46 protein-coding genes and 5 pseudogenes (1 of these 51 running past the window's edge) are annotated in these 56,909 nt (G+C 72.7%); 19 read left to right on the plus strand and 32 right to left on the minus strand.

Annotation, left to right across the window (positions count from 1 at the left end; genetic code table 11):
* The 3 genes from DEP02_RS10410 to DEP02_RS10420 all read right to left on the minus strand — a co-directional run.
* Positions 1–2,021, minus strand: a 2,021-nt coding sequence (locus DEP02_RS10410) for a sensor histidine kinase (RefSeq protein WP_112467103.1), incomplete at its 3' end; no start/stop codon positions are given.
* An 89-nt stretch (positions 2,022–2,110) separates the two neighbouring features.
* Positions 2,111–3,121, minus strand: a complete 1,011-nt coding sequence (locus tag DEP02_RS10415) for a sugar ABC transporter substrate-binding protein (protein ID WP_112467055.1) — start codon at positions 3,119–3,121, stop codon at positions 2,111–2,113.
* A 232-nt stretch (positions 3,122–3,353) separates the two neighbouring features.
* Positions 3,354–3,809 (minus strand): tellurite resistance TerB family protein, encoded by a 456-nt coding sequence (locus tag DEP02_RS10420; protein ID WP_112467056.1) that lies wholly within the window; start codon positions 3,807–3,809, stop codon positions 3,354–3,356.
* A gap of 497 nt (positions 3,810–4,306) precedes the next feature.
* On the opposite strand from DEP02_RS10420, the gene tatA reads away from it, so the two are divergent.
* Positions 4,307–4,588, plus strand: coding sequence for a Sec-independent protein translocase subunit TatA (gene tatA, locus DEP02_RS10425; RefSeq protein ID WP_112467104.1), 282 nt, complete (start codon positions 4,307–4,309; stop codon positions 4,586–4,588).
* Between the two features lie 267 nt (positions 4,589–4,855).
* Here the strand turns inward: tatA and DEP02_RS10430 are convergent.
* Positions 4,856–5,134, minus strand: a pseudogene (locus DEP02_RS10430) (DUF6114 domain-containing protein); the annotation flags it as partial.
* A gap of 201 nt (positions 5,135–5,335) precedes the next feature.
* Between DEP02_RS10430 and DEP02_RS10435 the strand changes: the two are divergent.
* Positions 5,336–6,970 (plus strand): annotated as a pseudogene (locus DEP02_RS10435) (IS200/IS605 family accessory protein TnpB-related protein).
* Positions 6,971–6,977: 7 nt separating this feature from the next.
* Here the strand turns inward: DEP02_RS10435 and DEP02_RS33350 are convergent.
* Both DEP02_RS33350 and DEP02_RS10440 read right to left on the minus strand, forming a co-directional pair.
* Positions 6,978–7,145 (minus strand): annotated as a pseudogene (locus DEP02_RS33350) (DUF6114 domain-containing protein); the annotation flags it as partial.
* 59 nt (positions 7,146–7,204) lie between these two features.
* Positions 7,205–8,131 carry a lytic polysaccharide monooxygenase auxiliary activity family 9 protein gene (locus tag DEP02_RS10440; protein WP_112467057.1) on the minus strand — a complete coding sequence of 309 codons (927 nt, stop codon included), beginning with the start codon at positions 8,129–8,131 and terminating at the stop codon, positions 7,205–7,207.
* A gap of 220 nt (positions 8,132–8,351) precedes the next feature.
* Between DEP02_RS10440 and DEP02_RS10445 the strand changes: the two genes are divergently transcribed.
* The 5 genes from DEP02_RS10445 to DEP02_RS10465 all read left to right on the plus strand — a co-directional run bounded on the left by DEP02_RS10445 (position 8,352) and on the right by DEP02_RS10465 (position 14,820).
* The gene (locus DEP02_RS10445) at positions 8,352–8,999 is read left to right on the plus strand and encodes a ScbR family autoregulator-binding transcription factor (protein ID WP_112467058.1); all 648 of its coding nucleotides are present in this window, start codon (positions 8,352–8,354) and stop codon (positions 8,997–8,999) included.
* A 22-nt stretch (positions 9,000–9,021) separates the two neighbouring features.
* The gene (locus tag DEP02_RS10450; protein WP_112467059.1) at positions 9,022–10,212 is read left to right on the plus strand and encodes a damage-control phosphatase ARMT1 family protein; all 1,191 of its coding nucleotides are present in this window, start codon (positions 9,022–9,024) and stop codon (positions 10,210–10,212) included.
* Between the two features lie 152 nt (positions 10,213–10,364).
* Positions 10,365–12,530: a germacradienol/geosmin synthase Cyc2 gene (gene cyc2 / locus DEP02_RS10455; RefSeq protein ID WP_112467060.1), complete on the plus strand. Its 2,166-nt coding sequence runs from the start codon at positions 10,365–10,367 to the stop codon at positions 12,528–12,530.
* 130 nt (positions 12,531–12,660) lie between these two features.
* The gene (locus DEP02_RS10460) at positions 12,661–13,788 is read left to right on the plus strand and encodes an aminopeptidase P family protein (RefSeq protein ID WP_112467061.1); all 1,128 of its coding nucleotides are present in this window, start codon (positions 12,661–12,663) and stop codon (positions 13,786–13,788) included.
* Between the two features lie 69 nt (positions 13,789–13,857).
* Entirely contained in the window at positions 13,858–14,820 is a 963-nt protein-coding gene (locus DEP02_RS10465) for an aminoglycoside phosphotransferase family protein (RefSeq protein WP_112467062.1), read from the plus strand.
* A gap of 17 nt (positions 14,821–14,837) precedes the next feature.
* Here DEP02_RS10465 and treZ read toward each other — a convergent pair whose 3' ends face one another.
* The gene (gene treZ / locus DEP02_RS10470) at positions 14,838–16,592 is read right to left on the minus strand and encodes a malto-oligosyltrehalose trehalohydrolase (protein ID WP_112467063.1); all 1,755 of its coding nucleotides are present in this window, start codon (positions 16,590–16,592) and stop codon (positions 14,838–14,840) included.
* A gap of 172 nt (positions 16,593–16,764) precedes the next feature.
* On the opposite strand from treZ, the gene DEP02_RS10475 reads away from it, so the two are divergent.
* Positions 16,765–17,316 carry an FHA domain-containing protein gene (locus tag DEP02_RS10475; RefSeq protein ID WP_112467064.1) on the plus strand — a complete coding sequence of 184 codons (552 nt, stop codon included), beginning with the start codon at positions 16,765–16,767 and terminating at the stop codon, positions 17,314–17,316.
* A gap of 309 nt (positions 17,317–17,625) precedes the next feature.
* Here DEP02_RS10475 and DEP02_RS10480 read toward each other — a convergent pair whose 3' ends face one another.
* The 3 genes from DEP02_RS10480 to glgX form a co-directional block, all read right to left on the minus strand.
* Positions 17,626–18,861 carry a M14 family zinc carboxypeptidase gene (locus tag DEP02_RS10480; RefSeq protein ID WP_112467065.1) on the minus strand — a complete coding sequence of 412 codons (1,236 nt, stop codon included), beginning with the start codon at positions 18,859–18,861 and terminating at the stop codon, positions 17,626–17,628.
* Between the two features lie 67 nt (positions 18,862–18,928).
* Positions 18,929–21,337: a malto-oligosyltrehalose synthase gene (gene treY / locus DEP02_RS10485; protein WP_112467066.1), complete on the minus strand. Its 2,409-nt coding sequence runs from the start codon at positions 21,335–21,337 to the stop codon at positions 18,929–18,931.
* Positions 21,338–21,439: 102 nt separating this feature from the next.
* Positions 21,440–23,563: a glycogen debranching protein GlgX gene (gene glgX, locus DEP02_RS10490; protein WP_112467067.1), complete on the minus strand. Its 2,124-nt coding sequence runs from the start codon at positions 23,561–23,563 to the stop codon at positions 21,440–21,442.
* Between the two features lie 350 nt (positions 23,564–23,913).
* On the opposite strand from glgX, the gene DEP02_RS10495 reads away from it, so the two are divergent.
* Together DEP02_RS10495 and DEP02_RS10505 are read left to right on the plus strand one after the other, a co-directional pair.
* A complete protein-coding gene (locus DEP02_RS10495; protein WP_112467068.1) occupies positions 23,914–25,152 on the plus strand; it encodes a DUF5919 domain-containing protein in 1,239 nt (412 codons plus the stop codon).
* A gap of 203 nt (positions 25,153–25,355) precedes the next feature.
* Entirely contained in the window at positions 25,356–26,069 is a 714-nt protein-coding gene (locus DEP02_RS10505) for a 3'-5' exonuclease (RefSeq protein ID WP_112467069.1), read from the plus strand.
* Here DEP02_RS10505 and DEP02_RS10510 read toward each other — a convergent pair.
* Positions 26,050–26,787, minus strand: coding sequence for an LbetaH domain-containing protein (locus DEP02_RS10510; protein ID WP_112467070.1), 738 nt, complete (start codon positions 26,785–26,787; stop codon positions 26,050–26,052). The two genes, DEP02_RS10505 and DEP02_RS10510, sit on opposite strands and share 20 nt — an antisense overlap.
* Positions 26,788–26,873: 86 nt before the next feature.
* Between DEP02_RS10510 and DEP02_RS10515 the strand changes: the two genes are divergently transcribed.
* Complete coding sequence (locus DEP02_RS10515; RefSeq protein WP_112467071.1) at positions 26,874–27,749, plus strand: glycosyltransferase family 2 protein; 876 nt, start codon at positions 26,874–26,876, stop codon at positions 27,747–27,749.
* An 87-nt stretch (positions 27,750–27,836) separates the two neighbouring features.
* Here DEP02_RS10515 and DEP02_RS10520 read toward each other — a convergent pair whose 3' ends face one another.
* Positions 27,837–28,700 carry a phosphotransferase enzyme family protein gene (locus DEP02_RS10520; RefSeq protein ID WP_112467072.1) on the minus strand — a complete coding sequence of 288 codons (864 nt, stop codon included), beginning with the start codon at positions 28,698–28,700 and terminating at the stop codon, positions 27,837–27,839.
* Between the two features lie 359 nt (positions 28,701–29,059).
* Between DEP02_RS10520 and erm the strand changes: the two genes are divergently transcribed.
* Positions 29,060–29,839: an ErmE/ErmH/ErmO/ErmR family 23S rRNA (adenine(2058)-N(6))-methyltransferase gene (gene erm / locus DEP02_RS10525; RefSeq protein WP_112467073.1), complete on the plus strand. Its 780-nt coding sequence runs from the start codon at positions 29,060–29,062 to the stop codon at positions 29,837–29,839.
* Positions 29,840–29,988: 149 nt separating this feature from the next.
* On the opposite strand, the gene DEP02_RS10530 is transcribed toward erm, so the two are convergent.
* The 3 genes and pseudogenes from DEP02_RS10530 to DEP02_RS10540 form a co-directional block, all read right to left on the minus strand.
* On the minus strand, positions 29,989–31,476 hold the full coding sequence (locus DEP02_RS10530) for a benzaldehyde dehydrogenase (protein WP_112467074.1): 1,488 nt from the start codon (positions 31,474–31,476) through the stop codon (positions 29,989–29,991).
* The gene (locus DEP02_RS33355; RefSeq protein WP_157977411.1) at positions 31,476–31,730 is read right to left on the minus strand and encodes a hypothetical protein; all 255 of its coding nucleotides are present in this window, start codon (positions 31,728–31,730) and stop codon (positions 31,476–31,478) included. Before DEP02_RS33355 ends, DEP02_RS10530 begins: the two co-directional genes overlap by 1 nt.
* A 101-nt stretch (positions 31,731–31,831) precedes the next feature.
* A pseudogene (locus DEP02_RS10540) lies at positions 31,832–32,104 on the minus strand (hypothetical protein); the annotation flags it as partial.
* Positions 32,105–32,125: 21 nt separating this feature from the next.
* Between DEP02_RS10540 and mgt the strand changes: the two are divergent.
* Positions 32,126–33,383 (plus strand): annotated as a pseudogene (gene mgt, locus DEP02_RS10545) (macrolide-inactivating glycosyltransferase).
* 148 nt (positions 33,384–33,531) lie between these two features.
* Positions 33,532–34,083 (plus strand): DUF1697 domain-containing protein, encoded by a 552-nt coding sequence (locus tag DEP02_RS10550; RefSeq protein WP_112467077.1) that lies wholly within the window; start codon positions 33,532–33,534, stop codon positions 34,081–34,083.
* 15 nt (positions 34,084–34,098) lie between these two features.
* Here DEP02_RS10550 and DEP02_RS10555 read toward each other — a convergent pair whose 3' ends face one another.
* The 15 genes from DEP02_RS10555 to DEP02_RS10630 all read right to left on the minus strand — a co-directional run bounded on the left by DEP02_RS10555 (position 34,099) and on the right by DEP02_RS10630 (position 50,406).
* A complete protein-coding gene (locus tag DEP02_RS10555; RefSeq protein ID WP_112467078.1) occupies positions 34,099–34,938 on the minus strand; it encodes an aldo/keto reductase in 840 nt (279 codons plus the stop codon).
* A gap of 204 nt (positions 34,939–35,142) precedes the next feature.
* Complete coding sequence (locus DEP02_RS10560) at positions 35,143–35,889, minus strand: sirohydrochlorin chelatase (RefSeq protein WP_112467079.1); 747 nt, start codon at positions 35,887–35,889, stop codon at positions 35,143–35,145.
* Positions 35,890–35,895: 6 nt separating this feature from the next.
* Positions 35,896–36,786, minus strand: coding sequence for an ABC transporter permease (locus tag DEP02_RS10565; RefSeq protein WP_112467080.1), 891 nt, complete (start codon positions 36,784–36,786; stop codon positions 35,896–35,898).
* On the minus strand, positions 36,773–37,552 hold the full coding sequence (locus DEP02_RS10570) for an ABC transporter ATP-binding protein (protein ID WP_112467081.1): 780 nt from the start codon (positions 37,550–37,552) through the stop codon (positions 36,773–36,775). The genes DEP02_RS10565 and DEP02_RS10570 overlap by 14 nt, the downstream gene beginning before the upstream one ends.
* 27 nt (positions 37,553–37,579) lie before the next feature.
* Positions 37,580–38,701 carry an aliphatic sulfonate ABC transporter substrate-binding protein gene (locus tag DEP02_RS10575; RefSeq protein WP_112467082.1) on the minus strand — a complete coding sequence of 374 codons (1,122 nt, stop codon included), beginning with the start codon at positions 38,699–38,701 and terminating at the stop codon, positions 37,580–37,582.
* A 222-nt stretch (positions 38,702–38,923) separates the two neighbouring features.
* Complete coding sequence (locus DEP02_RS10585; protein ID WP_112467083.1) at positions 38,924–40,255, minus strand: sulfate adenylyltransferase subunit 1; 1,332 nt, start codon at positions 40,253–40,255, stop codon at positions 38,924–38,926.
* 2 nt (positions 40,256–40,257) lie between these two features.
* A complete protein-coding gene (gene cysD / locus DEP02_RS10590; protein WP_112467084.1) occupies positions 40,258–41,202 on the minus strand; it encodes a sulfate adenylyltransferase subunit CysD in 945 nt (314 codons plus the stop codon).
* A complete protein-coding gene (gene cysC / locus DEP02_RS10595; protein ID WP_112467085.1) occupies positions 41,199–41,735 on the minus strand; it encodes an adenylyl-sulfate kinase in 537 nt (178 codons plus the stop codon). The genes cysD and cysC overlap by 4 nt, the downstream gene beginning before the upstream one ends.
* Positions 41,736–41,788: 53 nt before the next feature.
* A complete protein-coding gene (locus DEP02_RS10600) occupies positions 41,789–42,499 on the minus strand; it encodes a phosphoadenylyl-sulfate reductase (protein WP_112467086.1) in 711 nt (236 codons plus the stop codon).
* Positions 42,496–42,678 carry a hypothetical protein gene (locus tag DEP02_RS10605; RefSeq protein WP_112467087.1) on the minus strand — a complete coding sequence of 61 codons (183 nt, stop codon included), beginning with the start codon at positions 42,676–42,678 and terminating at the stop codon, positions 42,496–42,498. The genes DEP02_RS10600 and DEP02_RS10605 overlap by 4 nt, the downstream gene beginning before the upstream one ends.
* Positions 42,675–44,366 (minus strand): nitrite/sulfite reductase, encoded by a 1,692-nt coding sequence (locus DEP02_RS10610; RefSeq protein ID WP_112467088.1) that lies wholly within the window; start codon positions 44,364–44,366, stop codon positions 42,675–42,677. Before DEP02_RS10610 ends, DEP02_RS10605 begins: the two co-directional genes overlap by 4 nt.
* Positions 44,367–44,774: 408 nt before the next feature.
* Positions 44,775–45,347: a GNAT family N-acetyltransferase gene (locus DEP02_RS10615; protein ID WP_112467089.1), complete on the minus strand. Its 573-nt coding sequence runs from the start codon at positions 45,345–45,347 to the stop codon at positions 44,775–44,777.
* Between the two features lie 78 nt (positions 45,348–45,425).
* A complete protein-coding gene (locus DEP02_RS10620) occupies positions 45,426–46,763 on the minus strand; it encodes a hypothetical protein (protein ID WP_112467090.1) in 1,338 nt (445 codons plus the stop codon).
* 352 nt (positions 46,764–47,115) lie between these two features.
* Complete coding sequence (locus DEP02_RS10625; RefSeq protein ID WP_438947746.1) at positions 47,116–48,384, minus strand: helix-turn-helix domain-containing protein; 1,269 nt, start codon at positions 48,382–48,384, stop codon at positions 47,116–47,118.
* 387 nt (positions 48,385–48,771) lie between these two features.
* Positions 48,772–50,406, minus strand: coding sequence for an acyl-CoA dehydrogenase family protein (locus tag DEP02_RS10630; RefSeq protein ID WP_112467092.1), 1,635 nt, complete (start codon positions 50,404–50,406; stop codon positions 48,772–48,774).
* 145 nt (positions 50,407–50,551) lie between these two features.
* Here DEP02_RS10630 and DEP02_RS10635 point away from each other — a divergent pair, with 145 nt between their 5' ends.
* Positions 50,552–51,805 (plus strand): YihY/virulence factor BrkB family protein, encoded by a 1,254-nt coding sequence (locus DEP02_RS10635; RefSeq protein WP_232839049.1) that lies wholly within the window; start codon positions 50,552–50,554, stop codon positions 51,803–51,805.
* 254 nt (positions 51,806–52,059) lie between these two features.
* On the opposite strand, the gene DEP02_RS10640 is transcribed toward DEP02_RS10635, so the two are convergent.
* Entirely contained in the window at positions 52,060–53,052 is a 993-nt protein-coding gene (locus DEP02_RS10640) for a LysR family transcriptional regulator (protein WP_438947747.1), read from the minus strand.
* A 71-nt stretch (positions 53,053–53,123) separates the two neighbouring features.
* Between DEP02_RS10640 and DEP02_RS10645 the strand changes: the two genes are divergently transcribed.
* Together DEP02_RS10645 and DEP02_RS10650 are read left to right on the plus strand one after the other, a co-directional pair.
* Positions 53,124–54,215, plus strand: a complete 1,092-nt coding sequence (locus tag DEP02_RS10645; protein WP_112467107.1) for a YeiH family protein — start codon at positions 53,124–53,126, stop codon at positions 54,213–54,215.
* Between the two features lie 54 nt (positions 54,216–54,269).
* On the plus strand, positions 54,270–54,995 hold the full coding sequence (locus tag DEP02_RS10650) for a helix-turn-helix transcriptional regulator (protein WP_232839050.1): 726 nt from the start codon (positions 54,270–54,272) through the stop codon (positions 54,993–54,995).
* Here DEP02_RS10650 and DEP02_RS10655 read toward each other — a convergent pair.
* The gene (locus DEP02_RS10655; protein ID WP_112467108.1) at positions 54,978–55,379 is read right to left on the minus strand and encodes a VOC family protein; all 402 of its coding nucleotides are present in this window, start codon (positions 55,377–55,379) and stop codon (positions 54,978–54,980) included. The two genes, DEP02_RS10650 and DEP02_RS10655, sit on opposite strands and share 18 nt — an antisense overlap.
* Before the next feature lie 99 nt (positions 55,380–55,478).
* On the opposite strand from DEP02_RS10655, the gene DEP02_RS10660 reads away from it, so the two are divergent.
* Both DEP02_RS10660 and DEP02_RS10665 read left to right on the plus strand, forming a co-directional pair.
* Entirely contained in the window at positions 55,479–56,132 is a 654-nt protein-coding gene (locus DEP02_RS10660; RefSeq protein WP_112467094.1) for a ThuA domain-containing protein, read from the plus strand.
* A 179-nt stretch (positions 56,133–56,311) separates the two neighbouring features.
* Positions 56,312–56,909, plus strand: the 5' end (the start) of a protein-coding gene (locus DEP02_RS10665) for a carboxylesterase/lipase family protein (RefSeq protein ID WP_112467095.1). Its footprint extends 977 nt past the window's final position; only the first 598 of its 1,575 coding nucleotides appear in the window; it begins with the start codon at positions 56,312–56,314; its stop codon lies beyond the right edge, outside the window.

The following is a 56,909-nucleotide window of genomic DNA, read 5'->3' on the forward strand; positions in this document are numbered from 1 at the left end:
GGCGGGGCGGCCCCGGCGGCGGCCGTGGCACCGACGGCATCGGCGTCGACGGCGCCGACGGCCGCGGCCCCCGACGCCTCGGCGCCGGGTGTCTCCCGCACCACGATGTCGTGCGGGAGCAGCACGATGGCCGTGGTGCCGCCGTACGGCGAGGAGCGCAGCGTGACGGCGATGCCGTGCCGGGCGGCCAGCTTGCCGATCACGAACATGCCGAGCCGCAGGTCGTCCGCCAGCGCCACCACGTCGAACTTCGGGGCCACCGCCAACTGGGCGTTGAACGCGGCGTACTCCTCCTCGGACATGCCGAGGCCGCGGTCCTCGATCTCGACGGCCAGGCCCTTGGCCACCATTGCCGCCCGCACCCCGACGGGGGCGGGCGCGGCGGAGTAGACGGCCGCGTTGTCGATGAGCTCCGCCAGCAGGTGGATCACGTCGGCCACCGCGGGCGGCGCGAGGCTCACCTCCTCGTCGGTGTGCACCTCCACCCGCTGGTATTCGGCGACCTCGCCGACGGCGCTGCGCAGGATGTCGATCAGCGCGACCGGTTCGGCCCAGCTGCGCCGGGGCTGCTCGCCGCTGATGATGACGAGGTTCTCCTCGTAGCGGCGCAACTGACTGGCCATGGAGTCCAGTTCGTACAGACCCCGCAGGACGGTGGGGTCGGTGTGCTCGCGCTCCAGCGCGTCCAGCTTGCTCAGCTGGAGGTTGACCAGGTTCTGGCTCTGCCGGGCGATGCCCAGGATGACCTTCTGGAAGCCGCGCCGGGTGTCGGCGAGTTCGACCGCGGTGTGCACGGCCGTGCGCTGCGCGGTGTTGAACGCCCTGGCCACCTGGCCGAGTTCGTCGTGGCCGTAGTCCAGCGGCGGGGCCGCGAGGTCCACGTCGACCTTCTCGCCCCGGTCGAGGCGGGCGACCACGTCGGGCAGCCGCTCCTGGGCCAGGTTCAGGGTGGCCATCCTCAGGCCGCGCAGCCGCAGGGACAGCGAGCGGGTGATCCGCCAGGACATGACGGCGCACAGCAGCACGGCGGCCAGGCCCGCGGCGCTCAGCGAGGCGGCCGTGATCAGCAGCGAACGCGCCTTGCCGGCGCTGCGGTCCAGCAGGGAGTCCGTCTGCTCCTTGATCATCCGCTCGTACTGGGCGGTGACACCGGCCAGTGCCGCGCTCCACTGCTGCTGCGCGTCCGGCAGCCGGACCGTCCGGGCGTCGCCCCGGCCGGTGGGCCGGGCGGCCAGGATCTGGTTTTCGACGCGTTCGAGCGTCTGCCAGTCGCCGCTCTGCAGGATCTGCTCGGTCTGTGTCTTGGCGCTGTCGCGCAGGACCGGGACGATCTGGTCCTGGACCAGCCAGCGGCGCGCGTGGACCAGCTGGGCGAACTGTGTCCAGGCCTCGTCGTCGAGGTGCCCGGCCGGCCAGGCCAGGGTGAGCCGGGCGTCCTGCTGGGAGATCAGCTCCGCCCCGTGCTCGATCGCGACGAGCGGCCCGGCCTGCGAGGTCAGGTCGCCGTCGTCGACCTCGGAGAGCTCCCGGAAGGCGTGGATCTGGTCGCCGATGATCGAGGTGTACTGGTCCAGCGCCTGCTCGGGGGTGATGTCGGTGGGGTTGTCGACCTGGCCCCGGTAGTACTCCAGGCTGCCCACCGAGGCGACGACCGAGTACATCCGGTCCCTGATGCGGGACGGCGTCTCGCGGATCGCGTCCGTCTGGCCGACCAGCTTGGCGACCGCCGTGTCCGTCTGCCTGCGGGCCGCGTCCAGTTCGGCCCGGGAGCCGTGCCCCGTGGCCAGCCAGACGGCCGACAGCCTGCGCTCGCGCTGCAACGCCAGCGTCGCCTCGGTGCCCATGGCACCGGTGGACCTGCTCAGCTGCGTCTGCGACCGGAGGCGAAGGCCCTCGGAGAACATCTGCGTCGTCGTCATCCCCCACATGGCGGCGAGAGTGACGCTGGGGACCAGCGCGAGCAGGATCAGGGAAAGACGTATGGAGCCGATACGGCGCCGTGCACCTGTCCGTGGAGACATCGTCGTCCTAGGCGATCAGCGGGAAGCGGGAAGCGGGAAGCGGGGACGGGGGCGGCGAAGAAGGAGCCGGTGGACGCGCGGTGTCCGCGTCAACGGGTGCCGTCGGCCGCGTACTTCGCCACCGTGGCCACGTTCTTCCTGGTCACGAAGGCCGGGCCGGTGAGCACCGGGGCCACACCGCCACCGCTGACGTTGCCGTTGGTGCGGTACAGCCACAGCGCGTCCACGGCCAGGTAGCCCTGCAGATAGGGCTGTTGGTCCACGGCGAACTGGACATCCCCCTTGCGTACCGCGGCGACGAGGTCCTTGTTGAGGTCGAAGGTGGCGACATGGACCTTGCTGCGCGTCTCCTTCACCGACTTCACCGCCGCGAGCGCGTACTGGGCGCCCAGCGTGACGACCTCGTCGATGCTCGGATCCCGGCGCAGACTCGCGGAGACGGAGGCGGTCACGGCGTTCATGTCGGTGCCGTCCGCGTACAGCATCTGGGTCCGGCCGTCGAACGTCTTCTTCAGGCCGGCGCAGCGCGCCTCCAGGCCGACGTTGCCCCGCTCGTGGATGACGCACAGCGTGTGCTTGGCCTTGAGGCCGTTCAGTTTCTCGCCGACGGCGCGGCCGGCGAGGCTGTCGTCCTGGCCGAAGTACCCCAGGACCCCTTCCGGCTGCCAGGCGTCGATACCGGAGTTGAGACCGACCACCGGTATGCCGGCGGCCCTGGCCTCGGCGATCGGGCCCTTCATCGCCTCCGGCTTGGCCAGCGTCACGGCGATCCCGTCGGCCTTGTCACGGATGGCGTCCCGCACCAGTGCCGCCTGCCCCGCGGGATCGGCGTCGTTCGCGTACGTCAGTTCGATGCCGTCCTTGGCCGCCGCGACCTGGGCCCCCTTCTGCACCAGGTCCCAGTAGGCGTCGCCCGGCGCCCCGTGGGTGACCAGGGCGACCTTCATGCGCGCGCCGCCCGGCCGCCCGGCCCCGTCCTTGCCCGAGCCGCCGGCCTCGCCGGAGCAGCCGGCGAGGAGCAGGCAGACGGCGGCGACGACCGCCACGGACGTGCCGCGCACGGTTCTGCGGGAGGCCTCAGGCGGGGGAGGAGTGTTCATGAGGGTGGGGCACCTCGCTGCACGGCCGAGCATGGGGATCCACGAGAGCACGGGCGGATCCCGGGGGACGTACGCCCCCCGGGTTACTCTCGCTGAGGCGGAGCCAACCCTGTGTGACCGCAGGTAGTCAAGTGATCTGATCCTGTGGTCGGCTCTCGGTGCCGCATCGTGATCTTTCCTGCCGTCCCCGGCAGCCGCGTGGCGTTCCGCCGATTTCTCCGCCCGGGTCGGCTCAGAGGTCGAACTCGTGCGGCGGCAGGCCCAGAGCGAAGCAGGCCTCGCGGACCACGGCCTGCTCGGTCTTGTCGAAGTCGCCGTCCGCGCCGCCGATGACGATGCCGATCTGGATCACGGCACGGCCCTCGGCGGGCTTCTTCTTCGCCTTGGCGACCTCCTGCAACACGCTCACCTTGCCGAAGTCGAAGTCGGAGGTCAGCTTGTCGAGGTTCTCCTCGAAGCGGCGGCGCAGGTCGTCCGCCGGGAAGTTCTGCAGGACCTCGTTGGTGGCGATCAGCTGGGCGACGCGCTGCCGCTCCGAGGGGTCGACGGTGCCGTCGGCGGCGGCCACGAGCGCGCACATCGCCATGCTCGCATCACGGAAGGCGCCGCTCTTCAGGTCGTTCTTCTTCGCCACGAGCTGGTTCTGCATCTGCGTCGCGGAGTCCTTGATGCGGTCCCACAGGGCCATCTGCTCTCCAAGTGTGAGGTCGTGATGTCGGGTGCGGACACGGTCCGGATCCGGGACCGGCCCGGATCTACAGCAATGTAGAAACTAACGGAGGGCCGGATAAGTTCCGGCGGGTTCCGGCCGTGTTCGACTGCCTGAACCGGTGCGGCTCGTACGGCCGCGCGTGAAACACGTGAAACAGGAGGAACACCGCCGTGGCGGCAGCCGGCGGTGGCTTCGAGGAGCCGCCCGCCGAGGTGCTCACGGAGGCGGCCTCGGCCTTCGGGCCGCTCGCCTCGCCCGCCCGGCTGCACGTCGTGTGGGCGCCGGCCCGGGGCGAGGGCGACGTCACCGGACTCGTCCGCTCCCGCACCGCCGACACCCCGGCACGCCGTCTCCGCGGTCTCCGAGCCCGCAGCCCGCCTGCGGTGTTCGAGAGCCCGCAGGCCGGCAGTCGTTGCCGGGCGGGCCGGCGGGGGCGTACACAGGAAGGGCCCGAGGAAAGGGAGGACCCGGTCATGTTCCGCAACGGACTGGAACCCTGGCACCTGCTGGTCGTGGCGATCGTGGTCATCGTCCTGTTCGGCTCCAGGAAGCTGCCCGACACCGCACGGGCGCTCGGCAGGTCGATGCGCATCCTCAAGAGCGAGGCGAAGGCGATGAAGGACGAGGACGCGGCGCGGTCCACCCCGCCGGAGCCGACGCGCGTCCACCCCGCCGCGGAGCCTGTGCCCCCCGCACCCGCACCCGCACCCGCACCCACACCGACCCGGCCCCGGCCGCCGACCACGGGACACTGAGCGCGGCGGACCGGGTCCGCCCGTCCGCAGCGCCCGACCCGGGCGGCCCGGACCCAGGTGGCCCGGGGCAGGGTGGCCCGGGGCCGGGGTGGTCCGGAGCCGGGTGGTCCGGGGCCGGGCGGGCGTACGACGCGCGCGTGCCGTGCGCCCGCCGGTGCCGGATCGGCTCGCGTCGTGCCCCGCGGCAGGAGGCCGCCGCGCTCGACGGTCTGCAGGGCGACCGCCGAGCCGGCGGGAGAGGCGTGACGTTTCCGGCGGTCTGCCCGGTCAGTCGGCCGGAAGCGTGGACGTCGGCCGAGCCCGCGGCCCGGTGACCGACGAGGGCGGCGGCTCGTCGCCCGGCGCCGTGGACGCCGACCGCGCCCGCCGCCTCCCGCGGGTGCGCCGTGGTTCCTGGTCCGGGAGCCAGCCGAAGATCAGGCAGCTGCCGGTCGCTCCGAGGAGCAGGCCGAGGAAGAAGCCGCCGAGGTTGGAGGTGACCCAGGTGCCCAGGGAGAGCAGGATGCCGGTGCAGGAGTAGAAGAGGCGCTGGGCCGGGTTGAAGAGGGGTGGGAGCTGCTGGGGCTTGGCTGAGCGGGAGTGTGTTCTGGCGTGCACGAGTGGGCACTGGCGGCCGCATCCGGAGCTGCATGCTGTCGTTGTGGCCGGGGCATGAGGGTTCCCCTGTCGCATGTGTGACCTTTGCGGTTGGTGCTCGTTGAGTGGGGTGAGCGGGTCTTCCGGGGCGGACTGATCGGGGGTGTAGGGGTGGGCGGACTGCTGCGGGAGCTTGCGGCGCCGTTCGTCGTTCCCGGTCCCTCCGGGGTGGCGATCCGTACCCGACTCAAGCACCTTCCGCCCGCGGACGAGGAGGTGCTGCGGCTGGTGGGGGCGCATCTGGGCGCGCTGGCCTCCCGCGACCTCAAAGCGCGCTGCCGGGACGGCCTGGAGCACGACGCGGAGGCGTGGGCGGTGCGCAAGCGGGAGCTGACGCCGCAGTCGTCCGCCCGCTGGGCCGGGGCGATCACCAAGGCCACGCATGACCAGTGGGCGCTGGTACGACGTGGGCAGCTCGCCCACATCCAGTCCCTGGAAGCGGGGGTGCGGACCCTCCGCCACCGGCTGTCCCTGCCCGTCGGCGAGAAGGGCTCGAAGAAGGCGCCGGGCGGCTACCGCAGCAAGCGGGAGTGGCACGCCAAGACCCGTCGTCTGCACGTGCTGGAGGAGCGGCTGGAGCGGGCGCGCGCCGAGTGGCAGGCCGGGACGGTGCGCGTGGTGCGGGGTGGCAAACGCCTGGCCCGCACCCGGCACCACCTGCCCACAGCCCGGTTCACCGAGAACCAGTGGCGCCGGCGCTGGCAGGCCGCGCGGTGGTTCCTGCAGGCCGACGGTGAGAGTGGGAAGCGGTATGGGAACGAGACCATCCGCATCAGCCCGGACGGTGAGGTGAGCCTCCGGCTGCCCACCCCGCTCAAGGATCTGGCCAACGCCCCGCACGGCCGGTACGTCCTCGCCTCCCGGGTGCGGTTCGCGCACCGCGGGCAGGACTGGGCCGACCGCGTGGAGGCCGACCGGGCGGTGGCCTACCGCATCCGCTACGACCCGGTCCGGAGCCGCTGGTACCTGACCGCCTCCTGGCAGCTGCCCGTCTCCCCGGCCATCCCGCTGGCCGCTGCCCTGGCCGACGGGGCGATCGGCGTGGACACCAACGCCGACCACCTCGCCGCCTGGCGCCTGGACATCCACGGCAACCCGATGGGGAACCCGCGCCGATTCTTCTACGACCTGTCCGGACCGGCCGACCACCGCGACGCCCAGGTCCGCCACGCCCTGACCCGGCTGCTGCACTGGACCAAGGCCTGCGGCGTGAAGGCCATCGCCGTCGAGGACCTGGACTTCACGGCGGAGAAGACCCGCGAGAAGCACGGCAGGCGCAAACGGTTCCGGCAGCTGATTGCCGGCCTGCCCACCGGCAGGCTCCGTGCCCGCCTGACCTCGATGGCCGAGCAGACGGGTATTGCGGTCATCGCCGTCGACCCGGCCTACACCTCCACCTGGGGCGCCCAGCACTGGCGAGGGCCCCTCACCAGCAAGAAGCGCAAGACCACGCGCCACGATGCTGCCGCCGTGGCGATCGGAAGGCGCGCCCAAGGGCATCCGGTCCGGCGTCGGACGGCACCGCCCCGTGCACACCGGAGTGATGTGCATGGGCATCGGACCGTCCAGGCCGGCCGGCATGCCCTGGGGCGTGAGGAAACCCGCCCCCGCATTCCCGGACCGCGGACACGATCCGTGCCACCGGACCGCGGAGTGAACGCGGGAGACCAGAACGCCCAACACCGTTCGGGGCGTTCGGCTGAGCACGAGTCCTGGCAACAGGACCCGCTACCGCTCAGTCTCTAGGAACGGTCAGCAGCCCGCACAGCACCATCAGCGCGGGCAGCAGGTAGTCGGCCAGCCCCTGCATCCCGATGTGCAGGACGACCTTCAGCGAGGCCTTCTCGGTCAGCAGGATCTCCGCCCCGCCCAGTGTGAGCAGCAACCCGTCCCAGAAAGGCCGACCGGACCGCCAAGTACGCCCCGGTCACTGACGCCGGAGCGCCCGTCTACGTCAACTGACCCGACGTGTCACGCGGTTCAGCGCCGACGCAGACGCAGGACCAGAGCGGCGCCCCCGGTGAGCATCAGCACCGCGGCGGCGCCGCCCGCCAGCAGTGGCGCGGAGGGACCCGAGCCGGTGCCAGTCCCGGACGCCACGGGACCGTTGTCCGGAGCGCCGGCGCGCACCCGCGGAACAGCGGAGGCCGGCGTCCGCTGCGCGGGCTCCGTCGTCTGCCGCGTGGGTTCCGCCGACTGCCGCGCGGGCACCGTCGTCTCCTTCGCCCCCTTCGTCTCCTTCGCCGGGGCGGACTTCCCGCTCGTCGCCTTCGCGAACATCACGTCCGAGCACGAGTAGTAGGTGTCCGGCGTGCTGCTGTTCTGCCAGATCGTGAACAGCACATGCCGGCCCGTCCGGTCGGCCGGCAGCGTCGCCCCGATGCGGTACGCCCCGCCCGTCAGCGCGGGGTCCGTCACTTCGGCGAAGGGCCGTGCCGGAATGTCCTTCCACGTCAACGGCTTCGTCGGATCGTAGCCGGGCTTGGTCAGGTAGAGCTTGAACGTGCCCCGGTGCGGAATCGTCGAGGCGTACCTCATCGTCAGCCCGGCGCCCGGCACCAGAGGGGTCGACGGCCAGTCGCCGCGGGGCAGATCGAGCCCCTTGTAGGCGGGCAGGCCCCCGCTGCACAGCTTGCCGTCGGGGATCATCCGACGGTCCCGGCCGGCCACGTTCGCCACCCGCAGGTTGTCCCACGCGGTGAAGGGCGCGCCGTTCGCGGCGACCGCCGCCCGGCAGGCGGCCGAGCCGGCCCTGCCGCCTCCGTCCGGCGAGCAGGCGAACACCCGGCCGGCCGGATCGGTCGGGGCGCCGTGCGCCCGGGCGGGCCCCGCCGTCCACAGGGTGAGCAGGGCCGACGCCGCCACAGTGGCTGCGACACCCTTGAGCGGTGCGGTCATCCGAGTCATGGGGGGCGTCTCCTCGGCCGGCGCGGGAACGGTGTGCCGGAGTCCAGTACGGGTGACGGCCCCGACGCGTTCAGGGCGACTGACCGGAAGTGAGCCGACGCTGGGGCGCGAGTGATCCCCGGGGGGGGCGAACGGACGCCGCGGGGCGGTGAGTTATCGTGTACGCGAGTGAGAACAAACGGCATGCCCCGTCCATCACGGCCCCGGGAGTGTCCTGTCGATGCCGAGGCAGTTACGCGCCGAGCAGACCCGCGCGACGATCATCACAGCCGCCGCCGACCTGTTCGACCAGAAGGGCTACGAGCGCACCAGCCTCAGCGACATCGTCGCACACGCGAACGTCACCAAAGGCGCCCTGTACTTCCACTTCGCGGCCAAGGAGGACCTGGCCCAGGCCATCATGGAGCTGCAGTCCCGGGCCGCCCGCCAGGTGACCAGTGACGTGGACGGGCGCGGCGGCTCCTCGCTGGAGGCCCTGATCCGCATCACGTACGCGCTCACCCGGCTCGCCGTGGAGGGCCCGGTCACCCGCGCCGGCCTGCGGCTCGCCACCGGGGGAGTCGAGGCACGCCCACCGCTGCGGCACCCCTTCACCGAGTGGCTGGAGATCATCACCCGCAAACTCCTCGGCGCCGCCCGGGAGCGCGACATCCAGCCGGACGTCGACGTGCACGCCGTCGCGCACTCCCTGGTCTGCTTCTTCGTCGGCACCCGGGTCGCGGGCCGGCCCCTGGAACCCGTCGCGCGGCTGCCGCGCAGGACGACCGAGATGTGGCACCTCCTGATCCGCGGCCTGGTCCCGGTGCACCGGCGCCCCCGCTATCTGAGCCTCGCCACGCGGCTGGAGCGGGAGATCGTCGCCGTATGACCCGCGCGGTACGGTGAGGCGTATGCCCTCGATCCCGTCCGCCCCCGTGCTTCTGGGCAACGAACCAGGTTCCTTCCCGCACAGTGTGCTGGCCGAGCGGCACCCGGCCATCGTCCGACAGGTGCGGGAGGCCTTCCCCTACGGCCCCGAGCAGCACCGTGCCCTCGACGCGCTGCTGGACAGCTGCACGAAGGGCGTGATCGAGGAGCTTCCCGCCGACGCGCACGACCGGGACCGCTGGCAGGCCTGGGGGCTCGGGCGGTACGCGGGCCGGTCCTGGTTCGACGTGCCGTGGCTGTGGTCCGAGAGCTACTTCTACCGCCGGCTCCTCGAAGCCGTCGGCTACTTCGCGCCCGGCCCCTGGCAGGGCATCGACCCCTTCCGCCCGTTCAAACTCGCCGAACTCGACTCCCCGGAGACGGACGAGGAACTGGCGGCACTCGACGCGCTGGAGAGCGAGCCGCCGGAGCGGCGCGCGACCGCCCTGCTGCACGGCTCCCTCTGGGGCAACCGCGCCGATCTGGGCTTCCGGCTCTCGGCGGCGGGCGCTCAGGCGGAGCGGGCCGCCGGACCGGTCCCCGGCCTGGTCGCCGACGACAGCGAAACGCTCTGGTCGCTGCTGCCGCCCTCCCCGGCCGACGGCACGCTCTGCCTGGTCGCCGACAACGCCGGCCGCGAACTCGTCCCCGACCTCCTCCTCGTCGCCCACCTCCTCGCCCACGGCCACGTCCAGCGGGCGGTCCTGCACGTCAAGCCGTACCCGTACTACGTCTCCGACGCCACCACCGCCGACGTCGTCGACGCCGTGCACCGGCTGACCGCCGCTCCCGGGGCGGCCGCCGGATACGGGCGCCGTCTGTGGTCGGCGATGACCGATGGCCGGCTCACGGTGCGGGCCCACCCCTTCTCCTGCTCCCCGCTGCCGTACGCCGCGGTGTCCGGCGATCTGCGCGAGGAGTTCGCCGCGGCCACGCTGACCGTGTTCAAGGGCGACCTGAACTACCGGCGCCTGGTCGGCGACCAACTGTGGCCGCCGACCACGCCCTTCGCGGACGTCACCGACCACTTCCCCGGCCCCGTCGCCGCCCTGCGCACCCTGAAGTCCGACGTGATCACCGGCCTGGACGCGTCGACCGAGGCCGCACTGGACGCCGCCGAGGACGGGCGCTGGCGCATCGGCGGCACGCATGCGCTGATCCAGGTCAGGATCTGAGGAGACCCGAGGTGACCTGAGGTGACCTGAGGAGACTTGAGGAGACCCGAGGTGACCTGAGAACCACCCCTGTTCACCTGCCGGTTCACGCGAAGGTGTGATCGGGTCCGGGCCCGCGGATGGTGCCGGAGTGTCGCGGGTAGGGCCCGGCCATGACGCAGCAGCCCTTCGAACTCCCGCACTTCTACATGCCGTATCCCGCGCGGCTCAACCCGCACGTCGACGAGGCCCGTGCCCACTCGACGCGGTGGGCGCGCGAGATGGGCATGCTGGAGGGCTCCGGGATCTGGGAGCAGGCCGACCTCGACGCGCACGACTACGGACTGCTCTGCGCCTGCACCCACCCCGACTGCGACGGACCCGCCCTGTCCCTCATCACCGACTGGTACGTGTGGGTCTTCTTCTTCGACGACCACTTCCTGGAGACCTTCAAGCGCGGCCAGGACCGCGCCGGCGGCAAGGAACACCTGGACCGGCTGCCCCTGTTCATGCCGCTGGACCTCGCCACCCCCGTGCCCGAGCCGCGGAACCCGGTCGAGGCCGGCCTCGCCGACCTGTGGGCGCGTACGGTGCCGTCGATGTCGGACGGCTGGCGCCGGCGGTTCGCGGTGGCGACCGAGCACCTGCTGAACGAGTCCCTGTGGGAGCTGTCCAACATCAACGAGGGGCGGATCGCCAACCCCGTCGAGTACATCGAGATGCGCCGCAAGGTCGGCGGCGCGCCCTGGTCGGCGGGGCTCGTGGAGTACGCGACCGCCGAAGTGCCCGCCGCCGCCGCCGGGTCCCGGCCGCTCAGGGTGCTGATGGAGACGTTCTCCGACGCCGTGCACCTGCGCAACGACCTGTTCTCCTACCAGCGGGAGGTCGAGGACGAGGGGGAGCTCAGCAACGGCGTCCTGGTCCTGGAGACCTTCTTCGGCTGCACCACCCAGGAGGCCGCCGACTGCGTCAACGACGTGCTCACCTCCCGGCTGCACCAGTTCGAGCACACCGCGCTCACCGAGGTCCCCGCGCTGGCCGCGGAGGCGGGCCTCACCCCGGACGAGGTCGCGGCGGTGGCGGCGTACACCAAGGGCCTGCAGGACTGGCAGTCCGGCGGCCACGAGTGGCACCTGCGCTCCAGCCGGTACATGAACGAACGGGCCCGCTCCACCAACCCCTGGCAGCGCCCGTCCGGCCCCGGCACCTCGGCGGCCGACGTGGCCACGCTGCTCGCGGCGGCGGGGGCCGTGGGGGCACCTCCCACGCCGTTCAGGCAGTGGGGGAGCCTGCGCGCCTACACCCATGTGCCCTTCCAGAAGGTCGGCCCCTCCCGCATCCCCGACCTGTACATGCCGTACCCGCTGCAGCTCAGTCCCCACCTGGACGCGGCCCGCCGCACCCTGGCCGAGTGGTGCCACCGCACCGGCATCCTCGCCGAGGGCGTGTGGGACGAGGACAAGCTCGCCGCCTACGACCTGGCGCTGTGCTCGGCGGGGATCGACCCCGACGCCACCCCCGAGGCCCTCGACCTGAGCGCGCGGTGGCTCGCCTTCGGCACCTACGGCGACGACTACTACCCACTGGTCCACGGCCACCGCCGCGACCTGGCCGCCGCGAAGGTGACCACGGCCCGCCTGTCGGCCTGCATGCCCGTCGAGGGGGAGGCGCCGCTCGTCCCCGTGAACGCCATGGAGCGGGCCCTGAGCTGGGTGTGGGAGCTGTCCAACCAGCTCCAGAACCGCGTCCCCGACCCGGTCGACTACCTGGAGATGCGACGCGCCACCTTCGGCGCCGACCTCACCCTGAGCCTGTGCCGGATGGGCCACGGCCCGGCCATCCCGCCCGAGGTCTACCGCAGCGGCCCGGTCCGCTCCCTGGAGAACGCGGCCGTCGACTACGCCTGCCTCCTCAACGACGTCTTCTCGTACCAGAAGGAGATCGAGTACGAGGGCGAGATCCACAACGCGATCCTCGTCGTCCAGCACTTCTTCGGCATCGACTACCCGGCCGCGCTCGCCGTCGTCCACGACCTGATGACCCAGCGCATGCGCCAGTTCGAGCACGTCGTGGCACACGAACTCCCCATCCTCCACGACGACTTCGAACTGTCGGAGGACGCCCGCGCGACCCTGCGGGGCTATGTCGCCGACCTGCAGAACTGGATGGCCGGCATCCTCAACTGGCACCGGAACGTCGACCGCTACAAGGCCGAGTGGCTGGCGGCCCGAGCCCATGTCTTCCTCCCGGACCGCCCACCGGCCCCCGCCCGCCCCGCCGGCGCCTTCCAGCGGCCGGCCGTCACCCCAGGGGGCGGGCACCAGACGACCCGGACATGATCCGGACAAGATCGCGGCAATGGCTCAGGGCCGCCGTCGCGGCCCCCGACCGGTTCGCGTCGCACCGCGTGGCCGGGCAGGATGCTGTCCGTAGCCTTCACCGCCGTTCCAGCCGTACACGGAGGCCCGGATGACCGGCATCGCGCCCGCACCCTTCACCGCCGACGACTACAGGGCCCGGAGGGAGCGCGCCGCCCGGGCGGCCGGCGACGCCGGGCTGGCCGGGCTCCTGGTGGCGCCCGGCCCGGACCTGGTGTGGCTGACCGGCTACGCGCCCACCGCCGTCACCGAACGGCTCACGCTGCTCGTACTCGCCCCCGGACGGGACCCCGTCCTCGTCGTGCCCACCCTGGAGGCCCCGGACGCCGCCAAGGCCGTCGGCGCGTCCACCCTGGCGCTGCGCGACTGGACCGACGGCACGGACCCCTACGCCGTCACGGCAGGCATGCTCGACGGCGACGGCCGGTTCGGCATCAGCGACAACACCTGGGCCATGCACCTGCTCGGCCTGCAGAAGGCACTGCCCGGCACCTCCTACGCCTCCCTCACCGAGGCCCTGCCGATGCTGCGCGCGGTGAAGGACGCGGCCGAGGTGGAGCTGCTCGCGGCGGCGGGAGCGGCCGCCGACGCCACGTTCGAGGAGATCCGGAAGGTGCCGTTCGCCGGCCGCCGCGAGTTCGAGGTCGGCGCCGACCTCGCCGACCTGCTGCGCCGCTTCGGGCACTCCCAGGTCGACTTCACCATCGTCGGCTCCGGCCCCAACGGCGCCAACCCGCACCACGAGGTGGGCGACCGGGTCATCGAGCGCGGTGACATGGTCGTCCTCGACTTCGGCGGCCTGAAGGACGGCTACGGCTCCGACACCACCCGCACCGTGCACGTCGGCGAGCCCACCGACGAGGAGCGGCGGGTGCACGACATCGTCCGTGAGGCCCAGGAGGCCGGCTTCCGGGCGGTGCGCCCGGGCGTCGCCTGCCAGGAGGTCGACCGGGCCGCCCGCGCGGTCATCGAGGCGGCCGGGTACGGCGAGTACTTCATCCACCGCACCGGCCACGGCATCGGCGTCACCACGCACGAGCCGCCGTACATGATCGAGGGCGAGGAACAGCCCCTCGTGCCCGGCATGTGCTTCTCCGTGGAGCCCGGCATCTACCTGCCCGGCCGCTTCGGGGTGCGCATCGAGGACATCGTCACCGTCACGGAGGACGGAGGCCGCCGCCTCAACGACACGACCCGAGAGCTGGTGACAGTGGACTGACCGACCGGCAGCCCACCCCTTATCGACCGGAAACCGACCGGAAACCGACCGGAACGACACGGCGCGACGATGACCCAGGCACCGACACCCACCGCGGACACCGTCCGCCGACTGGTCCGCACCCTGCTCAAGGACAGCCTCGAGGACAGGGCCGACAAGGCCGACATCGCCGCCGGACCCGAGGTCCGGCCCGTGGCCGAGGGCGGCGGTCACTCCACGTGGTGGGTCGGCACCCGCCATGTGCTGCGCCTGGCCCCCGACCGCGAGGCCTCGCTGCGCCAGCGCCGCGAACTGCGCCTGCGCGACCTGATCCGCCCGCACCTGCGGGTCGCCGTCCCGGCCAGTGTCGCGCACGGCGAGTGGGCGCCGGGACTGACGTACACGCTGGACACCAGGATCACCGGCGGCACGGCCGACGCGCACGACGTGTCCGCCGTCGGCGAGGACGACCTGGCCGGACTGTTCGCGGGGCTGCGCGAGGTGCCCGTCCGGCAGGCCCAGACGCTCGGTGTGCCCCGTGCCGCGCCGCGCTCCCTGGGGGCGCTGCGCCGCATGGCCGTACGCTGCGCCGAACGCCTCGGGACCGCCGACGAGTTCGACCCCGCGCGGATGGCCCAGTTCACCGCGCCCGCCGCGGCCCAGCTCGTCGCCCAGCGCGGCACCGCCGTGCTCATCCACCACCACCTCGGCAGCGAGCACCTGGTGGTGGGCGCCGACGGCCGGGTGCGCGGCGTCCTGGACTGGACCGGCGCGGCCGTCGGCGACCCCGCCGAGGACATCGCCGGGCTCGCCGTCGCCGTCGGCTCCCCGGCCGCCGTGCGCGCCGCCACCCTGGCCGGCTACGGCGCCCGGCCCTGCCTGCGCGGCCTGTGGCTGGCCCGCTGCGACACCGTGATCCGCCTCGCCGACCGCCTCGAGGGCCGCGACGGCGACCCGCTGCCGCTCCTCAGGGCCCAGCTGCGCCGCGCCTGGGAGACGATCATGCTGGAGCGCGTCACGGAATTCCGGAACGGCACGGGCGAGGAGCCGTAGCCACCGGTCCTCCGCGCTCAGTGCTGCACCAGCACCGCGCACGACTGCCCGGGCACGCGCAGCAGCCCGTCCGCGCCGGGCGCCGTCACCGGCTCCCAGGCGGCCAGCACCTCGGCCGGGCGGGAGCCCAGGGGGATGGCCGCCGGCTCCTTGCCGAGGTTGACCGCCACGAGCACGTCCCCGCGCCGGAAGGCGAGCCAGCGGGCGTCCTCGTCGTAGGCCACCTTGGTGTCCGCGAGGTCCGGATCGGTGAGGTCCGGCTGCTCGTGGCGCAGCGCGATCAGCCGCCGGTACCAGGCCAGCACGCGCGCGTGCGGCTCCCGCTCCGGCTCGGACCAGTCCAGGCAGGACCGGTCCCGGGTCGCCGGATCCTGAGGATCGGGCACGTCCTCGGCCGCCCAGCCGTGCGCGGCGAACTCCCGCCGCCGGCCCTGGCGCACGGCCTCGGCGAGCTCGGGGTCGGTGTGGTCGGTGAAGAACTGCCACGGCGTGGTGGCCGCCCACTCCTCGCCCATGAACAGCATCGGCGTGAACGGCGCGGTCAGCGTCAGCACGGCCGCGCAGGCCAGCAGCCCGGGGGAGTCCGCGAGCAGCATGGACAGACGATCGCCCCGGGCCCGGTTGCCGACCTGGTCGTGGGTCTGGCTGTAGCCGAGCAGCCGGTGCCCGGCCACCCGCGTGCGGTCCAGCGGGCGGCCGTGGTGGCGGCCGCGGAAGCCGGAGTACGTCCCGTCGTGGAAGTAGCCGCCCATGAGGGTCTTGGCGACCGCCGCGAGCGGGGCCCGCCCGAAGTCGGCGTAGTAGCCCTGGGACTCGCCGGTCAGCGCCGAGTGCAGCGCGTGGTGGAAGTCGTCGTTCCACTGGGCGTGCAGACCGAGGCCGTTCTGCGCGCGCGGGGTGACGATCCGCGGGTCGTTCAGGTCCGACTCGGCGATCAGGAACAGCGGACGGCCCAGCTCCGCCGAGAGCGCGTCCACGGCCGTGGACAGCTCCTCCAGGAAGTGGCACGCGCGCGTGTCCACCAGCGCGTGCACCGCGTCCAGGCGCAGCCCGTCGATCCGGTAGTCGCGCAGCCACGCCAGCGCGCTGCCGGTCAGGAAGGCCCGCACCTCGTCCGAGCCGGGCGCGTCCAGGTTGACGGCGGCGCCCCAGGGGGTGTGGTGCGTGTCGGTGAAGTACGGCCCGAACCGCGGCAGGTAGTTGCCCGAGGGGCCCAGGTGGTTGTGGACCACGTCCAGGACCACCCCCAGTCCCAGCCCGTGCGCCCGGTCGACGAAGCGCTTCAGCCCCTCCGGGCCGCCGTACGGCTCGTGCACCGCCCACAGAGAGACACCCTCGTACCCCCAGCCGTGCCGCCCGGGGAACGGGCACACGGGCATCAACTCCACATGGGTGACGCCCAGTTCCACCAGGTGCTCCAGCCGCTCGGCGGCCGCGTCGAAGGTGCCCTCACGCGTGTACGTGCCGACGTGCATCTCATAGAGCACCGCCCCGGGCAGCGGACGCCCGGCCCACGCACCGGAGCGCCACGCGTACCGTCCGTGCGCGACGACGGCGCTCAGCCCGTCCGGGCCGTCCGGCTGCCGCCGCGAACGCGGATCCGGCAGCACCGGACCGCCGTCCAGCGCGAACCCGTACCGCGAGCCGTCACCCGCCTCCGCCTCACCGGTCCACCACCCCGCCCGCTCCGGATCGCGCTCCAACGCGCGCGTGGCGCCGTCGCACTGGAGCGTCACCCGGCCGGCCTGCGGTGCCCACACCTCGAACTGCACGGACGGTTCCCCTTCGTCTGCTCACCGTGATGATCCCGTCCATCGTCCTCCATCGGAGATCAATCCGCTTTTGAATCCTCCCTTTTGCGGCGGGTGTCGCCGGGTCCGCACCGCAGGACGCCGTTTCGGAGTCTTCTGGACACTCGCGGTCCGCTGACCGACAATCACCACCGTGACGTCGTCCTTCGAGTTTCATATCTCCCCCGCGCGGCTGTCCGACGCGGAGCGCGACAAGGCGCTGAAGGTGCTGCGAGACGGCGTCGCGATGGGCCGCCTGTCGCACGACACGTTCGTGCGCCGTATGGAGCTGGCCCTGACCGCCCGCAGTTCGGAGGAGCTCGCCGCGCTCACCGCCGACCTGCCCACCGAGGGCCGGATGTCCCGGCTGGTGTTCGGCACGGTCGAGGCCGTGTCCGGTTTCAGCGTACGGCTGCGCAGGGCCTGGCAGGCCGAGCGGCTGCCCAAGTTGCTCCTGCCGCACCCCGGCAGCGGCCACCCGCTGCGCATAGGGCGCGATCCCGCCAGCGGCCTGCGGCTGACCCACGAGACGGTCTCCCGGGTCCACGCCGAGCTGCGTCACCAGGGCGGCATGTGGGTGCTGCGCGACCTCGGCTCGACCAACGGCACGACCGTCAACGGCCGGCGCGTGATCGGCGCGGCCGTCGTACGCGAGGGCGACCAGGTGGCGTTCGGCCAGGTGTCGTTCCGGCTCTCGGCGCCCTGAGGGCCCCCGACCAAGGTCAAGGGCCCACCCAAAGCCCCCACCTCAGAGCGCGGGCCCACCCGGAGCCCCTGTCCCAGGTTGCGGGCCCACCCACCCCGACCGTCCCCACGCGCCGGCCGCGAGGGAGCCGAAGGGCGCGCCGGTGTCGGGGGCCCGTGGGGGTCCCCCCTGCTCTTCAAGAGCTTGGGGGAGCGCGGAGGCGCGAAGCGCTGAGCACGATCGGGCCCCCGACACCGGCTTCCAGCGCCCGTAGGCGACCGAGCCATCAAACCCGTGGCCCCCCAAGAGCCCCCACGGGCGTACAAGCCATCAAACCCCCCGAGCACCGAGCGCCGTCGCCACCACGGTCCGGCTCTGGTGCTCGACCTGGTGCTCCAACGGCACCCACCGCGCCCCGAACCGCTCCGCGAACGCCTCGCTCCACACGGTCACCAGCCGTTCCAGCCCCGGTGCGGCACGGTCGTCGGCCTCGCGCAGCACCCGCAGCAGCATCGCCGCGGCCCGCAGCGGCAGGCGGCGGCCGAACGCGTCCACGCTGCCGACGTACGCCATCGTCGTGTCGGCCGGAGGGGTGTGGATCCAGTCGGCGGCCAGCCCCGGTACCAGGCCCAGCCCCCACTTCGCCGCCCGCAGCAGCGGACCGTCGGCGCCGTGCAGGCGGGGCAGGGCGTCGGCGAGGACCAGCTCCACCTCGCGGGCGTCCCGCAGCAGCCGGTGCGCGAGCCGTCGTATCGCCGCCGCCGGGGCGGGGTGCGGGGCCGGATCGTCCACCAGGTCGCTCGCCCACATCGGCACCTCCACGACCGCGGTCATGCCGCCGTAGCGGTGCGCGTGGTACCAGGTGCTGTGCCGGGCGTCGTCCGGCAGGCTCGGATACGCCGGTCCCGAGCCGGGCTCCGGCATCACCCGCACCCCGGGACCGGAGACCGGCCAGCCCGCCGCGTCCGAGGCGCCCGTCTCCACCGGGATGTGGAACTGGGCCGCCGACTTGCCGAACGGCTCCGCCAGCCCCGGCACGTCCCTGGTCAACTGCACCCAGCTGCCGCCCAGTTCGGTGCCGTGCAGCGTCACCTGGAGGTAGGGCCGCAGCGTGTCGATGACGCCGGTCAGCGCACGGGTCTCGGGCGGCAGCCGGTCGGGCGGCAGTACGGAGGGCGACCACTCCGGCTGCTCGGGTCCGGCCGGCCGGAAGAAGCCGAGGTGGTAGTCGAGCAGGCTGCGCGGGGCCGGGGTGACGTGCAGACTCGCTCCGTCCGGGTCGGCGCAGAGCAGGAAGTGCCAGGAGGTGCCCGCCCGCAACGGCGGTTCACGCAGCACGCGGTGGGCGAGGGCGAGCAGGGTGGAGCCCCCGGTGGGCTCGTTGGCGTGGGCGCCGGCGACCACCAGCACGGCACGCCGCGCGTGCCCGACGGACAGCAGGTGCAGCGGCCTGCCCGCACGCGAGAGGCCGACCTCCCTCAGGACGCACAGTCCCGGCCGGTACGCGGCCAACGCGCGTGCTGAGGCGACCAGTTCGGGAACGCTCGGGTAGCGCTGCTCCAGCAAGCAGACTCACCCCCGCCCTGTCCGCCCTGCTTGGCATTTCGCAGTACCCCACGGACTGTCCGGCCTGTCAAGCGATCCGCTCCAGCAGCACCACCGGAAGCCGCTGGAAGAGCTGCTCCACGCGCGCGTGCCCCTCGAACTCCCGCCCCGGCGTCACCACATCCGCCCACCGGCCCGGCGGCAGGGGCAGCCGGGTGTCGCGCCAGCCGCCCGCCTCCGCCAGCCGCAGCGACAGCCGGGTCACGGCGGTGACCACCTCTCCGGAGCGGACGAACGCCGCACAGTGGTCCGCCGCCGGCCCCTCGGCGGGCAGCGGGGCGTACGTCGCCGTCTCCCCGAAGACCTCCGGCCGACGCGCCCGCAGCCGCAGCGCCGCCACCGTCACCGCCCCCTTCTCGCCGGGATCGGCGGGAGGGAACCGCACCGGCCGCCGGTTGTCCGGATCCACCAGCGCCCGGTACTCGCCCTCGGTGCCCTGGTAGACGTCCGGCACGCCCGGCATCGTCAGCTGCACCAGGGCCGTACCCAGGACATTCGCCCGGATGTGCGGCTCCAGCGCGCTCCGGAGGGCGGCCACCCGCTCGGCCGGCGCCCCGCACGGCCCCTCGGTGACGAAGCGCTCCACCGCCTCCTCGTAGGGCGGCTCCTGCTCCGTCCAGCTGGTGTGGAGACCCGCCTCGCGCACATGCTTCAGCAGAGCCCGCCGCACCCGCTCGCCGTACCGTTCCCGATCCTCTCCCCGCTCTCCTTCCCCATCCCGCTCGCCCTCCGCCGGACCGAGGCCGAACACCGTCTGCCAGGCCGCCCACGCCAGTTGCGCGTCCGGCGCCCCCTCCCCGCTCCCCCTGCCGGAGACCTCGGCCAGTACCTCCCCCCACCGCTCCGGGCATTCGGTCAGCACCGCCAGCGCCGCCCGCACGTCGGCGCTGCGCTTGGTGTCGTGCGTGGAGACCACCGTCCCGGTGGCCGGCCAGTCGCGCTGCACGCGCGCGCAGTACGCGTGGAAGTCCTCCGGGGACACCGCCGGGTGCCCCGGGTCGCCGCCGACCTCGTTGGCCGACAGCAGCGGCACGTACCGGTAGTACGCGGTGTCCTCCACGGACTTGGCGCGCAGCGCGGAGGCGGCCTGCGCGAACCGGGTCCGCAGCTCCACGGCGTCGGGCCCCGCACCGGCCCGCCCGGTCACCAGGTCCCGTACGACGTCGACGGCCTCGCCCTCCTCCGGCACCGTGAACGCGAGCCGGGCCTCCTCGGCGGCCTCCTCGGTGACCACCGAGGCCGCGTCCACGGAGGCGTACGGCCGGTAGACCCTCAGACGGACCAGCAGCTCCTGCAGCGCGGTGCGCAGCGCCCAGGGGGCGCGGTCGCGCAGCGCCGGGTCCGGCGAGGTGGCGCACACCCGGTTCGCCACCCGGGTCAGCCGCTCCGTCTCGGCGGCCAGCTCATGGGTGATCACCTGGTACGCCGCCCGCCGTACCGTCGCCTCCCAGTCGCCGCCGCGGTCGGTCTGCGGGGCGGCGGACCGCCGGTAATGGCCGAGCAGTCCGTCCGCCCCCACCGGGTCGGTGAACAGACCGTCGACGTGCCGCAGGGCGTCGTAGCCGGTGGTGCCGGCGACCGGCCAGGCCGCCGGAAGGTGCTCGCCGTCGGAGAGGATCTTCTCCACGACCGTCCAGCACCCGCCCGTCGCCTCGTGCAATTGTTCGAGGTAGCGGTCCGGGTCGGCGAGCCCGTCGGGGTGGTCGACGCGCAGCCCGTCGATCACGTCCTCGCGCAGCAGTTGCAGGATCTTGGCGTGGGTCGCCTCGAACACCTCCGGGTCCTCCACCCGCACCCCGATCAGCTCGGAGATGCTGAAGAAGCGCCGGTAGTTCAGCTCCGTACGGGCCAGCCGCCACCACACCGGCCGGTACCACTGCGCGTCCAGCAGCTCCGGCAGGGGCAGCTTCCCGGTGCCCTCGCGCAGCGGGAAGGCGTGGTCGTGGTAGCGCAGGACGTCGCCGTCCGCCTTCAGCTCGCCGGTCTCCTTGCCGACCGGCCCGCCGAGCACCGGCAGCAGCACCTTGCCGCCCTGGGCCTCCCAGTCGATGTCGAACCAGCGCGCGTACGGTGACGCCGGCCCCTCCCGCAGCACCTCCCACAGGGCGCGGTTGTGCCGCGGCGCCATGGCCATGTGGTTGGGCACGATGTCCACGACCAGGCCGAGCCCGTGCTCCCGCGCGGTGCGCGACAGCGCCCGCAGACCCTCCTCGCCGCCGAGCTCGTCACGCACGCGCGCGTGGTCCACGACGTCGTAGCCGTGCGGGGAGCCCGGCACGGACTGAAGGACGGGGGACAGGTGCAGGTGCGAGACGCCGAGCGAGGCCAGGTACGGCACGGCCCGCGCGGCGGCCGCGAACGGGAACTCGGGCTGGAGCTGGAGCCGGTAGGTGGCCGTGGGCACGGGGCGGGCGGGTGCGGAGCGCTCGGAGGTCATGGGGAGCTACGTACCCGCCCGGCCGCCTTTCGTGCCATCCGTCCGCCCTGTGCCCGGGGCCCCACCCGGGCGGGTGCCCCCTCCCGTCCGTCCGGGTGAGTCCTACGCCGGCCGCTGGAGCACGGTCAGGCTGCGGTCCTTCAGCGTCAGCCGGTCCCCGGCCCGCACCTTCGGGCCGGTGCCGGGCGGGACCGGGTCCGTGCGGGCCGTGTCGACCACCACCTGCCACTGCCGCCCGTGATCGACCGGCACGACGAAGTCGAGCGGCTTCGGCGCGGCGTTGAACATCAGCAGGAAGGAGTCGTCGGTGATCCGCTCCCCGCGCGTGCCGGGCTCCGAGATCGCGTTGCCGTTGAGGAAGACGGTCAGCGCGGAGGCCCGCGCCGAGTCCCAGTCCTGCTGGGTCATCTCCCGGCCCTCGGGGGTGAACCAGGCGATGTCGGACAGCTCGTCGTGGGTGCCCTCCACCGGCCGCCCGTGGAAGAAGCGGCGCCGGCGCAGCACCGGGTGGTCCCGGCGCAGTGCCGCCATCGCCCGTACGAAGGCCGGCAGCCCGCCGCCCGGCTCCGGCTCGCCGGGCTCCGGCCAGCGCACCCAGGCGAGCTCGTTGTCCTGGCAGTAGGCGTTGTTGTTGCCCCGCTGGGTGCGGGCGAACTCGTCGCCGTGGCTGATCATGGGCACGCCCTGGGAGAGCAGCAGCGTCGCGACGAAGTTGCGCATCTGCCGGGCCCGCAGCGTGAGCACGCCGGGGTCGTCGGTCTCGCCCTCCACCCCGCAGTTCCAGGACCGGTTGTGGCTCTCGCCGTCCCGGTTGTCCTCGCCGTTGGCCTCGTTGTGCTTGTCGTTGTACGACACCAGGTCGTGCAGGGTGAAGCCGTCGTGGCAGGTGACGAAGTTGACCGAGGCCAGCGGGCGGCGGCCGTCGTACTGGTAGAGGTCGGAGGAGCCGGTCAGCCGGGAGGCGAACTCCGCGAGCGCCCGAGGCTCGCCCCGCCACAGGTCCCGGACGGTGTCGCGGTACTTGCCGTTCCACTCGGTCCACAGCGGCGGGAAGTTCCCCACCTGGTAGCCGCCCTCGCCCAGGTCCCAGGGCTCGGCGATCAGCTTCACCTGGGAGACCACCGGGTCCTGCTGCACCAGGTCGAAGAACGAGGACAGCCGGTCCACCTCGTGGAACTGCCTGGCCAGGGTCGCCGCCAGGTCGAAGCGGAAGCCGTCGACGTGCATCTCGGTGACCCAGTACCTCAGCGAGTCCATGATCAGCTGGAGCACGTGCGGGGACCGCATGAGCAGGGAGTTCCCGGTGCCCGTGGTGTCCATGTAGTAGCGCGGGTCGTCGGTGAGCCGGTAGTAGCTGGGGTTGTCGATGCCCTTGAAGGACAGTGTCGGACCCAGGTGGTTGCCCTCGGCGGTGTGGTTGTAGACGACGTCGAGGATGACCTCGATCCCGGCCTCGTGCAGCGCGCGGACCGCCGACTTGAACTCCAGCACCTGCTGGCCGCGGTCGCCCCAGGAGGCGTAGGCGTTGTGCGGGGCGAAGAAGCCGATCGTGTTGTAGCCCCAGTAGTTGTTCAGGCCCAGGTCCACCAGACGGTGATCGTTCACGAACTGGTGTACGGGCATCAGCTCCAGCGCGGTGACACCCAGCTCGGTCAGGTGTTCGATGATGGCCGGGTGGGCGAGCGCCGCGTAGGTGCCGCGCAGCTCCTCGGGCAGCCCCGGGTGGAGCATGGTGAGGCCCTTGACGTGGGCCTCGTAGATCACCGTCTCGTGGTAGCCGCGCCGGGGCGGCCGGTCGTCGCCCCAGTCGAAGTACGGGTTCACCACGACCGAGGTCATGGTGTGCGGCGCCGAGTCCAGGTCGTTGCGCCGTCCGGGGTCGTCGAAGCGGTAGCCGTACACCTCCTCCCCCCACCGGATCGAGCCACTGATCGCACGTGCGTACGGGTCGAGCAGCAGTTTCGCGGAGTTGCAGAGCAGCCCGCGCTCCGGGGCGTACGGGCCGTGCACCCGGAACCCGTACCGCTGCCCCGGCATGACGCCGGGCACGTACGCGTGCCGGACGAACGCGTCGCTCTCCCGCAGCTCCACCGCCGTCTCGGAGCCGTCGTCGTGCAGCAGACACAGCTCTACTCGGTCCGCGGCCTCCGTGAAGACCGCGAAATTGGTGCCGGCGCCGTCGTACGTGGCACCGAGTGGATACGCCTCTCCAGGCCAGACCTGCATGGATACGACTCTTTCAGGTGTGCGGCGCCGCTGGTGCCCCCTTGGCCCCGAGTCTCCCCGAAAGTGAGACACCCACCTGTGAACCGGCTCGCTCCTGCGGGTGGGGCATTCGGGTACTCCCGTGACCCATGGGGAAAGGGGGAAGATCTACGCACAGAAGTGCGACGCCCGTCAATGCCCCGGCTATGAATCCGCTCACTCCGTCGGCTCCAGCCGGTCAGAACAGGCGCACACAGTGCGGAAGTTGGGAAAGGAGCTGTCCATCCGGCTGCACCGCGCGCCGCTCCCGGAGTACCCTTCCTTGATCGTTGGGACGGGGAGTGCCCGGGGGAGTGGAAGGCGGTGCGCGGGTGGGCTCGGGAGGCCTGGAGCTGCCCCCTGGTGACGGAGGTCACGAAGGGGACTCCACAGACGTCCCGCCCGGCGCGGTGTCCCTGGCCCGGCCGATGGGCGCGGGTGCCATCGGGCCGGAGCTGGACTGGGACGCCGACGCCTGGCGCGAGGTGCGTACGCGCGCCCAGCGGGCCGGCCGGGCCTACATATGGCTGAACCTCGTCGAGCAGCGGCTGCGCGCCGTCGTGGCCGCCGTCCTGCGGCCCGTCTACGAACCCGTCCACGGCGACGACTGGGTGGTGGCCGCGGCCGGACCGGCCGGCCAGGAGTGGGTGCAGCGGGCCGTCGCGGTCCGCGAAGTCAGCCGCCGCAAGGGCTACTTGCTCGACCCGGCCGACGACAACGTGATCAGCTTCCTCACCCTGCCGCAGATGCGCGAGCTGATGGTGCAGCACTGGCCGTGCTTCGAGCCGTACATCGACGAGCGCAGGGACGTCGAACTCGCCCTGGACGAACTGGAGGTGACCCGCAACGTCGTCTCCCGCAACCGGGCCCTGTCCGAGGCCGTCCTGGCCCAGGCCGAGCGCGCCTCCGCACGGCTGCTGGAGATCCTCGGCACGGGCGGCGACGTGCCCTCCGCGCGGCGGCTGCCGGTGGACGCGGTGGAGGACCTGGTCGGCGACCGGTACGCGGACGTGGTCGCGGTGCATCCGGACCGGGTGCGGCTGCTGCGCCAGTTCCCGGCCGAGGACATCTTCGGCGGCGCCCGCCGCCTGGACGCCATCGGCATCGGGCTGAACCTGCTCGTGCAGAACTTCTCCGGCCGCCGCCTGGTCCGGCTCGCCGAGTCCGGCTCCCGGGTGCGGCTGCTGTTCCTCAACCCGGCCTCCAGCGCGGTGAAACGACGCGAGCGCGAACTCGGGCTCAAACGCGGCGAGCTGAGCCGCTCGGTGGAGATGAACATCCTGCACATGCGCCGGGTGCGCTCCCGGCTGCGCGACCCGGGCGCCTTCGAGATCCAGGTCTACGACGAGACGCCCCGCGTCACCGCCTACCTGGTGGACGGCGACGGCTCCGACGGCGTCGCGGTCGTGCAGTCCTATCTGCGGCGCAGCCGGGGCATGGAGGCGCCGGTGTTCGTCCTGCGCAACGGCACCAAGGTGGTCAAGTCGGGCGAGGTCGACGAAGGCGGCCTCTTCTCCGCCTATCGCGAGGAGTTCGAGTTGATGTGGGCGGATTCGCGCCCGGTGTCCTGAAACGCCCTTGACCCTCGGGCGGAAAGCGGAAGGTGCTCCTCGGATTGTCAGTGGCCCGTGCGATCGTGGAGACCACTGGGGGAAAGCACCACCGAGGAGGGGGCCACCATGGACCGGCACCGGAAGCCGCCGACCGGCTTCGACCTGGAGACGACCGGAACGGATCCGCGCGAGGCGCGCATCGTCACGGGGGCCGTGAACGGATGAGCTGGATCAGCGGGCCGCTGACGGCCTTCGACCTGGAGACCACCGGGACCGATGTCGAGACCGACCGGATCGTCACCGCGGCGGTGGTGACGGTTGATCCGAGCGAGCGACTTCCCGAAGTCCGTACCTGGCTGCTCGATCCAGGAGTGACCATCCCCGAGGAGGCCGCGGCGATCCACGGCATCTCCACGGAACACGCCCGCCTCCACGGGGAACCGGCCGCTTCCGCGATCGAAGAGATCACGTCTGCGGTCGGCGAGGCGCTGGACTCGGGCACCCCGCTGGTGGTGATGAACGCGCGGTACGACCTCTCGCTGCTCGACCGCGAGTGTCGCCGGCATGGGGTAGAACCGCTGGTCGAGCGGTTGTGCGGACGGGTGTCGCCCGTCATCGACCCCTTGGTCCTGGACAAGCATGTGGATCGCTACAGAAAGGGGAAGCGGAACCTCCGGGCGCTCTGTGAGCACTACGGCGTACAGCTCGATGACGCGCACAACGCGGTTGCGGACGCAGTGGCCGCGGCCCGGGCCGCCCGACGCATGGGAGAGAAGCACGAGGCCATAGGGAAGCTGACGTCGAGGGACCTCCACGACCTCCAGGTTCGTGCGGCAGCCGAGCAGGCGGCATCACTGCAGAGATACCTCCAACGCACCTCGAACCCCGAGGCGATCATCGAGTCGGCCTGGCCTGTCATTCCGTACGCCCGCTGACAGACGCATCGGTCGCCGGGTTCTTCCCGCGGCGTGCGGGTCGCTGGCGGACGTGTACGTCGGAGGTGTGTGGTGCGGTGATGGCGCTGTGATCGGGGATGGTGCGTGCGGCGAGGGTGACCCCGCTGGCGATCCGGCAGTCGCGGCCGAGAGCGAGGCCGGGGCCGAGGCTGATGCTGTTGCCGGTCTGGACCCGGTCGCCGATCAGGGCGCCGAATCGCGGTGTGCCACAGCGGTAGAGGCCGCCGGGTGTGCGGAGGACGATCTCCCGTTCCGGGTTGCTCATGTGGGGGCTCCACATGCTGATGGCTGCGACGGTCAGGTTGGCGGACAGGTGTGCGTCGGCGCCGACGAGGGTGCGGTTGATCCCGATGCGGTGGCCGAGGATGGTCCGTTCACCGAGGAACGCGTGGGTGACCTCGCAGTTGAAGCCGACCGAGACGTCGGCGCACAGTACGGAGCCGGCGCGGACGGTGAAGAACTCCCACACGCGTACGCGGGGGCCGATGATCACGTCGTCGCCGATGATCGCGGTCGGGTGGATCCGCGCGGTGGGGTGGATGCGGTGCGGGAGCTGGGCCAGGGCCTGGCGGTGCCAGTCCTCCCAGAGTGTGAGGAAGTCGGCCAGCTCCGTCTTCTCCAGCTGCTCATACGGGGTGCCGACCGGCATTCCGCTGGTGGGGGCGGTGAGGTAGTCGCCGAGGCGGATGGTGGGCATGGGTGGCCTTCCGGTGTGTGGTCGGTGGTCGGCTCCGGGGCGGCTAGCATCACCGGCACCGGAGTCGAGGAACGGGGAGTTCATCCGTGCGTGACCCGCGCGTAGGCGTCGCCATCTTGACCATGGGCACGCGGCCCGCCGAGCTGGCCGACCTCCTTGCGTCGGTCGCGGGGCAGGACACGCCCGCCGCGCGGGTGGTGGTCGTCGGCAACGGTGCGCCGCTGCCGCCCCTGCCCGAGGGGGTCACCGGTGTCGAACTGCCGGAGAACCGGGGGATCTCCGGCGGCCGGAACGCCGCCCTGGCCCGGCTGCGGGAGTTCGGGGACGTCGATGTGGTGGTGGACCTGGACGACGACGGCCTGCTGATCAGTTCGGACGTCTTCACCCGGCTTGCGGAGCTGTACGCGGCGGACGAGCGGCTGGGCGTCGTCGGCTTCCGTATCGCCGACGAGCGAGGCCGCACCCAGCGCCGTCACGTCCCGCGCCTGCGCGCATCGGATCCGATGCGGGGCGGGTTGGTGACGACGTTCCTGGGCGGCGGGCACGGGCTGTCCATGCGGATGCTGGACCGGATCGGCGGCTGGCCCGAGACGTTCTTCTACGCGCACGAGGAGACCGACCTGGCCTGGCGGGCGCTGGACGCGGGCTGGAAGGTGCTCTACGAGCCGGAGCTGGTGCTCCAACATCCATGGACGTCGCCGACCCGGCACGCGGTCTTCCACCGCATGGTCGCCCGTAACCGGGTCTGGCTCGCCAAACGGCACCTTCCCGCCCTTCTCGTCCCCGTCTACCTGGGCGTCTGGACCGCGGCGACCGTGGCCCGCACACGATCGGCGGCGGGGCTGCGGGCCTGGTTCGGCGGGTTCGCCGAGGGGCTGCGCACCTCGTGCCCACCCCGTCGGCCGATGCGGTGGTCCACGGTGTGGCGGATGACCCGACTGGGCCGGCCGCCGGTCATCTGATCAGGCGGCGGCTTCGGAAGCGGCCCGCAGCCACGCGGGGGATCGCCTCGGGGGCCTTTTCAGCCAGTCCGCGTAGCGGGCCGTCTCTCAGAAGGGATACCAGCGCACCGTCGGGTCCCCGTTCCGCAGGGACGCCACCCGGCGTTTGAACTCGGTCAGCGCCTTGGGGTTGTCCTGGGCGTGCTGGGCGACCCAGGCGCAGCTGGCCGTCTCACGGGCGCCGCGCAGCACGGGGCAGCCCTCCCACTCCCGTACGTCCCAGCCGTAGGTCCCGGTGAAGGAGTCGTACGTCTCGGCGGGCAGGCCGTAGCGGTCCCGGGACAGGGCCATGACCACCAGGTCGTGCTCGCGCAGGTCGGTGGAGAAGGTCTCCAGGTCGACCAGGACGGGCCCGTCCGGACCGACGTGCACGTTGCGCGGCAGCGCGTCGCCGTGGATCGGGCCCGGCGGCAGATGGGGGGTGAGCGCGGCGGCGGCCGCCGCGAAGCCGTCGCGGCGCTCGCGCAGGAACGCCGCGTCGGCCGGATCGACGGCGTCCCCCGCGAGCCGCAGCCAGCGCTCGACACCGCCCAGCAGCTCGCGCGGCGGCAGCTCGAAGCCGGGGGCGGGCAGGGCGTGGACGAGCCGCAGCAGCTCGGCCAGATCCCGCGGCTCGGCGGGCCGCACCGACTCGGGCAGCCGCTGCCACACGGTCACCGGATGAGCCTCGACGAGCACCGCCTCGGCCTCGGCGGCCCGCACCGCGGGCACCCCCGCCTCGGCCAGCCACACCGCGATCCGCAACTCCCGCCGCGCCCGCTCCAGCAGCTCGGCGTCACTGCCCACCTTCACGACGAGGTCACCGGCGGCGAACACCGCGTTCTCCCCCAGGGCGAGCAGCCGCGCGTCCCGCACCGAACCGGGCAGCACCCCCGCCGCGGCCAGTACGTCCCGCGCCCGCGCCTCGTCCATCGTCCGTCTCCGTATCCATATCCGCATTCGTGTTCGAAATCCCCGATTTCCGACGGACAGTCTCGCATCCGCACAGGTCGGAGCCGGTGCCGGGCTCCGGGAAATTCATTTGTCCAAGACACCGGGAGGGACATAACGTCGTGCTCGTGGCAGCTTTCAACGCGATCATCACCTCCGGTCTCGGCCGGGGCTGCGTGTACTCCGTGCGGGTGCGACGTGGCCCTGGTGCCCTGACCGGCCCGGGGAACAGCCACACCCGCTGAGCGGCGCGTCGCGCCCCCGCTCCCCTCTCTTCTGTCTTCCGGTCAGGGCCTTCGGCTGCCCTTCTCCACTCCCACGGAAGACAAGGACCGCAGGCCATGGCCCGCCCCACGCACACTTCCCGTGCGCTCTCGCAGAACTTCCTCGCCGACCGCGCCACCGCCGAACGCCTCGCCCACCTCGCCGTCCCGAACGGACGGCACCAGCCCCTGCTGCTCGAAGTCGGCGCCGGAAAGGGCGCGTTGACCGCGACGCTCGCCCCGCGCTGCCGTGAGCTGCGCGCCTACGAGATCGATCCGCGGCTCGTGCCCGTGCTGCGTACCCGCTTCTCCGACGATCCGCACGTGCGGATCGTCGGCGGAGACTTCCTCGGCGCGCGGCCCCCTCGCACCCCGTTCTCCGTCGCCGGGAACGTGCCCTACTCCCGTACCGCGGAGATCGTCGACTGGTGCCTGCGCGCACCCGCCCTCACCGACGCCACGCTCCTCACCCAGCTCGAGTACGCCCGCAAGCGCACCGGCGACTACGGACGGTGGACGCTGCTGACCGTACGCAGCTGGCCGCGGTTCGAGTGGCGTCTGGTGGCAAGGGTCGGCCGGACCCGGTTCCGGCCCGTGCCGCGGGTCGACGCCGGGGTGATCCGCATCGAGCGCCGGCACACCCCGCTGCTCGCTCCGTCCCGGTACGACAGCTGGCGGCGGCTGGTCGAGCTGGGATTCACCGGAGTGGGCGGTTCGCTGCACGCCTCGCTGCGCCGGGCCCACCCGGGGCGCCGGGTGTCGGCCGCGTTCCGTGCCGCCCGGCTCGATCCCGGCGTTCTGGTGGGGGAGGTCCCGCCGGAGCGCTGGCTGGTGCTGCACGAGGTCCTGACCTCCTGACGGTCCCGCAGCCGTGCCTCCCGGACGGCAGCAGAGGGTCCGTCCGCTCCGGGGGGGGGGGAGGAGCCGACGGACCCTCTGCTGGGAGTTGTCGTCGAATGTCACGCCCACATCGGTCGGGCCGGGGCCGGCCGGCGGACCTGTTCCTGTCAGAGCGGGTACTGCGCGGGCTCGCCGCGGAGCGTGATCCAGCGGGTTTCGGTGAAGGCCTCGATGTTGGCCTCGGCGCCACCGTGGCGCGATCCGGTGCCCGACGCCCCGACCCCGCCGAACGGGGCGTTCGCCTCGTCGTTCACGGTCTGGTCGTTGATGTGCACGATGCCGGTCGGGATGCGCTGTGCGAGTTCCAGCCCCGCGAGCGCGTCGGCGGTCACGATGCCGAGCGAGAGGCCGTAGCCGGTGTCGGCGGCGAGGGCGACGGCTTCGTCGTCGGTCGTGTACGGGACGACCGACACGACCGGGCCGAAGACCTCCTCGCGGTAGACCATGGCGTCCTTGGGCGGAGCGGCGACCACGGTCGGGCGGTAGAAGAGGTGGTCGTAGGTGCCGCCGGCCGCGAGGGTGGCGCCTTGCTCCACCGCTTCCCGCACCCACGCGTGGATGCGGTCGCGCTGGACCTCGTCGATCACGGGCCCCATGTGCACCTGGCCGGCCGCGGGGTTGCCGACGACCATCGACTCGGCCTTCGCGGCGAGCCTGGCGACGTAGTCGTCGTAGAGCGACTCGTGCACGATGTGGCGGCCGATCGACATGCAGATCTGGCCCTGGTTGAGGTAGTTGCCCCAGGTGGCGAGGTTGACGGCCTGGTCGACGTCGGCGTCGTGGCGCACGACGAACGCCGAGTTTCCACCCAGTTCGAGGTGCGCGCGCTTGAGGTGGCGCCCGGCCAGTTCGCCGACCGCGCGGCCCGCGCGGGTGGATCCGGTGAAGGCGACGACACGGACCCGCGGGTCCTCGACGATCGCCGTGCCGACGTCCGCGCCGCCCGGCAGGAGTTGCAGCAGCCCCTTCGGCAGGCCCGCTTCCTCGAAGATCCGCACCATCGTGACGCCGCCCGTGACGGTCGTGCGCGGGTCGGGCTTCAGCAGCACGGCGTTGCCGAGCGCGAGAGCGGGCGCGACGGCACGGATGCCGAGGATGAGCGGCACGTTGAACGGCGATATCACGCCGACGACGCCGGCGGGAACACGCTGGGCGAACGACAGGCGCGGCTCCTGACTGGACAGCATCTGCCCCAGCGGGTGCGACGGGAGGGCCGCGGCCTCGTAGCACTCCGACGCGGTCACCCGCACGGCGAAATCGGCGAACGGCGGTATCGAACCCACCTCACGCACGTTCCAGCCGACGATCTCCTCGGCGTGCTGCTCCCACAGTTGGCCGGCCCGGCGCAGCACGGCGGCGCGTTGCGGGTGAGGCAGGGCCGCCCACTCCTTCTGCGCGCGCTCGGCGCTCTGTGCGGCGCGGGCGACGTCGGAGGCGTCGGCGAGGCCGACGGTCGCGAGCACGTCTCCGGTGGCCGGTTCGATCGAGTCGGCCGTCCCGCCCGCCCCCTCGACCCACTCGCCGTCGAGGTGAATCCGACCGGCGAAAGCCGCCGGGTCGAGAAGCCGATCGGTTGTCTCCAGTACTGCGGTCATCAAAAACTCCCTGCTCTCGATGTTCGCCGGTGGTGTCGGACCCGGGCTTCGACGGCCCGGAACCCGCCGGCCGACGGCCGGATCCCCTGCTTCCCCGGCGACAGGATGCCGTGGGGGTCCAGGGCGTCCTTCAGCTTCTGGTTCAGGCGGCGCTGGGCGTGGTGGCCGAAGCCGAACTGGTCGGCGATGCGGCCCATGAACCGCAGGTGTCCGCGGTACTCACCGTAGCCCTTCTGCGCGGACTCGCCGATCATCTCGCCGGGCACCTCGAACGTGCGTCCAGGTGGAGCAGGTCCATGCTCGGGCTGCCCGCGACCGCCCGGTCGGGCGGCAGGACGCCGCGGACGACGATCGCGGCGACGAGGATGCCGTAGGGAGCGCCCACCGACAACAGGACCGACAGGAAGGCGAGGACCGCCACGAAGGCGAGGACCGGGACGACGGAGCCGACGAGCCGGTCGTTGAAGCCGTGCGAGCCGGCGACCTGACCGGTGATCGGTGCCTGCGCCCCGTCGACCCTGCCCAGCGTGGCGGGCCGTACCTCGTCGCGCAGCTTCTGAAGGCTCTGGCCGGCCTTGTCCGAGTCGGAGCCGCCGACCGGAGGGACGGAGGCGAGGGCGACGTTCCGCGCCCCGGCGCCGTAAAGCGTTTGAACGCGACGCGCCGTCTCGTTCATGGTGGGCGGCATGACGACCGGTGCCCACATCGCCATGTTCTCCATCGCCGCCCACGGCCACGTGAACCCCAGCCTGGAGGTGATCCGGGAACTCGTCGCACGCGGGCACCGGGTCACGTACGCCATCCCGCCGGTGTTCGCGGACAAGGTCGCCGAGACCGGCGCCGAGGTGAAACCCTGGCGCTCCACGCTGCCCTCGCCCGACGACGACCCGTCCGCCTGGGGGACCACGCTGCTCGACAACGTCGAGCCGTTCCTGAACGACGCGATCCAGGCCCTGCCCCAGCTGATCGAGGCCTACGCGGGCGACGAGCCCGACCTGGTCCTGCACGACATCGCCTCCTACCCGGCCCGCGTCCTGGCCCACCGCTGGGGCGTGCCGGCGATCTCCCTCTCGCCGAACCTCGTCGCCTGGGAGGGCTACGAGGAGGAGGTCGCCGAACCGATGTGGGCGGAGCCCCGGCAGACCGAACGGGGCAGGGCCTACTACGCCCGCTTCGAGGCCTGGCTGAGGGAGAACGGGATCACCCAGCACCCGGACCCCTTCGCCGGCCGCCCCGCCCGCTCGCTCGTCCTGATCCCGCGGGCGCTGCAGCCGCACGCCGACCGGGTCGACGAGAAGGTCCACACCTTCGTCGGCGCCTGCCAGGGCGACCGCTCGGCCCAGGGCGACTGGCAGCGGCCCGCCGGGGCGGAGAAGGTGGTGCTCGTCTCGCTCGGATCGGCCTTCACCAAGCAGCTCGCCTTCTACCGGGAGTGCGTCCGGGCCTTCGCCGGACTGCCGGGCTGGCACCTGGTGCTCCAGGTCGGCCGGCACGTGACCCCGGCCGAACTCGGCGACGTACCCGTCAACGTCGAAGTGCGCTCCTGGGTGCCGCAGTTGGCGGTCCTTCGCAAGGCCGACCTGTTTGTCACGCACGCCGGGGCCGGCGGCAGCCAGGAGGGCCTGGCCACCGCCACGCCGATGATCGCCGTGCCGCAGGCCGTCGACCAGTTCGGCAACGCGGACATGCTCCAGGGCCTCGGCGTCGCCCGCCACCTCCCCACGGAGGAGGCGACCGCCGAGACCCTGCGCGCCGCCGCCCTCGCCCTGGTCGACGACCCCGAGGTGGCCCGGCGGCTGAAGGGGGTCCAGGCCGCGATGGCGCAGGAAGGCGGCACACGACAGGCGGCCGACCTCATCGAGGCCGAGCTGCCCACCGGACACGGCCGGAAGGGCTCGGCACCGTGAGGGGGAAACATTGTTGAACAAGTCACAGCCGCGTGTATGAGTTGATCCGCACGCCGCGATCCGCCATCGTTTCGAATATCTCCACCCCACAGTCGGCGGCTGTCGTGCTCACCCCCACGGGGCACGACGGCCGCTTTATGGTGGGCGGATGACGACGTATGCGGCGCTGCTGCGCGGAATCAACGTGGGCGGCGGCAAGAAGGTCCCGATGGCCGAGCTGCGCACCCTGGTGGAGGGTCTCGGTCATACCGGTGTCCGTACGTATCTGCAGAGCGGGCAGGCCGTCTTCGCCTCCGGGCGCGGCGACGAGGAGTCGCTGGCCGCCGAGCTCGCGGGCGCCGTCGGGAAGCGGTTCGGGTTCCCGGTGGACGTGATCGTGCGGGACCACGCCTATCTGCGGGCGGTCGCCGAGGCCTGCCCGTTCCCGGCCGCCGAGCTGGAGGGCAGACAGCTGCACGTCACCTACTACTCGGCCCCCGTCGACGCGGCGCGCTTCGCGGGGATCGACCGGGCCGCCCACCTGCCCGAGGAGTTCCGCCTCGGCGACCGCGCCCTTTACCTGTACGCACCGGACGGACTGGGCCGCTCCAGGCTCGCCGAGCGCCTGTCCGGGCCCCGGCTGAACAAGGACGTGATCGCGACCAGCCGGAACTGGAACACGGTGCTCAAACTCGTCGAGTTGACCGCCCAGGACGCCTGACCGGGGCGGGCGCGATCATCTGAGGGAGGCCAGCAGGGACAGTTCAGTGGCGGTCAGCCGTACACCGGCCGCGTCCAGGTTCTCCTCCAGGTGGACGAGCCTGCCCGTGCCCGGGGTCGGGCAGAGCACGGGGGAGCGGTGCAGCAGCCACGCCAGGGCGACCTGCCCCGGCGTGGCCCCGTGCGCGGCGGCGATCCGCGCGCACTCCGGATGTTTGGTCAACTCGCCGTTGCCCAGCGGGAACCACGGCAGGAACGCGATCCCGCGCTCCTCGCACAGATCCAGCAGCGGCTCGGACTCGCGGTCCAGGAGGTTGTAGCGGTTCTGGACGGAGACGATCTCCGTCAACTCCAGGGCGGCGGAGAGCTGTTCGGCGGACACGGTGTCCAGGCCGACGTACCGGATCTTGCCCTCCGCCCGCAACTCCTCCAGCGCGCCCAGCTGTTCGGCCATCGGAACGGCCGGATCCAGCCGGTGCAGCTGGTACAGATCGATCGTTTCCAGCCGTAGTCGGCGCAGGCTCGCCTCGCACATCTCCCGCAGGCTCTCGGGCCGCCCGTCGATGTGCCAGGCGCTGTCGCTGGTGCGGACCACCCCGCCCTTGGTGGCGATCACCAGCCCCTCGGGGTACGGGTGCAGGGCCTCGGCCACCAGTTCCTCGGCGATGGACGGGCCGTAGTTGTCCGCGGTGTCGATCAGGGTCACCCCGCGCTCGACCGCCCGCCGCAGCACGGCCACCGCGTCCCGCACGTCACCGCGCGGACCCCAGTAGCCGGGGCCGGTGAGCTGGGCGGTGCCGTAGCCGAGGCGCCGTACGGGCAGGTCACCGCCGAGCGCGAACGTCTCTTCGATCATCCGGTGGAGGGTACAGGGGGTGCGGGGGTTCCTCCCGGGCGCGGATGGCGAGATCTGATCCGTCCCGTGGTGCCGCAGTGACACTCGGGCCGTGCTCGGCGCTGTACGGAACGGCGACCATCGCACACCGGGTTTCCGGCGGGCGGTGGTCGGGTCCGTCCGCGGTCCGGCACCACGGGGGAGTGCCGGGCCGTGGGCGTGCTGTCAGGCGCCCAGGGCCGCCCGCAGCGGCAGCCGGGCGGCGTCGTACCGCTCCAGCAGCAGCCGCGCCACCTCCGGCGCGGGGCCGAGGACATCGGCCAGGACGTCGGCCCGTGCCTCGGCGGCGCCCCGCGCGATACGGTCCGGCAGGAACCCCGGGGCCAGGACGTACGGCGCGACCGCGACCTTCGCGCAGCCCAGCGACCGCAGTTCGCGCACCGCGTCCCCGGTGCGCGGAAGGGATGCGGAGGCGAACGCAGGCCGCACGGCGCACCAACCGGTGTGCCGCCACTCCCGCGCGATTTCTGCGATCACTGCGATCGCCTCCGGGTCGGAGGACCCCGCCGAGGCCAGTACCACCCCGGTCGAGGACTTGTCGGCGGGGGACAGCCCCGCCTCGTACAGCCGGCGCTCCAGGGTCCGCGTCAGCAGCGGCGAGGGGCCGAGGACGTCGGCCTGCCGGATCCGCAGCCGCGACGGTGCCTCACGCAGCACGGACGGGATGTCCGACTTGGCGTGGAAGGCGCGGGTCAGGAGGAGCGGCAGAGCGACCACGTTCCGCACCCCCCGGCCCGCCAGTGACTCCAGCACCCCCTGCACGGAGGGGACGTTGAAGTCCAGGAAGCCGGTCTCCACCCGCAGCCCGGGGCGCATCGCCCGGACTCGGCGGATCAGGGCGTGCACGGTCGCGGCATGCCGCGGATCGCGGCTGCCGTGGGCGACGACGAGGAGAACGGGCTGCTGGTGCACGGGCGTTCAGCTCTTCACCAGAAGACCGCGGCTGCGCAGCACCCACCGCTCCAGCGGACTGAAGATCAGCAGGTCGATGGCGATGCCGACGAACAGGATCAGGATGATGGCCTCGAACACCATCGACATGGAGCTCGCGTTGCGGCCGTTCTCCAGCAAGGCGCCCAGCCCGATGCCCAGATCCGGCGAGGAGGCGATGATCTCCGCCGCCATCAGCGAACGCCAGGAGAACGCCCAGCCCTGCTTCAGACCGGCCAGATAGCCCGGCAGCGCGGCCGGCAGCACGATGTGCCAGGCGCCCCGGACCCCCGTCGCGCCCATCGTGCGGCCCGCCCGCAGGAACAGCGGCGGCACCTGGTCGATGCCGGACACCAGGCCGTTGGCGATGGACGGGACCGCGCCGAGCAGGATCACCGCGTACATCATCGAGTTGTTCAGGCCCAGCCAGATCACCGCCGGCGGTACCCACGCCACCGAGGGCAGCGACTGCAGACCGGACAGGACCGGGCCGATGGCCGCCCGCACGAACTTCACCCGGGCCACCAGCAGCCCCAGCGGGGTGCCGATCGCCAGCGCGAACAGGAAGCCCAGCAGACCGCGCGAGACGGACGTCCAGACGAAGTCGAGCAGCGTGCCCTGCAGCCAGGCGTCCTTGAACTCGCGGCCCACGTCGGCCGGCGAGGGCAGCTTGCTCGGGTCGTCGACCACCTTGAGGGAGATCAGCGCCTGCCAGACCACCAGGACCACCGCGATCGCCACGATCGGCGGCAGGATCTTGTTGACGAAGGTCTGCCGCAAGGGCGTACGCCCGGTCTCGGTGGCCTCCAGCGCGTCGAGTCCGGCCTCCACACCGGCCAGTTCGGCGCCCTGCGCCGTCTTCGTGTCAGTGCCGGCCATGGCGGCGGATCTCCCCACGCAGTACTTCGGTGATCTCCAGGGACAGCTCCGCGACGGGCGCGTCCTCGATACGGCGCGGCTGATCGATGTCCACCGTCCACTCGCGGGCCACCCGGCCCGGTCGGGAGGACAGCAGCACCACGCGCTGGGCGAGCCGCACCGCCTCGCGCACGTTGTGCGTCACGAACAGGACCGACACGCCGGTTTCCTGCCAGATCCTGGTCAGCTCGTCGTGCAGCACGTCCCGGGTGATGGCGTCCAGGGCCGCGAACGGCTCGTCCATCAGCAGCAGGTTGCTCTCCTGGGCGAGCGCGCGGGCCATCGCCACACGCTGGCGCATACCGCCGGACAGCTCGTGCACCCGCTTGCCGTACGCGCCCTTCAGCCGGACCAGTTCGAGCAGCTCCTCGGCCCTGCCGCGCCGCTGCGGCTTCGGCATCCCCCTGAGTTTCAGGGCGAGTTCGATGTTCTTGCCCGCGGTCAGCCAGGGGAACAGGGCGTGCTCCTGGAACATCAGGGCGGGGCGGCCGTCCGTCGTGATGGACCCGGCGGTGGGCCGGTCGAGGCCCGCCACCAGGTTCAGCAGGGTGGACTTGCCGCAGCCCGAGGCCCCCAGGAGGGTCACGAACTCGCCCGGGGCGACATCGAGGCTGATGCCGTCCAGGACGAGCTGCTGCCCGCCCGGAGCCGTGAAGGACTTCGAGACGTTCTCAAGGCGCGCCGCGTGCACTACGGACTCGGCGGCCGTGGCGAGGGTCGTGGCCATGGTCGTCACCTCCTGGGAACTCTTCGGCTACGGGCTCTGCTCGACGCCGAGACCGGCGTCGCTGACGGTGGGCTCGCCCTCGGCCTGGAGGACCTTGTTCAGCAGGGTGAGGTCGTAGATGCCGGCCGGCCTCGGCGACTGCAGCAGACCCGCCCTGACCGCGTGCCGCGCCTGGGTGGCCAAGGTGGACGCCAGCGGGTCGTCGGTGATCCGGAGGGACTTCCACGCCGGGTCCAGGACGTTCGCGGGCAGCGCCTTGCCGGAGTCGGTCCGCAGCCGCTCGTTCGCCGCGGCCTTCGCCTCGTCCGGGTGGGCGTTGATCCACTTGTTGGTCTCGACGGAGGCCCTCAGCACCGCCTCCACGGCCTTCGGGTGCTCCTTGAGGAACTTCTGCGACACGATGATGTTCGTGATCACGAACTTCTCGTCCGGCCACAGCGACGACTCGTCCAGCAGCACCTCGGCGCCCTCGGCGACCAGCTTGGACGCGGTCGGCTCCGGCACCCAGGCACCGTCGATGGAACCGGACTTGTAGGCGTCCGGGGTGATCTTGTTGTCGGTGCGGACCACGGAGACGTCGCCCCTGCCGCTGAGCGCGTCGACCTTCCAGCCCTGCTCCGCGATCCAGTTGAGGAACGCCACGTCCTGGGTGTTGCCCAGCTGCGGGGTGGCGATCCTCTTGCCCCTGACGTCCTCGAGGGACTTGATCTTCTCCGGGTTCACCACGAGCTTGACCCCGCCGGAGACCGAACCGCCGATGATCCGCAGGCTCTTGCCGCTGGATTTGGTGTAGCCGTTGATCGCCGGGGACGGGCCGATCCAGCCGATGTCGATCGAGCCCGAGTTCAGTGCCTCGATCTCGGACGGGCCGGCGTTGAAGACCTGGTACCTGGCCCGCGTGGCGCCCAGCGCCTTCTGGAAGAAGCCCTTCTCCACGCCCACCAGCGCGGTCGCGTGCGTCAGGTTGCCGAAGTAGCCGATCCTGACGGAGTCCAGGCCGTCGACCTTCCTGGCCCCGGCGACGACCTTCTGGTGGGAGCTGTCGTCCTGGGCCTGGGAGCCGTAGCCGCAGGCGGCGAGTGTGAGCAGCGGGAGAGCAACGGCCACGGCGAGGACGCGGCGGAGCAGGGGTGGGGAGTCGGCAGGCACGGGAGGCTTTTCCTCTCGTCGGCCCGGCGGTCACGGTCTCTCAGGTCGTGGCCGGGAGGTCGGCAGGTCTTCTACGCGGGCGGTGGGGCGAGGGCGCGCGGGCAGTGCGCGTACGTCACCGCGCACATCGCCCCACTCCGCCCTGCCCGCTCCCCAGGGCGCCGCTGCCGACCCGGCCGCCCTCCTTGGCGAACGTCGAGTAGAAATCGGGGGAGTTCATCGTCAGAAGTCCCAACCGTCGTCAGCCGCGTCCTTGACCGGCTCCGGCGTGGCGAACGACTCGCCGACCATGCCCGCGGTGAGCGTGGTGCCGTCGGACGGGTCGATCAGGATGAACGAACCGGTGCGCCGCGAGTCGGCGTAGGAGTCGACCGGCAGCGGCTCGGCGGTACGGAGCTTCACCCGGCCGATGTCGTTGGCGGCGAGCCGGCCCGGGTGCGGGTGCAGGGACAGGTCGTCGAGGGTGAGCCGGGACGGGATGTCCTTGACGATCGCCTTGACCGTGCGGGTGCCGTGCTTGAGCAGCACCCGGTGGCCCACGGTCAGCGGCTGGTCGGCGACGTGGCAGACGGTCGCCTCCACGTCCTGGGTGGTGGCGGGCGCGTCCTTGCTGGGCACGATCAGGTCGCCGCGCGAGACGTCGATGTCGTCCTGGAGCAGGACGGTGACCGACTGCGTCGTCCACGCCGCGTCGACCGGCTCGCCCAGCAGGTCGATGCCGGCGATCCGGGTCGTACGGCCCGACGGCAGCACCGTGACCTCGTCGCCGACCCGGAAGGTGCCGGCGGCGATCTGGCCCGCGTAGCCGCGGTAGTCGGGGTGCTCGGCGGTCTGCGGCCGGATCACGTACTGCACGGGCAGCCGGGCGTGGCAGTGCGCCAGGTCGTGGCTGACCGGGACCGTCTCCAGGTGCTCCAGGACGGTCGGGCCGCCGTACCAGTCCATGGTCGCGGACGGCTCGACCACGTTGTCGCCGGCGAGCGCCGAGATCGGGACGGCGGTGACCTGCGGGACGCCCAGCTCGGTCGCGTACGCCGTGAACTCCTCGGCGATCCTCGCGAACACGGACTCCTGGTAGCCGACCAGGTCCATCTTGTTCACGGCCAGCACCACGTGCGGGACGCGGAGCAGGGCGGCGATGGCCGCGTGCCGGCGGGTCTGCTCCACCACGCCGTTGCGGGCGTCGACCAGGATCACCGTCAGCTCGGCGGTGGAGGCACCGGTGACCATGTTCCGTGTGTACTGCACATGGCCCGGTGTGTCCGCGAGGATGAACCGGCGGCGCGGGGTGGCGAAGTAGCGGTAGGCCACGTCGATGGTGATGCCCTGCTCGCGCTCGGCCCGCAGCCCGTCCGTCAGCAGTGCGAGGTCCGGGGCGTCCTGGCCGCGGCCGGCCGAGACACGCTCGACGGCCTCCAGTTGGTCGGCCAGGACCGACTTGGAGTCGTGCAGCAGCCGGCCGACGAGGGTGGACTTGCCGTCGTCGACGGAGCCGGCGGTGGCGAACCGCAGCAGGGTGGTGGCCGAGAGCTCCTCGGTCGTGGTCGTGCTCATGCTTAGAAGTACCCCTCGCGCTTGCGGTCTTCCATCGCGGCCTCGGACAGCTTGTCGTCGGCCCGGGTGGCGCCGCGCTCGGTCAGACGCGACGCGGCGATCTCGGCGATCACCTTCTCGATGGTGTCGGCGTCGGAGTCGACGGCGCCGGTGCAGGACATGTCGCCGACCGTGCGGTAGCGCACCAGCCGCTTCTCCACCCGCTCGCCGTCCTTGGGGCCGCCCCAGTCGCCGGCGGTCAGCCACATGCCGCTCCGCGAGAAGACCTCGCGCTCGTGGGCGTAGTAGATCCCGGGCAGTTCGATGCCCTCGCGGGCGATGTACTGCCAGACGTCCAGCTCGGTCCAGTTGGACAGCGGGAACACCCGGACGTGCTCGCCGGGCGCGTGGCGGCCGTTGTAGAGGTTCCACAGCTCGGGCCGCTGGCGGCGCGGGTCCCACTGGGAGAACTCGTCGCGCAGCGAGAACACCCGCTCCTTGGCGCGCGCCTTCTCCTCGTCGCGGCGCCCGCCGCCGAAGACCGCGTCGAACCGCTCGCTCTGGATCTTCTCGGTCAGCGGCAGGGTCTGCAGCGGGTTGCGGGTGCCGTCCGGGCGCTCCTTGAGGACACCGCGGTCGATGTAGTCCTGCACGGAGGCGACGTGCAGGCGCAGGTGGTGCCGGGCGACCGTGCGGTCCCGGTAGGCGAGGACCTCGGGGAAGTTGTGCCCGGTGTCCACGTGCAGCAGCGAGAAGGGGACGGCGGCGGGGGTGAACGCCTTCAGCGCCAGGTGCAGCATCAGGATGGAGTCCTTGCCGCCGGAGAACAGCAGCACCGGGTTCTCGAACTCGCCCGCCACCTCGCGGAAGATGTGCACCGCCTCGGACTCCAGGGCGTCCAGGTGGGAGAGGGCGTACGGGCTCTGTGTGCCCTCGTCGCCCCCCTGGACCTCGGCGACGGTCGTCATGCCAGTCCCCTTTCGCTGAGCAGGGCGTACACGGACGCCGCGGACTCCTGGACGGTCTGGTGCTGCGACTCGACGCGCAGGTCCGGCGAGACGGGCTCCTCGTACGGGTCGTCGACGCCGGTCAGGCCGGTCAGCTCGCCGGCGGCCTGCCGGGCGTACAGGCCCTTCACATCGCGCACCGAGCACACCTCGACCGGGGTGGCCACGTGCACCTCGACGTACGCGGTGCCGTTCTCCTGGTGCCGCTTGCGCACCGCGTCCCGGCTGTCCGCGTACGGCGCGATCACCGGCACCAGCGCCAACACGCCGTTTCGGGCGAGCAGTTCGGCGACGAAGCCGATGCGCTGCACGTTGGTGTGCCGGTCCTCGCGGCTGAAGCCGAGGCCCGCGGAGAGGAACTCGCGGATCTCGTCGCCGTCGAGCAGCTCGACGCGGTGGCCCTCCGCGCGCAGCCGCCCGGCCAGCTCGTGCGCGATGGTGGTCTTGCCGGCGCTCGGCAGCCCTGTGAGCCAGACGGTGGCTCCGGTCGTCACGTGATTCTCCTGAGTCCGATGAGTCCGATGAGTTCAATGAATCCGATGGTTCGTCACCCGTGCAGCCCGCACTCGGTCTTGGCGCTGCCCGCCCAGCGGCCGGCGCGCGCGTCCTCGCCCTCCAGGAGGCGCCGTGTGCAGGGCGCGCAGCCGACCGAACCGTAGCCGTCCATCAGCAACGGGTTGGTGAGGACGCCGTGTTCGGCGACGTAGGCGTCCACGTCGTCCTGGGTCCAGCGGGCGATGGGGGAGACCTTGACCTTCTGCCGCCTGTCGTCCCAGCCGACCACCGGGGTGTTCGCCCGGGTCGGGGACTCGTCGCGGCGCAGTCCGGTCGCCCACGCCCGGTAGCCCTTGAGGCCCTCCTCCAGAGGCTGCACCTTGCGCAGTCCGCAGCACAGGTCGGGGTCGCGGTCGTGCAGCCTGGGGCCGTACTGGGCGTCCTGTTCGGCGACCGTCTGCCTCGGGGTGAGGGTGATGAGGTTGACGTCCATCACGGCCTCGACCGCGTCGCGGGTGCCGATGGTCTCCGGGAAGTGGTAGCCGGTGTCGAGGAACACCACGTCCACACCGGGCATCGCGCGGGAGGCGAGGTGGGCGACGACCGCGTCCTCCATGGAGGAGGTCACGCAGAACCGCCTGCCGAAGGTGCCGGCCGCCCACCGCAGGATCTCCAGCGCGGAGGCGTCCTCCAGGTCACGGCCGGCCCGCTCGGCCAGCTCCTTCGACTCGCTCGCTGTATGGGCTTCCTGAGTGTCCGTCACGTCTGTTCGTCCCCCTTGTGGTCGGCTTGCCGAATGCCCCGGGCCAGCAGCCCGAGGAACTTCAGCTGGAAGCCCCGGTTGCACGCCGCGCACTCCCAGGCCCCGTGGCCCTGCTCGCCCGGACGCAGGTCCTCCTCGCCGCAGTACGGGCAGTAGAAGGGTGCCGCCCGCCCGCTCACGACAGGGCCTCCTCGGAGGCACGGGCGGCCCAGGCGGCGAACCGCTCGCCGTCCTCGCGCTCCTCCTGGAAGCGCTTGAGGACGCGCTCGATGTAGTCGGGCAGCTCCGCGGAGGTCACCTTCAGACCGCGGACCTTGCGGCCGAAGGACGGGTCCAGGCCGAGTGCGCCGCCCAGGTGCACCTGGTAGCCGCCGACCTGGTTGCCCTCGGCGTCGCTGACCAGCTGGCCCTTGAGACCGATGTCCGCGGTCTGGATACGGGCGCAGGCGTTCGGGCAGCCGTTGATGTTGATGGTGAGCGGCTGGTCGAACTCGGGCAGCCGGCGCTCGAGTTCGTCGATGAGCTCGCTGCCGCGCTCCTTGGTCTCCACGATGGCGAGCTTGCAGAACTCGATGCCCGTGCAGGCCATCGTGCCCCGCCGGAAGGGGGAGGGAGTGACCCTGAGGTCCAGCGCCTCCAGCCCGTCGACCAGCGAGTCGACCCGGTCCTGCGGCACATCGAGAATGATCATCTTCTGCTCGACGGTGGTGGACACCCGCCCCGAGCCGTGCGCCTCGGCCAGTTCGGCGACCTTGGTGAGCAGCGAGCCGTCCATCCGGCCCACGCGCGGGGCGAAACCGACGTAGAAGCGGCCGTCCTTCTGGCGGTGCACGCCGATGTGGTCGCGCCACGCCTGCGCGGGCATCTCGGGCGCCGGGCCGTCGATCAGCTTGCGGCCCAGGTACTCGTCCTCCACCACCTGGCGGAACTTCTCCGCGCCCCAGTCGGCGACCAGGAACTTCAGCCGGGCCCGGTTGCGCAGCCGCCGGTAGCCGTAGTCGCGGAAGACGGAGGTGACGGCCTCCCACACGTCCGGTACGTCCGCCTCGGGCACCCAAGCACCCAGCCGCACACCGAACTTGGGGTTGGTGGACAGCCCGCCGCCGACCCACAGGTCGAAGCCGGGGCCGTGCTCGGGGTGGACGACGCCGACGAAGGAGATGTCGTTGATCTCGTGGGCGACGTCCAGCAGCGGGGAGCCGGAGACCGCCGTCTTGTACTTGCGCGGCAGGTTGGAGAAGCGCGGGTCGCCGATGGAGCGGCGGACGATCTCGTCCAGCGCGGCGGTGCCGTCGATGATCTCGTCCTCGGCGACCCCGGCGACCGGGGAGCCGAGCATGCCGCGCGGGCAGTCGCCGCACGCCTCGGTGGTGGACAGCCCGACCGCCTCCAGGCGCTCCCAGATGGCGGGCACGTCCTCGATGCGCACCCAGTGGTACTGGATGTTCTGCCGGTCGGTGATGTCCGCGGTGCCGCGGGCGTACGTCTCGGAGACCTCGCCGATCACCCGCAGCTGCTCGGTGGTGAGACGGCCGCCCGTGATGCGGACGCGCATCATGAAGTACTGGTCCTCGAGCTCCTCGGGCTCCAGCAGGCCGGTGCGGCCGCCGTCGATCCCCGGCTTGCGCTGGGTGTAGAGGCCCCACCAGCGGAAACGTCCCCGCAGATCGGTGGGGTCGATGGAGTCGAAGCCGCGCTTGGAGTAGATCGTCTCAATACGTGTCCGCACATTGAGACCGTCGTCGTCCTTCTTGAGCTGTTCGTTGCCGTTGAGCGGGGTCAGATGCCCCACGGCCCACTGCCCCTCGCCGCGGTGACGACTCACCTTGCGGCGGGGCGCGACGGATTTCTGCGAGGAGGCAGCCATGGTCGATACGTCCTTCGGGGCAGCGAGGAATGCGGCTCTGGCCTGCACGGGGACAGGCGCATGGGCGGGCAGGCGCACATGCGCGTCGTTGCGCAGGCAGAAAGGCAGGGAAAGCCAGGAAAGGCAGGGAAAAACGGGGAAGAGCGAGGAAAACCGGTGGTGCTGGGGTCCGTGGCGTCAAGCCACCGCGGGGGAGGTCAGCAGGCCGGACAGATGGCGCTGGACGTGCGGCCGTGGTCGACGTGTCGTCGGCTCACCAAGGCGGTTCCAGTTCCAGGCATGGCGGAAGCGTGGCACGACGATCTGGACACCGTCCAGCGTCGCCCGTAATGCGGACACCCTTGTCCCGGAATCCGAGACAAGGGTGTCGTCCGTCGCAGGGGCAGCGGGGGCCGGCGCCCGCGTGGCTCAGGCCGGGTACGCCCCCGGCCAGGGGCCCGGAGTCGGAACGTCCGGCTCCTCCTCGACCTTGGTGTCGAAGAGCTTGAAGCCACGGCGCCGGTAGTTGTCCATCGCGTGCTCGCCGTCCTTGCTGCACGTGTGCAGCCACACCCGCTTCGTCGGCGGCCGCCCCGGCCAGCGGTCGGCCAGGTCCCAGGCGCGGGCGGTGCCGCACGCCAGCAGGTGCCCGCCGATGCGACGGCCGCGGAAGGCCTGGAGCAGCCCGAAGTAGACGACCTCCACGACGCCCTCGTCCTGGGCCTCCAGTTCGACGTAACCCGCCGGCGTGCCCCGTTCGTACGCCACCCACGTCTCGACACCCGGACGCTCCAGGTACTCCTGCCACTGCGCGTACGTCCAGCCCAGCCGGTCCGTCCAGCGGATGTCGGCGCCGACCGAGGCGTACAGGAACCGGCTGAACTCGGGGGAGGGCACCTCGGACCGGACGACCCGTACGTCCCCCTCGGGCGCGGAGGCCGGCAGGAGATCGTCGGGGGAGGTCTGCTCCAGGGACCAGGTGGTCACGGCGATACTCGTCATGCCGGTCAGGGAATCATCCGCGCCGGACTGCTGTCGATCGAGGGTGTCCGGTCTCACCCGGACCCTGTTCGGGGCGCCCTATCGCAGCTCCCGGTCGACCGAGGACAGCGGCAGCGCGAACAGCATGCGGCCCGACAGGGACCAGACGTCGCCGGTCTCCTCCCAGTAGGACAGGGAACCGGTGCCGTCGCCCCAGCAGCGGTGGGTGCCCTCGGCGCCGCACTCGACCGCCTTCGCGCCCCGCCGGTCCTGCCGCCACAGCATGCCGTGGGTGCCCTCGCCCGCGGGGCGGCCCAGGTACCAGTCGGGGGGTCCGGACGGGTCCCTCCGGCGGGACAGCACGCCCCGGACCTCGTCCGCCTTCGACTCGTACGCCTCGTCCGCGGTCGCCGTCCCGGAGGAGTCGGTGGCCAGCAGACCGGAGCGGGCGGGGTCCCGGCTGAAGGGGTAGCGCCACAGAACCGTGCGGCCGTCGCCGTCCGCGGGCGCCGCCTGGCCCGCGACCAGGCTCTCCGGCGTGGAGCTGCGGTCCAGGGAGAGGCCGTCCGGGCAGGGCAGGCCGGAGCGGTCCGGACCGGACGCCTCGACGCAGTTGCCGTCGGCCGGGCGGTAGGAGGCGACCGCGGGCAGCACCCACTGGTAGCCGTTCGCGGACCAGCCGCCGGGTACGCGACCGACCGCCTCGCTGCCGACCGTGGCGCGCTGGATGCGGTGCAGGTCGTAGACGTACAGCGCGTCGCGCTCGGCGCCGGAGGTGGTGACCAGCAGCTTGTCCCGGTACCAGACCATCCCCGACACCCGCGAGACCAGCCCCCGGTAGTCGCGTCCGCCGTCGACCGGGACGACGAGCAGCGCCCAGGTGTAGGTGAGGCGGTCCGGGTCGTCGGCGTTGACGAACGCCACCCGGGCCAGACCGCGGCCGGCGCCGGCGTCGTGCGACCAGCCGGACAGGATCACCCGGTGGGCGCCCCACCGGCCGTCGCTGTCGGCGTCCCCGGAGGTGGTCACCGACTCCGGCCGCCACCGGCGGGTGGCGGCATCGGCGGTGTCCCAGCAGTACGCGCGCGTGGCCGCCGGTTCGACCGGCAGCGCCTCCTTCTCCTCGGCGCTGCACTGGTCCGCGGTGCGCAGCGTGCGGTCGGCTCCGGCCAGCACCGTGGCGACGCCGACCGGCCGGCCCATCGACGCGGCGAGCCGGTCCAGGGACCGCTGCGGCACCGGCTGTTCGGTCAGCCGCAGCCGGCTGAGCTCGGCGGACGAGGTGAGCGGCTTCAGAGCGCCGGGGTTGTCGGCGACCGTGGCCTGCGAGGTGCTGATCAGGGTGGCCGCCGCGGTCAGGGCGAGACCGGTTCCGGCCAGGACCGCGCGCAGCGCCCTGCCCCGTCTGCGCCTGCGGTGTCTGCCGCGCTGCTTCATGCAGCCCCCCTTTTCAGGGCTCGGTTCACCTGCGGGCGCCCCTGGGCCTCCTTGAGGCGGGCCCAACTGCTCCGGTCCGTTCGAGCGTTGACCGAGGGGCAGGCGGGGCGACCCGCAGGCGATGCTACGGCAGTCAGGGCCACGGGAGGACGAAGACCCGGCAATTGCACGGAAGATGCCACCCTGGGACCACTCCGGCCACCTCCGGGACCACTCGGGTCACCCTGGCGGGGGCGCTCGGGTCGGCGTGTCGGGGCGTGTCGGGTTGCCTTGGCGGGACCGCTCGGGTCGGCGTGTCGGGGCGTGTCGGGTCGCCCTCGCGGGACCGCTCGGGCCGCCTCGCCCGTACCCCTCAGGGGCCGTGCGGTGACGTCAGTCCGAGCCGTACCGCCGGTGCCGTCGAGTGCGGCAGCAGGCCGGCCGGGTCGTCCGGGAGCACCACCTCGACCTCGGTGTCCTCGCGGAAGCGGTAGGGCCGGTGTTCCAGGAGCGCGCCCAGGTACCGCCGTATCCGGGACATCTCCGCCCGGACGGTCACGGTGCGGGCCGGGTCGCCGTAGAGGTCCCCGGCCAGTTCCGCCGCGCTGCGCCCGGCGCGGTGCCCGGCGAGCAGATAGAGCAACTCGGCGTGCCTGGGGCTCAGTTCGTGACTCCAGGAGTCCGCGCCACCGAAGACCGTCACCGACCATCGGCGCGGCCGGGCCAGGTCCAGCACGATCCGGGTGCCGTTCCGCGGGGCCGGTTCCTCACCGGCCCGTACCAACCAGCCGTCCGCCAGCGGCTCCAGGGAGCACAGGCCGATCGCCGGCAGCCACCGGCGGCCCGGCGAGAGGGTCTTGGGCAACGCGATCCGCGCGGTGTACGGCATCCGGGCCACCGCCGCCGTCCAGCCGTCCCCGTCCACCACCGCAGCCCGGCCGCCCAGCCGGGCCAGCACCGGCGCCCCCACCGCCCGCAGCCGCTCCAGCGAGGCCTGATGCAGCTCCCGCAGCCGCGCCTCGGCCAGTTTGGCCACCGAGCCGACCCAGGCCGCCGTGGCCGGGTGCATGGTCTCCAGCGGCCCGCTGACGTCCACCACACCGAGCAGCCGGCCGTCCCGGGGGTCGGTGACGGGGGCGCCCGCACAGGTCCAGGAGGTGTGCGTACGTAAGAAGTGCTCCGAGGCGAAGACCTGTACGGGCCGGCGCAGCACCGCCGCGGTGCCCACCCCGTTGGTGCCGACGACGTCCTCCCGCCAGTCGGCGCCGGGTTCGAAACCGAGCCGGTCGGCCTTGCGCAGCACCGACGGGCTGCCCTCGCGCCACAGCACCCGGCCGTCCCCGTCGGCGACCACCATGATGTGGCGGGCGGCGTCCGCGGCCGGCAGCAACCCCTCGCGCAGCACCGGCAGCACATGCCGCAGCGGGGACGCCTCCCGCCGCCGCGCCACCTCCTCGCGGGACAGCAGACGGGCACGGGCGTCCTGGTCGGGGTCGAGGCCGCGGCGCAGCAACCGCTCCCAGGACTGCCCGATCACCGGGCGCGGCGCCACCCGTGCGCGCTGTCCGGCGAGCGTCGCGGAGCGCGTCTCGCTCAGCACCCGCGCCGCCCGCGCCGTGTCGACGGCGGCGAGCTGTGTCACGTTCCTCGGCGCTTGCGCCACTGGGTCCTCCCGGGAAAGGGGCACGGCACGCCTGGCTCATGGTGCCGCCAGACGAGAACGGAGGGGTGCAATCCGGTCACGGAAAACCAAAGCGTTGCAACCTCTTGCAACCCTGGTGAACAAGCGGGCGCCGACCAAAACTCGTTACACGTCGCCCCGTGCGGCGTACCCGGCCTCGCGAAGGGCCGGCACAGCGGGGGTGGTGCCGTGTCGGCGCAGCACCACCCCCGCGCCGTACCCGACACCGTCCGCGCGCCCCGCCCCTCGGCGCGCAGAACGCCTCAACGCGCAGGGCGCCTCAACGCGCAGGGCGCCTCAACGCGCAGGGCGCCTCAACACACAGAACGCCTCAGCACACCGGGCGCCTCAGCACACGGGGCGCGCCCGCTCCACCACCGCCGCCAGGTCCAGCGTGTGCGGCAGCGTGCCGAAGGCCGCACCCCACTCGCCGCCCAGCCGCGAGGCGCAGAACGCGTCCGCGACCTCCGGCGGCGCGTACCGCACCAGCAGCGCCCCCTGGAGCACCAGCGCCAGCCGCTCGGCCAGCCGCCGGGCCCGGGCCTCCACGCCCTCCAGATCGGCCAGCTCGGTCAGCAGGCTCCTGATCGCCGCGTCCAGCCGGTGGTCGGCGCCGCGCGCCTGCCCCACCTCCCGCAGATACGCGTCGAACGCCCCCGGCTCCCGCCGCAGCGCGCGCAGCACGTCCAGCGCCTGTACGTTCCCGGCGCCCTCCCAGATGGAGTTGAGCGGCGACTCCCGCACCAGGCGGGGCATCCCGGACTCCTCCACGTACCCGTTGCCGCCCAGGCACTCGGCGGCCTCCACCGCGACCGGCGCGCACCGCTTGGTCACCCAGTACTTGGCGGCCGGCACCGCCAGACGCAGGAAGGCCCGCTCCTGCTCGCCGCCGTCGTCACAGGCGGCCGCGAGCCGCAGCCCGAGGGCCGTCGCCGCCTCCGACTCCAGCGCGAGGTCGGCCAGCACGTTGCGCATCAGCGGCTTGTCGACCAGCGGCCCGCCGAAGGCCGAACGGTGCGCGCAGTGGTGCACCGCCTGCGCCACCGCCTGCCGCATCAGCCCCGCCGAGCCGAGCACGCAGTCCAGCCGGGTCGCCGCCACCATCTCGATGATGGTGGGCACCCCGCGCCCCTCCTCGCCGACCCGGCGCGCCCAGGTCCCGTCGAACTCCACCTCGGCGGAGGCGTTCGACCGGTTGCCCAGCTTGTCCTTCAGCCGCTGGATCAGGAACACGTTCCGCGTGCCGTCCGGCAGCACGCGCGGCACCAGGAAGCAGGTGAGCCCTCCCGGGGCCTGCGCCAGCACCAGGAACCCGTCCGACATCGGCGCCGAGCAGAACCACTTGTGCCCGGTCAGCTCGTAGGCGCCGTCCTCGGCGAGCGGCCGCGCCGCGGTGGTGCCGGCCCGTACGTCGCTGCCGCCCTGCTTCTCGGTCATGCCCATCCCGAACAGCGCCCCGGCCTTCAGGTGGGCGGGGCGCAGCTCGCGTTCGTAGATCATGGACGTCAGCCGCGGCTCCCACTCGGCCGCCAGTTCCGGGTCGGTGCGCAGCGCGGGCACTGCCGCGTGGGTCATCGACAGCGGGCAGCCGTTGCCGGCCTCCGCCTGCGTCCACACCAGGAAGGCGGCGGCCCGCCGCACATGCCCCGCCGGACGGTTCCAGGCCGCGGTCAGCCCGGCCGAGACGCCCTTGCCGAGCAGCCGGTGCCAGGCCGGGTGGAACTCGACCTCGTCGACGCGGTGGCCGTAGCGGTCGTGCGTGTGCAGCCGCGGCGGGTTGTCGTCGGCCTGCGTCGCCCACTCCTGCACCTGGGCCGAGCCGGCGGACCGCCCGAGCGCCGACAGCTCCCCGCGCACCTCCTCGAGCAGACCGGCCTCGACGTGCCGCTCGACCGCCTCGGCCAGGGCACGGTCGGCGGCGAAGACGTCGTAGCCGACCAGTGGGGGCGCCTGGTTGGTCACGGTGTGGGTGCTGGCTGCCATGGCACGCAACCTACCTCGCGGTACGCCGCCGGTCACCGCACGGCCGTACCGGACACGGCCGGCCGGGGCCCGGCGGCGGTGTCCTGCCTGGTGACCGCCTCCGGCGGAGGAGTGGGACGGGCCACGGCGGAGATACCTTTGGGTCGTGCAGTCAGCCAGTGAATACCCCGAAGGGCCGTCCGGCCGCCTCCACCGGGCCCGGGCCATCTACCGGAACGTGTCCAAACGCAGGACCGCCTGGCTGCTGCTGAAGGACACCGTCAACTCATGCATGGAGTACCGGATCCTCGGGCTCGCCGCCGAGGCGGCGTTCTTCTCCCTGCTGTCCGTGCCGCCGCTGCTGCTCAGCCTGATCGGGCTGCTCGGCTACGTCGACGCCTGGACCGGCGCCGACACCATCGCCAGCGTGCAGCGCAACATCCTCGACGCCTCCCGCACGGTCCTGTCCGACCAAGGCGTGCGGGACATCGCGCAGCCGATCCTGCAGGACGTGACCAAAGGCGGCAGACCCGACGTGATCTCCATCGGGTTCATGATCGCCGTATGGTCGGGCTCGCGCGCGGTGAACGTCTTCATCGACACCATCACCGTGATGTACGGCCTCGACGGCGTGCGCGGCATCGTCAAGACCCGGCTGCTGGCCTTCGGGCTGTTCATCGTGGCCCTGCTGATCGGCTCGGTCGCGCTGCCGCTGATGGTGGCCGGCCCGGACGCGGTGGTGCGGATCGTGCCGTGGTCGACGACCCTCGTCCAGGTCCTGTACTGGCCCGTCGTGATCGTGCTGTCCGTCGTCTTCCTGACCACGCTGTACCACGTGTCGGTGCCGGTGCGCTCCCCGTGGATCGAGGACGTGCCCGGCGCCCTGGTCGCCCTGGCCATGTGGGTGGTGTGCAGCTTCCTGCTGCGCATCTACCTCACCAGCACCGTGGAGGGCCCGACGATCTACGGCTCCCTGGCCGCGCCGGTCGCCGTGCTGCTGTGGATCGGTGTGTCCGCGTTCGCCGTACTCGTCGGGGCCGCGGTCAACGCCGCCATCGACCACGTCTGGCCGACCGCCGCCACGGCCGCGGCGCGCGAGGCCAACGAGCGGGTGCGCGAGGCGCAGATCGCCGAGTACGTCGCCCGCGCCGCCGCGGCCCGCGAGGGTGACCCCGACGACCCCGACGACCTCGACTACCTGGACGACCCGGACGACCCGGACATGCCCTCGGAGTTCCCCGAGCGCTGGTCGCGCTTCCTGCCCCCGGAGGACGTGACCGCACGGCTGCGGTCCCAGACGAGGAACACCCAGCACGCCAACGGCGCCCAGGGCTCCCCGAAGAACGCCCGGAGCTCCCCGAAGAACGCCCGGAGCTCCCCGAAGAACGGGGAGAACGGCTCCGCACCGCCCGCGAAGTAGCCCGCAGGGCACCACGCCACCTGGGCCGTACGCCACCCGGGCCGTACGCCACCCGGGCCGTACGCCACCCGGGTCGGCGCCTGTCGCTGTGGCGTCTGCCCACCGGCGCCTGTCGCTGTGGCGTCTGTCGGTCGGCGCCTGTCGCCGTAGCGCCCGCCCGCCGGTCCCTACCGCCGTGGTGTCTGTCGGTCGGCGTCTGTTGCCGCGGCGGCTGCCCGCCGGCGCCTGCCGCCGTAGCGCCCGCCGGCCGGTCCCTACCGCCGCGGCGTCCGCCCGCCGGTCACCGCCCTGCGGGCCACCGTCACCAGTTCCGCCGCCGGACCCACCAGCCGTCGCCCGGTCGGCCAGACCGCACGCAGCTCGCGCGTGAGGTCGACCCCCGCGACGTCGACGGCGACCAGCCGGCCCTCGGCGATGTCCCCGCGGACGGCCAGCTCGCTCAGGACGGACGGGCCGGTGCCGGCGATCACCGCGCCGCGCACGGCGGCCGTCGAGCCCAGCTCCACCAGCGGCCGGGCACGGTCGCAGCCGGCCAGGTGCAGGGCGCGGTCCAGGGTCTGCCGGGTGCCGGAACCGCTCTCGCGCAGCACCAGCGGCGCACGGGACAGCTCCCGCGCGGACAGCGGCTCGCGCAGACGCGCCCACGGGTGACCGGGGTCGACCACCACGACGAGCCGGTCCTCGGCCACCTGCCGCGTCGACATCACGCGCGCCAGGTGCGGCCCCTCGATGAACCCGACGTCGGCCTCTCCCGACTCGACCAGCTCGGGCACCTGCTCGCTGTTGGTCACCTGCAGCCCGATGTACAGCTCGGGCCGGCGGCCCCGCAGCTCGCTGATCCAGGCCGGCAGCAGGTACTCCGCGATGGTCAGGCTCGCCGCGACGCGCAGCTCCGCCTCCCGCCGGGCGCGCAGTTTCTCGGCCCCGGCGAGCAGCTCGTCCAGCTCGTCCAGGACCCGCCGGGCGTGTCCCGCGACGACCTGCCCGGCGAGCGTGAGCCGGGAGCCGCGGCGGGTGCGGTCGACGAGCACCAGCCCCAGCCCTCGCTCCAGCGTGGACAGCCGGCGGCTGGCGGACGGCTGCGAGATCCGCAGCCGCTCGGCCGCCCGGCCCAGGCTCCCCAGATCGGCGACGAGGACCAGGAGCCGCAGCGACTCCAGGTCGGGGGTGCGGAGCGGAAGAGCGTCGGTCCGGGACGGCACAGGCACGGGTTGTTCTGTCACAGCCGAAGCGTATGAGGAGCTCATAGCTTTTTGCTATGAGCTCCTGCCCAAACAAGGGCTACAGCGGCCGGACGCCGGCACCCAGAGTGGTGATCATGAACGACGCACGCTCCGGTCGAGCCCGCGCGGCCGACTCCGCAGACCCCGCAGACCCCGCACGCCCCGCCGGCACGGACCGCCTCCCCGACACGGACCGTCTCCCCGGCCTGGCCCTCGCCGTCGGCATCGCCGTCGTCGCCACCGCGCTGGGCCGGCTGGCCCCGGTGGTCGGCGGACCGGTGGCCGGAGTCGTGCTCGGGGTGCTGGTGGCGGTCGTCGTACGGCCCGGGGCGCGGCTGCGGCCGGGAATCGCCTTCGCCGGACGCGGGGTGCTCCAGGCCGCGGTGGTCGTCCTGGGCGCCCAGCTCTCCCTGGGGCAGGTGCTGCGGGTCGGCGTCGGCTCGCTGCCGGTGATGATCGTCACCCTCGCCGCCTGCCTGGCCGCCGCGTACTGGATCGGGCGCCGCCTGGGCATCGTCGGCGACCTGCGCACCCTGATCGGTGTCGGCACCGGCGTCTGCGGCGCCTCGGCGATCGCGGCGGTCACTCCGGTCATAGGAGCGGCGGAGGCCTCGGTGGCGTACGCGGTCTCCACGATCTTCGTCTTCAACATCGCCGCGGTCCTGACCTTCCCGGCCCTCGGACACCTGCTGGACATGAGCCAGCACTCCTTCGGCCTCTTCGTGGGCACCGCCGTCAACGACATGTCGTCGGTCGTCGCCGCCGCCGGCACGTACGGTGGCGCGGCGGTGGACCACGCGGTCGTGGTCAAGCTGGCCCGCACCCTGTTGATCATCCCCATCTGCCTGGGCCTGGCCGCCCTCGCCCGCCGCCGCGCGCAGACGGCGGCCGGCCCGGACGGCTCCCCCGACCCGATACGCGTCGGCCGGCTGATCCCCTGGTTCCTCGTCGGCTTCCTCGTCCTGGCCGCGGCCAACAGCGCAGGTCTCGTCCCGTCCGCCGCACACGCCCCGCTCAGCACGCTCGCCGCGTTCCTGATCACCGTCGCCCTGTCCGCGATCGGCCTGTCCACCGAACCCGCCCGACTGCGCCGCACCGGCCCCGCCCCGCTGATCCTCGGCGGCTGCCTGTGGCTGGTGGTGTCCGCCACCAGCCTGGCCGCCCAGTTCCTGACCGGCCACCTGTGACGACGGGGCCGAGGGGGCGCGGTCGCCGCTACGGCGAGGCATAGCCTTGCGTCCGTGGCTGTCGAGACGACCGTGCGCACGTCCGGGTACGGGGAGCGACCCTCCCGGCTGCCCGGCGCGGTGGTGTGGACGAAAGCCCCGGTTCCGGCGGGGGCCGGGGCCGTCCGGCCCGTGCTGCCCGACGGGTGCATGGACCTGCTGTGGAGCGAGGGGCGGCTGCTGGTCGCCGGGCCCGACACGCGGGCGTACGACCCCGGAGGGCCGCCCGCGCACTGGGCCGGCCTGCGGTTCTTCCCCGGCACGGCGCCCGGCTGTCTCGGCGTGCCCGCCCACGAACTGCGCGACCGCCGCGTCGAGCTGGCCGAGCTGTGGCCCGCCGCCCTGGTCCGGCGGCTGCGCGACCGGCTGGACGCGGCGCGGGACCCGGCCGCCGTGCTCGAGGAGGTGGCCCTGGAGCGGGCGGCCGTGACCGGCCCGCCCGACCCGCTGCTGCGGCACCTCGTCGCGGCCCTGGACGCGGGCCGCCCGGTGGGCGCCACCGCCGACGAACTCGGCCTCGGCGCCCGTCAGTTGCACCGCCGCTCGCTGGCCGCCTTCGGCTACGGACCCAAGACGCTGGCCCGGGTGCTGCGTCTGCAGCGGGCGCTCGCACTGGCCCGCGCGGGGGTGCCGTTCGCCGAGACCGCGGCCCGCGCGGGCTTCGCCGACCAGGCCCACCTGGCCCGTGACGTAAGGGAGTTGGCCGGGATGCCGCTGAGCGGCCTACTCGCCCTCGGGTAGCGGCGCGAACAGGTCGACGCCGTTGCCGTCCGGGTCGTGCACGACGGCGTACCGCTGGCCCCAGAAGGCGTCCCACGGCTTGAGCTCCCCGTGGTACCCGGCGCCGACCAGGTCCTCGTACACGGCGTCCACGTCGGCGGGTGCCCCGCAGCGGAAGGCGAGCGAGACCCGGCCGCCCCCGGCCGGTGGCCGCCACCCGGGGTGGAAGGAGCGGATGGTCTCCTCGGTGTCCAGGGCGAGCGTCAGCCCGCCGGGCAGTTCGGCCTCGACGTGCGGCTGCCGCTCGGCCCCCTCGGGGAAGACGAGCCCGAGCCGGCGGTAGAAGGAAAGCGATGCGGTCAGGTCGGAGACGACCAGCCCGATCACGGCGAATCGTGGAGTCATGCGGCCACGGTATGCGCGGCTCCGACAGCCGGTCTTGAAGGAATCGGACACGAACCCGAGGGGTCCCGCGCGGGTCCGGCACGCGTAGGGTCGTTCGGCATGGCCCGCCGACTCCTCGTCCACACCCGCACCACCGCCTACCGCCACGACTCCATCCCGGACGCCGTCGCCGCCCTGCGCACCCTGGACGGGTTCGGGATCGAGCACACCGAGGACCCCGCAGCCCTCGAACGGCTTTTGGAGCCGTACGCCGCCGTCGTCTTCCTCTCCACCAGCGGCGAGGTGCTCACCCCGGCCGGGAGGGTGCGGCTCGCGGCGTACGTCGAGCGGGGCGGCGGGTTCGTCGGTGTGCACGCGGCGGCCTGCACCGAGTACGACTGGCCGTACTACGGCGAACTGCTCGGCGCCCGTTTCGCCCGGCACCCCGAGTACCAGCCCGGCCGGGTCCTGGTCGAGGACCACGACCATCCGGCCACCCGGCACCTGCCCGCGGTATGGCCCTTCACCGACGAGTGGTACGACTTCCGGACCAACCCGCGGGGCGCGGTACGGGTGCTCGCCCGCGCCGACGAGTCGTCGTACCGCGGCGGCGGCATGGGCGCCGACCACCCCCTGGTGTGGTGCCGCGAACAGGGCCTCGGCCGTGTGTTCTACACGGCCCTCGGTCACGCCTCCGAGGCGTACGCGGACCCGGACTTCCTCGCCCATCTGCGCGGCGGGATCGACTGGGCGGCGGGGCCCGCCGGGCGGTAGCCGCCCGGCCTGCCGCCCCCCGCCCCCGCGTCCGAACAGCGGTATCCGCGGGCCGTGCGCCGGAATACCGGGAGACGATGAGGTGCTTCGGTATTTACGGGATGACGAATAACCGGATGACCGAATAACCGGATGACCGGATGACCGGGTGGCGAGCGCGGCGAAGGGCTGGTGGGCGTATGACGGCAGACCAGACGGACCCCGTGGTCACGACCCCCTACGGGGCGGTACGCGGCAGACACGAGCACGGGGTGGCCGTGTTCCGCGGCATCCCGTACGCCGCACCCCCCTTCGGCCCCCGGCGGTTCCTGCCCCCGGTCCCACCCGAGCCCTGGGACGGCGTGCGCGACGCGGGCTCCTTCGGCCCCACCGCGCCGAAACCGCCGTACTCGGAGGCCTTCGCGCAGTACCTGTCCGACCCGGTCGTCCCCGGCGACGGCTGCCTCAACCTCAACGTGTGGACGCCCGACCCCGACCCGGACGCCCGGCTCCCCGTCATGGTGTGGCTGCACGGCGGCGCGCTGACCCGGGGCTCCTCGGCCGTCCCGGTGTACGACGGGCACACCTTCGCCCGCGACGGAGTCGTCCTCGTCTCCGTCAACTACCGACTGGGCGTGGAGGGCTACGGACTGTTCCCGGACGCCCCCGCCAACCCCGGCCTGCGCGACCAGCTCGCCGCCCTGCGCTGGGTCCACGAGTCGATCGGAGCCTTCGGCGGCGACCCCGGCCGGATCACCCTGGCCGGCCAGTCGGCCGGGGCCATCAGCGTCGGCGCCC

It is taken from the genome of Streptomyces triticisoli (genome assembly GCF_003270085.1).
GTDB lineage: Bacteria > Actinomycetota > Actinomycetes > Streptomycetales > Streptomycetaceae > Streptomyces > Streptomyces triticisoli.

Excerpts from the sequence above, each read along its gene's own strand:
- DEP02_RS10630 (WP_112467092.1), bottom strand. The coding sequence starts at position 50,406 with ATGGCAGCCAGCACCCACACCGTGACCAACCAGGCGCCCCCACTGGTC.
- glgX (WP_112467067.1), bottom strand. The coding sequence starts at position 23,563 with ATGCAGGTCTGGCCTGGAGAGGCGTATCCACTCGGTGCCACGTACGAC.
- DEP02_RS10530 (WP_112467074.1), bottom strand. The coding sequence starts at position 31,476 with ATGACCGCAGTACTGGAGACAACCGATCGGCTTCTCGACCCGGCGGCT.
- DEP02_RS10620 (WP_112467090.1), bottom strand. The coding sequence starts at position 46,763 with ATGAAGCAGCGCGGCAGACACCGCAGGCGCAGACGGGGCAGGGCGCTG.
- DEP02_RS10505 (WP_112467069.1), top strand. The coding sequence starts at position 25,356 with ATGAGCTGGATCAGCGGGCCGCTGACGGCCTTCGACCTGGAGACCACC.
- DEP02_RS10465 (WP_112467062.1), top strand. The coding sequence starts at position 13,858 with ATGACCCAGGCACCGACACCCACCGCGGACACCGTCCGCCGACTGGTC.
- DEP02_RS10420 (WP_112467056.1), bottom strand. The coding sequence starts at position 3,809 with ATGGCCCTGTGGGACCGCATCAAGGACTCCGCGACGCAGATGCAGAAC.
- DEP02_RS10510 (WP_112467070.1), bottom strand. The coding sequence starts at position 26,787 with ATGCCCACCATCCGCCTCGGCGACTACCTCACCGCCCCCACCAGCGGA.
- DEP02_RS10415 (WP_112467055.1), bottom strand. The coding sequence starts at position 3,121 with ATGAACACTCCTCCCCCGCCTGAGGCCTCCCGCAGAACCGTGCGCGGC.
- DEP02_RS10640 (WP_438947747.1), bottom strand. The coding sequence starts at position 53,052 with ATGAGCTCCTCATACGCTTCGGCTGTGACAGAACAACCCGTGCCTGTG.
- cysD (WP_112467084.1), bottom strand. The coding sequence starts at position 41,202 with ATGACGACCGTCGCCGAGGTCCAGGGGGGCGACGAGGGCACACAGAGC.
- tatA (WP_112467104.1), top strand. The coding sequence starts at position 4,307 with ATGTTCCGCAACGGACTGGAACCCTGGCACCTGCTGGTCGTGGCGATC.
- DEP02_RS10570 (WP_112467081.1), bottom strand. The coding sequence starts at position 37,552 with ATGGCCACGACCCTCGCCACGGCCGCCGAGTCCGTAGTGCACGCGGCG.
- DEP02_RS10565 (WP_112467080.1), bottom strand. The coding sequence starts at position 36,786 with ATGGCCGGCACTGACACGAAGACGGCGCAGGGCGCCGAACTGGCCGGT.
- DEP02_RS10445 (WP_112467058.1), top strand. The coding sequence starts at position 8,352 with ATGCCGAGGCAGTTACGCGCCGAGCAGACCCGCGCGACGATCATCACA.
- erm (WP_112467073.1), top strand. The coding sequence starts at position 29,060 with ATGGCCCGCCCCACGCACACTTCCCGTGCGCTCTCGCAGAACTTCCTC.
- DEP02_RS10585 (WP_112467083.1), bottom strand. The coding sequence starts at position 40,255 with ATGAGCACGACCACGACCGAGGAGCTCTCGGCCACCACCCTGCTGCGG.
- DEP02_RS10660 (WP_112467094.1), top strand. The coding sequence starts at position 55,479 with ATGGCCCGCCGACTCCTCGTCCACACCCGCACCACCGCCTACCGCCAC.
- DEP02_RS10520 (WP_112467072.1), bottom strand. The coding sequence starts at position 28,700 with ATGGACGAGGCGCGGGCGCGGGACGTACTGGCCGCGGCGGGGGTGCTG.
- DEP02_RS10450 (WP_112467059.1), top strand. The coding sequence starts at position 9,022 with ATGCCCTCGATCCCGTCCGCCCCCGTGCTTCTGGGCAACGAACCAGGT.
- DEP02_RS10615 (WP_112467089.1), bottom strand. The coding sequence starts at position 45,347 with ATGACGAGTATCGCCGTGACCACCTGGTCCCTGGAGCAGACCTCCCCC.
- cyc2 (WP_112467060.1), top strand. The coding sequence starts at position 10,365 with ATGACGCAGCAGCCCTTCGAACTCCCGCACTTCTACATGCCGTATCCC.
- DEP02_RS10550 (WP_112467077.1), top strand. The coding sequence starts at position 33,532 with ATGACGACGTATGCGGCGCTGCTGCGCGGAATCAACGTGGGCGGCGGC.
- DEP02_RS10440 (WP_112467057.1), bottom strand. The coding sequence starts at position 8,131 with ATGACTCGGATGACCGCACCGCTCAAGGGTGTCGCAGCCACTGTGGCG.
- DEP02_RS10645 (WP_112467107.1), top strand. The coding sequence starts at position 53,124 with ATGAACGACGCACGCTCCGGTCGAGCCCGCGCGGCCGACTCCGCAGAC.
- DEP02_RS10655 (WP_112467108.1), bottom strand. The coding sequence starts at position 55,379 with ATGACTCCACGATTCGCCGTGATCGGGCTGGTCGTCTCCGACCTGACC.
- DEP02_RS33355 (WP_157977411.1), bottom strand. The coding sequence starts at position 31,730 with ATGATCGGCGAGTCCGCGCAGAAGGGCTACGGTGAGTACCGCGGACAC.
- treY (WP_112467066.1), bottom strand. The coding sequence starts at position 21,337 with ATGACCTCCGAGCGCTCCGCACCCGCCCGCCCCGTGCCCACGGCCACC.
- DEP02_RS10460 (WP_112467061.1), top strand. The coding sequence starts at position 12,661 with ATGACCGGCATCGCGCCCGCACCCTTCACCGCCGACGACTACAGGGCC.
- DEP02_RS10610 (WP_112467088.1), bottom strand. The coding sequence starts at position 44,366 with ATGGCTGCCTCCTCGCAGAAATCCGTCGCGCCCCGCCGCAAGGTGAGT.
- DEP02_RS10555 (WP_112467078.1), bottom strand. The coding sequence starts at position 34,938 with ATGATCGAAGAGACGTTCGCGCTCGGCGGTGACCTGCCCGTACGGCGC.